Genomic DNA, 55862 nt, shown 5'->3' with positions numbered 1-55862 from the left:
CGCGAACCGGTACCGCGGACCGACCCCGAACAGTCAGCCCGCCGTCTGCCGGCGCCTCCGATAGTTGGCCACCTTGTGCCGGTTGCCGCACTCGGCCATGCCGCACCAGCGCCGGTTGCCGGACCGCGACAGGTCCACGAAGAGACGGGTGCACTCCTCGTTGAGACACTCCCGCACGCGGGCGAAGTCGGCGCCGCCCAGCAGATCCACGGTGTCCCGGGCCACCGCGCCCAGCACCTCGTCGACGCCCCCGGTACGGGCGAGGCGACCGTCGTCGTCGAGCTGGTGCCTCGGCAGCGGCAGCCGGGCCGCCTCGTTCACCTCGGCGAGCGCCTCCCGTACCTCGCTGTCCGCGGCCGGTGTCAGCGGCCACGCGCGGACCAGGGCGTACACGGCCTCTCTGAGGCGGCCCGTCCTCGACAGCGCCCGTCCGTCCAGCGGACCGGGTGCGTCGAGCAGTCCGGCCTGCTGGATCCAGCGCCCCAGGTCGTCAGGCGAGCGCAGGAGTTCGATGCGCCGGCTCCGCCGCCACAGCAGGGTGCCCGCGAGGTCCAGGGACAGCCGCCCGCTGACAAAGACGAAGTCATCCACCCCCTCATGGTGCCAGGTGGCCCCCGGCACCCGCCGTCACCCCTCCCTCCCGCCCAGCGCCTCGACGACGCGGCCGAGAACCTCCTCCAGTACGTGCCGCGAAGTCGCGAAGTTCAGCCGGAGGAACCCGTCGGCGCCCGGCCCGAAGGGAGCGCCGCCGTCGAGCAGGACCCGGCCCTCCCTCAGGACCTTCTCCACCGGCGGCTCGTCCAGCCCGAGCGGCCGGGTGTCCAGCCACGCCAGGTACGTCGCCTCGGGCAGATGGTGGCGGACCAGGGGGAGTCGCTCGCGCACCACCTCGTGGACGCGCCGGCGATTGCGGTCCAGCACGGTCAGCAGCTCGCGCTGCCACGCGTCGCCGTGCTGCCACGCGGCGAGGGTGGCGACGACACCGAGCGGCGAGACGGTGCCGTACAGGTCGGGCGGCTGTGCGTCGCGCAGCGCGAGGAGGCGGTCGGGGCCGTAGTGCGTGACGGCACAGCGGATGGCCGCCAGGTTGAACGCCTTGGTCGCGGAGGTCAGGGTCACCGTGCGGCGCGCGGTGTCGCCGGACAGGCTCGCGAAGGGGATGTGCCGGTACGGGGCGTAGGTCAGCTCGGCGTGGATCTCGTCGCTGATGACGAGCAGGTCGTGCCGTCGCGCGATGGCCGCGATCTCGCCGAGTTCGTCCCGCGTCAGCACCCGGCCGGTGGGGTTGTGCGGGTTGACCAGGACCAGCGCGGTGCAGCCGGACCGCTTCACCGCGGTGTCCAGGGCGGCGAAGTCCATGCGCGGTCCGTCGTCCGTGTCTTCCATCGGGACGGGCACGATACGGCGGTTCATCGTCCGCAACGTCGCCAGGAACGGCGGGTAGTTGGGAACCTGCACCGCCACCGCGTCCCCGTCCGACGTCGCGAGGTGCAGGACGAGTTGCAGGCACTGGATCAGGTCGGTCTGCTCGCGCACCCGGTCCGCCGACGCGGCCCATCCGAACCGCTCGGCCATCCGCTCGGCGAAGGCCGTACGCAGCGGACTGCCGTCCGGCCAGTCCGGATAACCGAGATCGCGGCCGTCGACCGCCTCGCGCAGCGCGGCCACCACCGGCGGCGGCGTGGGGAAGTCCATGTCGGCCACCCAGGCCGGCAGCACGTCCCGCTCCGGGCGGTGCCACTTCACGCTGCCGCGAGCGCGCAGCCAGTCCATGCCGAGGTCGTCGAAGCCGGGCACCGCCCGAGCCGGCGCGAGCTTCATGCCAGGGCTCCCGTCCGCAGCAGATCGCGGGTGATCTGCACCTGTCCGTGATGCTGGGCCAGTTCCTCCAGGACGTGGAGCTGGACGCCCCCCACGCTCAGGGGACGCTCCGGGCCCTCGAAATCGGCGGGCGGTACGTTGCGCGGGGGCTGTGACGGCAGCGCCTCGCGGAGGTCCGCGTCCAGACGTACGAAGAGCGCGTCGACCTCCTCGCGCAGCTGTCGCGCGTTCCCCTTCGCCGTGAACTCGGAGGGCCGGTCACGATCGACCCTGCGCCCCGCGACCACGTGCCCCAGCCAGTAGTCGGCCACCGCGACGCAGTGGTGCGCGATGGCGTAGGGGGAGTTGGCGCCGGGCAGCGGCGGCGCGGTGTTGCCGAGATCGTCGCCCAGTCGCTCCAACTGCTCCAGCGCGCCGAGCAGGCCGTCGAAGGCGCGGCGAAGGAAGTACAGGTACTCGTCGTGATCGTGCACGGTTGCCTCCTCATCGGTGGAAGCATCAGCATCGTCACCACGGAGACACCGGTCAAGCAGGTGTTTTAAAGAAGGGGGAATGTTAATTATGAGGCATAAACGAGGACTGCGAAGATCCTCGGTGGGAATGTGTAACCATCTAGACTGGTGTCTCCTCCTGACGAGAACCGTGCCGTCCGTCGTGGTCAGGCGTGCTCCGCCAGAACTCACGCAGGGCCAGGGCGAGCGCCTCGGGTGCCTCTTCGGCGATGTGGTGTCCAGAGGTGATCGGGCCGCCGACCAGACGGCCGCCCGCCCAGTCGCGCCAGATGCTCAGCACGTCACCGTAGAGGCCGGTCATGTCGTCGCGGCCGGCCCACAGCACTTGCAGGGGGCAGCCGATGCGCCGGCGGGCCCGGCGGTCGGCGTCGTCGTGCTCCCGGTCGATGCCGAGTCCGGCCCGGTAGTCCTCGCACATGGCGTGCACGGTGGCCGGGTCGTGGATCGCGCGCCGATAGTCCTCGTACGCTTCAGCGCCCATCTGCTCGGGGGTGCCCTGGTACCAGGCATCGGGGTCGGCATCGATGACGCGCTCGGCGGGCTTGTCGGTCTGACCGAGGAAGAACCAGTGCCACCAGCTCGCGGCGAACGTCGCGTCGCAGCGCCGCAGTGCCTCCCCGATGGGAACGGCGTCCAGCACGCTGAGGGCGGACACGGCCCCCGGGTGGTCCAGGGCCAGCCGTGTGGCCACGTACGCGCCCCGGTCGTGCCCGACGACGGCGAACCGCTCGTGCCCGAGACGGCGCATGACCGCCAGACAGTCGCCGGCCATGGCGCGCTTGGAGTACGGACTGTGCCGCTCGTCGGTCGGCGGCTTGTCGGACGCGCCGTAACCCCGCAGGTCCGGGCAGACCACCGTATGACCGGCCGCGGCCAGCAGCGGTGCGACGCGGTGCCAGGTCGCGTGCGTGCGCGGATGGCCGTGCAGGAGCAGCACCGCCGGACCGCTGCCCCCATGGCGCACCCGCAGGTGAACGCCGTCTCCCTCGCACCGCGTCAACTCGAAGCCGTCGAACACGTAGCCTCCCGCGCCTCGGACACCGCGGCCCGTCTGCCCCGGAGCGCCCTTCGCACACGTCGATGCCTGGGGTGGCGGCGCGGGCGGCCGGCAGGAGCGGCGGGGGCGGGCCCCGTTTCCGCGCCGGGCCGTAGTACCCGTGCCAAAATGGGCATGCCGTCCGTTCCGCTGTCCATCGAGGTTTCCCTGTGCCCAAGCCGGTCGCCCGCGTTCCCCAGCGACGTAACGCGCGGTCCAACCGGGCGCGCATCCTGGCCACGGCGCGTCAGGAGCTGGGGCGCAACCCCGACATCACCCTCGAGGAGCTGGCGCGGGCGTCCGGTGTCGTGCGGCGCACCCTGTTCGGTCACTTCCCCGGCCGGGCGGCACTGCTGGAGGCGCTGGCCGAGGAGGCGACCGAGAGCCTGCGCGACGCGATGGCGGCCGGTGTGCGACCGGCGGAGCGTGCCGAACTGGCCCTCGCGTACTTCACGTTGTCGCTGTGGCCCGTGGGGGACCGCTACCGGATGCTCCTGGCGCTGGCCCGACGTGATCTGGGCGAAGAGCGTGTCGCCGAGATCCTGAGACCCGCGCGGGAAGAGATCGCGGCCATCCTGGAGCGCGGTCAGCGCGACGGTGTCTTTCACACGCATCTCCCGCCGGACGCGCTGAGTGCCGGCCTGGAGGCGGTCACGGTCGCGCTGCTCGAAGCCGTCAACAAGGGGACGCTGGAGGACGACGGCACCCGGTCCACCACCGCCTCGCTGATCGCGGCCGGTGTGCCGGACAAGCAGGCGCGCGCGGTGGTCGACGAGGCCGTCTCCCTGATGGCCGCGCAGACCGCGGCCGAGGACTGAGCCGAAGGGGCGTCGCCCCTTTATTGTCATGCTCATGACTTGAATCCAGGCGCAGCAACGCTATTTGCGCATCAATGTGCAAACAACTACGCTGCCCATAGATGTGCAAATAACGCGTCCCCTCGGGAGTCTCCGTGCCTCTGCTGGCCAATACACCTGTCGACAGGACGGCAGGGCCGTACCCACGGCGCTGGTGGGCGCTGGGCGTTCTGTGCCTGAGCCTGCTGATCGTGGTCATGGCCAATACGTCCCTGATCGTCGCCGCCCCCGACATGACCCGGGATCTGCGGCTGAGCAGCAGTGATCTGCAATGGGTGATCGACGGCTACACGGTTCCCTACGCCGCGCTGATGCTCGTACTCGGGGCGATCGGCGACAAGTACAGCCGTCGCGGCGCCCTGGTGACGGGCCTGGTGGTCTTCGCCGGCGGTTCCGTGCTGGGCAGCGTGGTCGACGAGACCGGGCTGGTCATCGTCGCCCGCGCGATCATGGGGGTGGGAGCCGCGGTCGTCATGCCCGCCACGCTCTCCCTGCTGGTGGCCATGTTCCCCAAGGGTGAGCGGGCCAAGGCCATCACCGCCTGGACCGCGACCTCCGGTCTCGCCATAGCCGTCGGCCCCGTCGTGGCCGGCTGGCTGCTGGAGCGGCACGCCTGGGGCTCGACCTTCCTGATCAACGTGCCCATCGCGGTGGCCGCCGTCATCGGCGCCTTCGCCCTCGTACCGCCGTCGAAGGCGGAGGGCATGGGCCGGATCGACTACGTGGGCGGTCTGCTGTCGATCGTCTCCGTCGGCACGCTCGTCTACGCCATCATCGAGGGCCCGCACTTCGGGTGGGGCACCGGCCCGGTCAGCGCGGCCGTGGTCGCGGGCGCCGGCTTCGTCGCCTTCACCCTGTGGGAGCTGCGGCACCCCCACCCGATGCTGGACGTACGGAAGTTCAGGCTGCGCGGCTTCAGCGGCTCGATGCTCGCCGTGCTGTTCTTCTTCTTCGGCACCTTCGGCTCGATCTACTACGCCACCCAGTTCCTGCAGTTCGTGCTCGGCTACGACGCGCTGGAGACCGGCGTCCGTCTGCTGCCGCTGGCCGGGGCCGTGTTCGCCGGCGCCGCGGCCACCGGGAAGCTGACCCCGAGGCTCGGGGTGAGGGCCGTGATCGTGCCCGGCATGGCGATCGGGACCGTGGCCGTGTTCCTGCTCACCCGGATCGACGAGGGCTCGACGTACGGCGACTTCCTGCCGTCGCTCCTGCTGCTGGGCTTCGCGATCGGCCTCAGCGTCTCCCCGGCCACCGACACGATCATGGACTCCTTCCCCGAGTCCGAGCTGGGCGTCGGCGGCGGCGCCAACGACACCTCGCTGGAACTGGGCGGTTCCCTCGGCATCGCCGTCCTCGGCTCCCTGCTGGCCACCGCGTACCAGGACAGGCTGAGTGACCTGGTCGGCGGCCGGCTGCCGGCCGCGGCACTGGAGGCGGCCCAGGACTCGGTGGGCAGCGGCCTGGCCGTCGCCGAGCAGGTGGCCGCCGACCCGGCCGGTGGCGCCCAGCAGGCCCGGACACTGGTGGGTGCCGTACACGAGGCGTTCGCCCACGGTGTCGCGCACACCAGCCTCATCGGCGGCATCATCATGGCCGCCGGAGCGATGATCGTCCTCGCGGTCCTGCCCGGCCGCCGGCCGCCTCGCGAGGAGACGGAGGAGATACCGGCGGCAGCCGCGGACGCGATGGACACCGGGTCGGGGCTGCACCGCGCCGGGCGGTAGGGGGACGGGCCTGGGCGTCTGGTGACCAGCCGGAAGGTGACGGTCAAGGGCAGCCTCGCTGAACTGGCGCAGGGCCGACCTCCCGTGGTTCAGGGAGCCGCGTCCGCCACCCGGTCAGTCCGGCTGCTTCTCCATGTGATCCAGGACGCGTTGGGAGATCCGGGCGAGTGCGTTGAGCTGGTTCGGGGTCAGGGCGTCGATGAACAGCCGGCGGACGTGCTCGACGTGCTGGGGCGCGGTCTCTTCGATCACCTTGTAGCCGGCCGGGGGGGCGACGACGAAGGCTCCGCATCCGCCCGCCGCCCCGTTCGGTGAGGCTGACGAGCACGATGTAGTCGGAGGCGGACAACCCGGAGTCGGCCTGGACGTGGCGGGACAGCCGTCCGATGAGCTTCTCCCGCATCAACCGGACGAGGTTAGGCTGCTGCCCTGGCTGGCAACGTCCCGTCAGATGAGCGGGCTCGGGCCCACGAGGAGGACACATGGCGGTCGAAGTGAGAGACGTGCCCGAGGCGAAGCGCTACGAGGCCCGCGTCGATGGAGAGTCCAAGGTGGCGGGCGTCGCGGAATACATCCGTACGACGGAACTCGTCGCGTTCGTGCACACCGAGGTCGAGGCGGAGTACGAGGGCAGGGGAGTCGGGTCCGCGCTGGTCCGCGTCGCCCTGGACGAGGCACGCGCCGCGAACCTGCGGGTGCTGGCCACCTGCCCCTTCTTCGCGGGCTGGATCAACCGGCACCCCGAGTACCAGGGCCTGCTGTACCAGTCCCGCAGCAAGGTCAGTGACTGAAGAGCCGAGCACGGAAGTGGCGGAGGCGGGTGTGAGCGGCGGATCCGGGCAGATCGGGCGACGTGGGGGTGGCGTCGTCGCGATGAGCACGGGTCCTGTTTCCGCGGTGAGGGCGGGGGCGCTTCCGGTCAGGCGAGGTTCTCGGTGAAGAACGCGTCGAGCCTGTCGAAGGGGATGAGGTCCTTGCGGTCGTACAGATCGACGTGGTTCGCGCCCGGGACGATCACGAGGCCGCGACGGTGTCGGGGGCCGTCGCCCGGACGCCCTCGGAGGAGTAGCGGGAGTGCGCGTCGGCGCCGGCCACCAGGAACGCCTTGCGGGGCACCAGCATGTCGATGTTCGTCATCAGCGGTAAGGCGAAGAACGACATCGGCGTGGTCGCGGTCCACGCGGTGGTGGAGTTGATCGAGCGCGGGTGGTAGCCGCGCTCGGTGCGGTAGTAGTCGAGGAACATCTTCGTGATCGGGTCGGCGTCCGCCGGGAGAGTCGTGGGCAGCACGCGGTTCGAGGGGGCGACGTCGCCGTTCTCGTCGAAGGGGACCTCGTGGGAGAGCCGCGCGTAGGTGCCGCTCTCGGCGTCGGTCCAGCGCTGCCGGCTGAGGTGGTCCACGACCTTCTGGCGCTGCTCAGGCGTGTAGTAGTCCTCGTGGCCGCGGGACATGCTGCGCGACATGTCGTACATCGAGGCCGTGGCGACCGCCTTGATGCGGCTGTCGGCGCCGCCGCGGTGAGCGTCGTACCGCTCACGCCGCAGATGGCCTGTGCGCCGATCCGCTCGCGGGTCGACGATCTTCTGCAGGCCGAGGAAGTCGACGGCGGCGCTGTAGTGCTCGTGGAGATGTCGGGCGAGGCCACGTCGCCTACGGTGCCGCCGCTCTCCCCGGTGAAGCAGGGGTCGAAGGCGGGAGCGGCGTAGCCGCGGCGGGCGAACTCGTTGGCGTAGAGCCCCGAGGACTGTCTCTTGACCACGCCGAACGGGCCGGTGACCACCAGGGCGGGCAGCTTGCCCCAGGCGTTCTTCGGCACGCAGAGATCCGTGGCGACCGCGATGCCGAACACGACCTCCAGCCGGGCCCGGACTGGCTTCCCCGCTTCATCACCCCGCCCGAAGAGGCGATGCGCGACAGGGTGAGGGAGTGGCTCCGGGCACATGGAGCCGACGACGACCTCGAGCGGCCCACAGAACTCTCGAGCCCGTCGGCCGGCTACGTGCGCACAACACGGCCGCACTCGACGCGCTCGTTCCGACGTTGACCCCCTTGGTGACCGCCTGGTGTCGCCGCCACGGTGTTCAGGTGCCTGCGGCGTGGCACGGGGCGGTGCTGATGGAATGCAGGAGTCACATCGACGGGACCGGGCTGGGCGACCTTTTGCTACTGAGCGAGAAGCACCTGCTCGACGCGGTGGAGCGTGCCCTGGGATGGCCCGACGGAATGCCGTACGTCACGGAACCCGCGGCACTGGGCCCAGCTGGCGCCTCGTCGAAGTTCTCCAGCAGCCGCTCCGTGACCACGTAGTCCCGCAGGGCGCGCTCGGCGCCCTCGGGGGTCGTCGCCTCCGAGAGCTGGAGGACGAAGTCAGACGTGGAGATGGACTCCCCGATATCGATGACATCGCGGAGCAGGGGCGGCTGTTGGGCCATGAACGATCACTTTCGACGGGCGGCTGCGCGGGCTCAATCGATCGTATGGCGTACCACTGACAGCGGATGACCACTTTTCGCACATGCCCGGCTACACGAGCGTGGGCGCCTGCACTCCGGACGCGGGACGGACGAGCGAGCGCAGTTTCTCCCGCGTCTCCGGGTCGGTCGAGTAGATGATCGTGCCGACCATGCCCCGCGTCAGCAGTACCTTGTACGTGTTGCGGATCAGCCGGTCGATCTCGCTGTCCGGTGTCGCCTTGGTGAAGATCGGGTCTTTCGACGCCGACCGGTCCACTACCCACCGGTCCGTCCGCCACACCAGGTCGGGACCGATGATGACGCCCGACCAGTCGTACTCGAAGCCCTGCGCGGTGTAGACGCAGCCGACCTGGCCGAAACCTTCCGGTTCGGTGGCCCACAGGGGCGCGGGCGGGGCTCCGAAGACGGACCGGTCGCCGTACACGTTCCACGGCCGTGCCCAGTCGCCGATGACGACGTCGCGGGGAAGCTCGGTCATCTCCGGTGTGATCTGGCGCGTCCACGTCCAGCAGTAACCGGCCGACATCCGCGCGCCATAGCCCTCCGCGCGCTTCGCGACGAGGAAGTCCTCCAGCTCCTGCGGGCTCTCGGCGGTCCGCAGCTCCAGTTTGCCGTCGGGCTCCCACGCGTGGGGCGTGCCGTCCTCCAGGCCGAGCAGGTCGACGACCCACTTCTCGTACGCGTCGCTGCCGCCGCACCGGAACTGGCCGTCCAGCTCGATCACCGTGCAGTCGAGCCCTTCCGCGGCGGCGGCCCGCTGGATCTCCTCCTTCGTTCCCATTTCGCCGGGCCGCACCACCTGGTGCTGGTCGAGCAGGAACACCGGCACCCTGGCCGCGTCGATGAGTTCCGAGACCTGCGGTCGGCCGGTGCGCAGCTCGGCCTTGGTGTAGCGGTTGGCGGAGGTCTTCCGCAGCCGGTGCGCCTCGTCGCAGATCAGCACGTCGAGGTCGTTCGGCTCCGCGTCCATGAAGCTGTTGAAGTACTTGAACAGTTGCTGCACTTCGCGCTTCTTGTGCCCGGCGACCTTGCGCATCGTCTTGGTGAAGGACGCCGACCCGGTGGCGTGCAGAGCGGTCTCCCCGCGCCGGTACACCTCGCCCAGCAGCGACATCGCGATGACGCTCTTGCCGGAGCCGGGACCGCCGGTCACCACGATGACCTTCTTGTGGTTGCCGCGCTTGGCCTTGCGTACGGCGGACATCACCATCTCGTAGGCGACCCGCTGCTCGGCGAGGAGCACGAACTGCTCGCGGTCGCGGATCTCTGCCGCGGCGACCGCCATCAGCTGTTTCGACGGCCGGATCCGGGCGTCCCTCAGCAGGTCGGCGGCTTCCGCGCCGGACTTGGCGGCCAGCCGGGATCGCAGGAAGTCCAGGAAGGCCCCGCGCTGGTCGGCCGTGTACATCCGGCCGTACTGGTCCTCCTCGACGCTCCGCAGCCCCGCGATCCTGGATTCGGTCGCGTTGTGCAGGAACGCCACCCCGGCCAGCGACCCGGGCATCCGTTCCAGGGCCGCGTTGAACGACAGCAGGTACTCGCAGTACCCCCGCACCTGTTCGATCGGGTTGAGGACGGGCTGCGGGTAGGCGTCGAGCCGGCACAGGAGAGGGTCGTCCTCGTCCGGGTGGGCTTCGCTCCACTGCTTCAACTCGACGACGATGTACGACGGCTGCCCCGTTGTCGGGTGCACGCCGGCCAGGACAGCGTCAGCGCGCTTGCTGGTGAGGGGCAGGCTGTACTCGATGACTACCTCGACCTCGCCGAGCCCGGCTTCCATGAGGGCGTTGACGAGAGCGGGGAGGCTGCGTTCCCAGGACCGTATCTCCGCCTGTGCGGCGTTCCGGCCGTGCAGGTGACGGAAGTTCTCGGTCAGGTGCAGCGCCAGCGACCCTTCGAGGATGCGGGTGGCCACGGACGTCGCGGACTCACGGAACAGCAAGGAAATGCCCCCAGGCAGCACGAAGAAGACTCGTGCGGGTGGGGGCATGTCCTGCGGTGTCCGCCGCGCGCCGCCGTGGAGCGGGTGCGATGGCGGATCAGGAAGCCCGTCGGGCCGCTGAGATGTTGTGTCGACATCCTAGGGGGTGTCCGCGAAGTCACGCCTGCCTCGCGACGCCTGGCACGCACTCTCGCCGCACCGGGCGAGCACCCGAGTACAACCAGTACGCGGGCGTCCGCCCGGCACTCCCCCAGCCTCCGGCCGGGGGACCCCCAGAGCACGCACCAGACGCCGCGAGGCCCGCCCTCCGGGCGGACGAACGCGACTTTGCGGACACCCCCTAGGCGAGCGCGGCGATCAAGAGGAGGGGGTTCCGTACGGGTTCGGCCACGTCCGGTGACGGACGGAACGGTCACTTGATGCTCTGACGGGAGCGGGCGTTGACCTCGGCGAGGAGGGAGCTCAGCAGCTCGTCGGGCTCAGTGTCCGGACGTGACGCGGGTCGGCGCCCACTCGCGGCCGCCGCCGAGCGGCCGTGGAGGGGGGGGTGCCGTGCGGGCGGCGGTGCCCGCCGGGGATGGTCCGGACCCAGGTGCCGTTCTCGCCGGTGACGGAGCCGTGTCAGCCCTTGAGCTCGATCATGTAGACGCCGCCGGGAGCGACGACGAGGAGGTCGACCTCGCGGACGTGACCGGTGTGGGCGGTAAAGGTGAAGTTGGACCAGGCCCGCCAGGGATCGGCGTCCGGCAGCTTCTCCCGGATGGCTTCCAGGCCACGGTGTTCATGGTCGAACTCGGACTCGGTGACGGTGGTCCACCGGCCTCCCCGTATGCGCCGTTCCCGCCTCTTGCAGTCCGACTCCAGTGGGCGTCCGCTCCTGGTCTCCCGGCCTTTCGCACCGTTCCCACCACGTCGCGGACCCGGTGAATCCTAGTCGTGGCCGCCGACAGCGGGTACGTCCCGGACAGCGGACCAGGAGACGAGGGGGGAGAGAGGACGCTCCGCCGCAAGCAGCCGGGCAGCGGACGCCCAACCGTGGGCTCCTCGTCCGCGAGTCGCAGCCGACGGTGAGGCCGCGGCCGACGAACATCCGCGCCCGGCCGGAACGCCAGGGAACCACTCCGAGGACGCGTGATCCCGTCGAGGCGTATTTTGACTACTTCGGCACCGGCTCCGAAGCGTTCGACCTACGATGTGACCGGGGGGATCTCGGAGTCCCGGCGTGCGCGCCGACAGCCGGAACTCGGCGTGCCGTGTGAGCTCCTCCGCATGACCGAGACCCTCAGCAGCCAGCCAGGAGCGCCACGTGCCGTACACGGCCGAGATCAGCCGCAGCAATCCGACGAGCATCATCTTCCTCGTCGATCAGTCGACCTCCATGAGCGACCCCATCGGCGGGGAGGTCCCCCAGCAGAAGGCGGATGTCGTCGCCGACGCCATCAACCGCCTCCTGACGGAACTATCGGTCAAGTGCGCCAAGGAAGAAGGCGTACGGGACTACTTCCACATCGCCGTTATCGGATACGGCGCCACGGTGGGATCGGCGTTCGCGGGATCGCTCGCCGGCCGTGACATCGTCCCGCTCAGTGAGGTGGCGGACAACCCGGCCCGCGTCGACGAGCGAAGCAAGAAGGTGCCCGATGGCGCCGGCGGCCTGGTGGAGACCGTGGTCAACTTCCCGCTGTGGATGGACCCGGTCGCCCATGGGGGGACCCCGATGAACCGGGCCCTCCAGTACGCCGAGAACCTCGTCGCCGGCTGGACGGAGCGCTGTCCGGCCGGCTTCCCGCCCATCGTCATCAACCTGACGGACGGCGAGTCGACCGACGGGGACCCCACCGCCGCCGCCGAGGCCATCACCTCGCACGCCACCGCCGACGGAGCGGCGCTCCTGTTCAACCTGCACGTCTCCGCGGCGGGGGGAACCCCCACCGCCTTCCCCGACACCGCCGACGGACTTCCCGACGCCTACGCCCGCACTCTCTTCTCCATGTCGAGCCCGCTGCCCAGCCACATGCGCTCGTACGCCGCCTCCCAGGGCCAGCGGGTCAGCGAGACGACCCGCGGCTTCGTCTACAACGCGGACATCACCACGGTCGTGCAGTTCCTCGACATCGGCACCCGAGCCACCGAACTGCGGTGACGACTCCGCTCTCCTGCGTGTACGTCACGCACCTCGTGGCCCCGAAGCACGGAAGTACCGAAGGCGAGTGCGAGGACGCGGTCGCCGTGCTCCCCAGCCGCTCACACGACGACATGCTGCTCGAACCCGTCACAGCGGGCGTCTGTGACGGTGCGACGGAAAGTGCTCTGGCAAAGGACTGGGCCCGGCTGCTGTCCCGCGCGGCGGCCGAAAGCGCTCTGCAGCGACCGGACTTCCTGGCCGGCGGAACCGCTTATGAGGAGTTCGCATCGTCGGCGGTGGCTCAGTGGGATCCCTGGTTGGCACAGTACACACAGGTGCGCACCGCGGAGGGGCGGCCGCTGAAGTGGTACGAACACACCAAGCTGGCCGAAGGCGCCTACGCGACGCTGCTCACGGTGCGGGTCGATCCGGACTCCGGTGTCGAGCATGAAGCAGGTGAACCGACGTGGCGGTGGCGGGCTGCAGCCCTGGGGGACAGCTGCCTCTTCCACCTGCGGGACGACCGGCTGGTACAGGCGTTCCCGGTGCAGGCCGTCGAGGAGTTCGGCACCACCCCTGACCTCTTCGGCAGCCGCAATCACGACGCGGCGCTGTTGGCTTGCCGTACGCGGTTCGCCGAAGGCCGGTGCGCGCCCGGCGACCGGCTGCTCCTCATGACCGACGCCCTGGCCGCGTGGTTCCTGTCGGCCCCGGATCAGGAGGCAGCGCTGCGCGAGCTACTGGAGTTCGCCGGGCCCGACGACCTGGACGGGTTCAAGGCGTGGCTGAACGGCCTGCGGGGCGGCGGACGACTGCGCAACGACGACGTGGCGGTCGTACGGATCGACTTCGAAGGACGGTGAACATGGGCTCGGCCACCGGTCCGCAGAGGCAGTTCCCCAGTGGCGGCGACTACGCGGAGGCACTGCAGCACACGCACCTGTGCTTCCGGCATCCCGAGCTGAAAGGCGCCCGGCCGGAACTGACCAAGCTCGGTCTGCCCCGCGCCATCTCCGGCGCCTTCGCCAGCGTGTTCCCGCTGACCTCCGCCACGTCGGGTCAGCGGTACGCGGTCAAATGCTTCACCCGCCATGTTCCCGATCAGGAACGCCGTTACCAGGCCATCAGCTCCCGGCTTGCCCAACTGGACCCGGCCGGACTCTCCCAACCGTGGGCTCTCGGCTTCGAATACCTGCCCGATGCGATCAGCGTCGGGCAGGAGCGCTATCCGGTCCTGAAGATGGAGTGGTGCGAGGCCGTCACCCTGTCCTCCTGGCTCGACGACAACCACGCCGACCGGTTCGCCGTCGGTCGGCTGGCCGACCGGTTCGAGGCACTTACCCGAGACCTCACGGAGCATCAGATAGCTCACGGTGACCTCCAGCACGGCAACCTGCTCGTCGCGAGTGACGACACCCTGCGCCTGGTCGACTACGACGGCATGTACGTGCCCGCACTGGCCGGTCTGGCCGGTACCGAGCGGGGACACCGCAACTACCAGTCGCCTCTGCGGGGGAACGACGACTTCGGTGACAACCTTGACCGCTTCTCCGCGTGGGTCATCTTCCTGTCGCTCAAGGCGATCGCCGTCGACCCCGCCCTCTGGAACCGGCTGCACGAGCCGAAAGGCGAGTTCCTGCTGCTCACCGAGCAGGACTTCAAGAGTCCGAGCGGTTCCACCGGTCTGCAGACGCTACTGTCCCACCCCGACCGGATGGTGAGCGGCCTCGCCGACCAGGTGAGGTCGCTGGCCTCTCAGCCTCTGGACGTGCTCCCTCCGCTCGCCGGGACGGTCCCTGGGCAGCGCACCGCCGCGATGGGGGCCACGCGAACGGCCGTTTCCGGCGCGGGCACTGCCCCCGCCCCCGCTGCGGGCGGACTGCCCGGCTGGATGGCAGGACACGTCCCTGAGCCGGCCCCGTCGCCACCGACCCGGCCCACTCCCACCCCACCGGACGGCTTCCGCGTCCGGACGCCACTGGACGTAGTCACGGCCGTGCTCTGGCCTCTTGTGTTGGCCGCGACGGCCTTGATCGTCGTCGCGGGACTCTCGGCGCCGTTGATCGGGCCGGGTGTGCCCGTTGCCGCCGCCGTCGTGTTCACCGCGTTTGCCCGGAGCCGCCGCGTGGAGCGGGCACAGTCGCGGGCCGTTCTGGCCCAGCTGACGAACGAACTCGCCCGGCTCGGGGACCCGGTCAAGAAAGCCGAGGAGTTGCGCAAGGACCGGGCGAAGTTCGACGCGGCCGAGACGGAGCGGATCGCCGCCCACCCGCGCGCGCAGGACAAGCTCACAGCCAAGTACCACGCCGAGTTGAAGAGGGCCGAGAAGCGCAAGGCCGGCAAACAGCGCGACCTCGACAAGAAGATCGACGGCCTCGCGGAGGAACTGCGCAGGACCTTGGGCAAGGCACTCGCAGACAAACAGTCCGCATACGTGCGGGACCAGCTCAGCCGTCGGCTGATCGCCCAGTCGCCGCCGCACGGCATCGGGCCGACGCTCGCCGCTCGTCTCGCGGCAGCGGGCATCAGGACGGCAGCCGACTTCAAGGGCTACCGGTCCGTGCAGAACACCAACTACAACAGCACCGGCGCCGTACTCGTGCTGAACAACGGCCGGATGGTCGATGTCCACGGCATCGGCGAGGCCAAAGCCATCGCTCTCGACGTCTGGCGCAAGAGTCTGGTCGCATCCGCCGAAGCCCGGCAGCCGACCGCGCTCAGCGCGTCGGAGCGGCAGTCGGTCGAGCAGGGCATCGACCGCCGTCGGTCCCAGCTCACCACCCAGCGCAAGGCTGTGGACTCCGAGACCGATGCCTTGCGTGCGAAGGCACGAAAGGAACTTGAGGACGGTCAGGAACGGCTCAGCCGGGACAACAGGCGCGCGGGTGACCGGGCTCGGCAGCAACGGCAGGAATTCAGTCGGCGGGCGGTCGAACTCCAGCAGAACAGCGCGCTCCACGGAACGCTGAGTGCCTCCATCGAGGCCACCAAGCTCAGGCAGCGCGGGCTCTCGTACGCGCATTACCTACGGTTCCTCTACGTCGGTCACTGAGGTCGCGTCCCACCAGCGGGAGGCTAGGCACAGCCGAACCGGGCGGCGCCCCCGTTGGGCGCCCACAGGCCTGTCACCAGCAGAAATCAGACATCCCGCACAGTCGCCGGCACCGGTCCGGAACAATGGGTCGACGATGACCTCAGAGATCTCCCAGACTGCCGAATCCGTCGACTACACCCCGTTCGCCCACCTCACCGCCCCCAACGCCCCCCTCTACCGCCAGGTCATGCGTGCGTTCCTCACCGCCAAGGAGCGGTTCGCGGTGCATCTGCGGCCGGAGGACGTGTACGCCGCCCTGGACGCGGGGAGCCGGCCCGCCGACCCGGACGCGGGGAGCCGGCCCGCCGACCCGGACGCGGTGACGCAGGCGCTGGACAAGCTCGTGGAGTGGGGCAACCTGCGGGCCGACCCCGACCACGCGCGGGTGACGGCGGTCGAGGACTTCTACCGCAGGCGGTTCATCTACCAGCTCACCCGGGCCGGTGAGGCGGCCGAGGCAGCGCTGGGGACGTACGACGAGGTGCTGGGGCGGCGCGGCGAACTCCAGGCGGTCGCGCTGCACGACATCGTCACGCAGGTGCGGGCGCTCCTGGTGATCGCTGCGGAGGAAGAGCCCGACCCGGCCAAGGCCTACGTCGCCCTGTCCGTGCTGACGGCGCGGTTCACCGACCTCGCCGACAACGCCCGCGCCTTCATGGGCTCGCTCCAGCGCACCATCGACCTGCACGACATCGAGGTCGAGGCGTTCCTCGCCTACAAGGACCGGTTGATCCAGTACCTGGAGCGGTTCATCCAGGACCTCATCACCCTCGGTGGGCGGATCGCCCTGCTCATCGGGGAGCTGGAGGAGCAGGACCGGGTCGGTCCGCTGCTGCGGCTCGCCGCCGCCCGCGAGGCCGCCGACGCCACTCCGGAGGACGCCGGGCAGGCGGAGGCGGTGGCGTACGAACGGTGGGTGGCGCGGTGGTTCGGGCTGGCCGAGTGGTTCGTGTCCGGGGAGGGGCGGGAGTCGCAGGCCAGGCTCCTGCGCGGGCGAGCGCTCGGCTCGATTCCGCAGCTCCTGGCCGTCGTACGGCAGCTCAACGAGCGGCGGGCCGGACGCTCGGACCGCTCAGCCGACTTCCGCACCCTCGCGCGCTGGTTCGCCCAGGCCCCGGACGACGCGGCACGGCACCGGCTGTGGCGCGTGGCGTTCGGACTCCACTCCTCCCGGCACCTCAGCGTCGACGCCGAGACCCTCGCCGAACGGACGGCCGCTCCTGAGCCGGCCTCTACCCCGTGGAGCGAGGCGCGGCCCCTCAGGATCAGCCCTCAGCTGCGCCGTACCGGCAGTTATGAGCGGCGCGGCAGGCCGCGCCGGGTGGCCGACCGGGGAGAGGCGAAGCGTCGGCTCGCCGAGATCGCAGCCCGGCAGACGGAGGAGACCAGGCGGGCGCGGGACCGTCTGGTGACGGACGGACCGGTGCGGCTGTCCCGGCTCGGCGCACTCGACCCGCATGCCTTCCAGTTGTTCCTGCGGCTGCTCGGCGACGCGCTCGCCACCTGGCGGCCCGGCACCATCACCACAGTCGCCACCAGCGGGGACGGTTCGATGGAGATCCGATTGACCGCCCTCGACGACGGATCGACAGCCGAAGTGCGCACTCCCGACGGTGTGTTCCTCGGCCCCGATCACCTGATCGACATCGTCGACCTCACGGTGGGGCACGGTGACCGCGCCGCCGCACCTCCATCGGAGCCCGTTCCCCTCCCCGCCCCGCGACAGGACACCGCTGCCCGACTCACGGAGGACCTATGAGCGGCCCCCTGGCCGAGGTCCTGGACGGCCAGCGGCAGGCCGACCTCCAGAAGGCCGCACGCGCCCTGCTGAAGAACCCGCTGCTCACTGCCGACGGACCGTACGCGGACGAGTTCAAGCTGGTGCGCAGGCACACCGCCGAGCTGCGGGAGTGGTTCGAACGCAACGTCGGCTGGACGCTGCGTACGGACGCCGACGCCGCACGGCTGCGCAAGACGCCGGGCACCCTCACCGACGCCACACACCCGGCGCGCGAGGCCGCCCGCAGCGCCCTGCCCTTCACCCGCCGCCGCTACGTCCTGCTCTGCCTGGCCCTGGCCGCGCTGGAACGGGGCGAGTCGCAGGTGGCGCTCGGACGCCTCGCCGAACAGGTCGTCCTGGCCGCCGCCGATCCTGAACTCGTCGCCGCCGGAATCACGTTCACCCTGGAGCGGCGCGACGAGCGCCTCGACCTCGCGGCCGTCGTACGCCTGCTGCTGCGGCTCGGCGTGCTGCGGCGGGTCGCCGGCGACGAGGACGCCTACGGCAGCGGATCGGGCGACGTGCTGTACGACGTGCGGCGGCGCGTGCTGGCCGGGATGTCCGCGTCCCTGCGAGGTCCCTCCATGGTCGAGGCCGAGAGTTTCGAGGAGCGCCTGGTGGAGATGACCGCGTCGACCGTGCTCGACAGCGACGAGCTCAGGTTCCGGGCGATCCGCTGGAAACTGACCCGCATCCTGCTGGACGACCCGGTGCTGTACTACGACGACCTGACCGACGACGAACTGGCCTACCTCACCCGGCAGCGCGGCTTCATCACCGCCCGCATCAACGAGCTGACGGGACTCGTCCCGGAGGCCCGGGCCGAGGGCATAGCCATGGTCGACCCGATGGACGACCTCACGGACGCGCGCATGCCGGAACAGGGCACCCACGGTCACATCACCCTGCTGCTGGCGGGACACCTGGCCCGGGCGGACGGGCCCGTCCGCCCGGCGGAACTGGCGTTCCGCGTACGGGAACTGGCCGCGGATCACGGCGGGTTCTGGTCCAAGGCGGCGAGGGAACCGGGAGCGGAGCCCGAACTCGTCGAGCAGGCGCTGGCCAGGCTGGTGGCGCTGGGACTCGCCGAGCGCACCGAAGGGGGCGTCGCACCGCGGCCGGCCCTCGCGCGGTACGCGGTCGGCGAACCCGTGGTCAGGGAATCCGGACGCGCCCGCCGGTCCGCCACGACGGAACAACCCGTGCGGCCCGTACAGGACGAAAGGTGAACCGCCCCGTGACCGCGCTCCCCGGACCCGAGTCGCCCGGTCCCGTGCTGCCCGCTCCCGCGCCGGGCCGGTGGCGGCCCCTGCGCATCGGACTCGTCGATCTCTTCCACTACGACGTCGAGGAGTTCTGGTTCCGCGACGGCCGGCTGCTGTTGCGCGGCAACAACGGCACCGGCAAGTCGAAGGTGCTCGCCCTCACCCTGCCGTTCCTCCTGGACGGCGACCTCTCCGCCCGCCGCGTCGAACCCGACGGAGACCCGGGCAAGCGCATGGAGTGGAACCTCCTCCTGGGCGGCGCGCACCCGCACCCCGAACGGCTCGGATACACCTGGATCGAGTTCGGACGACTCGACGGCAGCACGGGTGAGGCGCACTTCCGCACGCTGCTGTGCGGACTCAAGGCGGTCGCCGGACGTGGCATCGCCCGCCACTGGTTCGCGGTCACCGGCCAGCGGGTCGGCGCCGGCCTCGACCTGCTGGACGCGACCGGGACGGCACTGTCCCGGGACCGGCTCGCCGAGGCCGTCGGCGCCCACGGCATGGTGTACGACACGGCGAAGGCATACCGCAGGGCAGTCGACGAAGCCCTGTTCGGGCTGGGGGAGCGGCGCTACGGCGCCCTCGTCGACCTCCTGATCCAGCTGCGCCAGCCCCAGCTGTCCAAACGCCCCAGCGAGGCCGCCCTGTCCCGGGCACTGACCGAGGCACTCCCGCCGATGGACCAGGCGGTCGTCGCCGACGCGGCGGAGGCATTCCGGTCGCTGGACGAGGAGAAGGAGGAACTGCGGGCGGCCCGCGAGGCCGAACAGGCGTCCACGGCGTTCCTCGGCCACTACCGCCGCTACGCCCGCCTCGCCTCCCGGCGCCGCGCCCGACTGCCCCGCCGCGAACACGCCCGGTACGAGAACCTGCAACGGGAACTCGCCAGGGCACAGGCGGACCGAGACCGGGCCTCGGCGGAACGCGAGGAGGCCGCGGCGAGGGGTGCCGCCCTCGACGAGCGGGCCGCACGGCTGGCCGCCCAGGACGCCACGCTGCGGTCCCGGCCCGAGATGCTCGACGCCCGCGCGCTCGACCGGGCGGCGGACGACGCCTCCCGCACGGCAGCAGACCTGAAACGGGCGGAGGCGGACCGGCGTACGGCGGCGGAGGCACACACCCGGGCCGTGGGCCGGCTCGCCACCGCGGACAACCGGCTCACAGCAGCCCGGGAGGCGTTGGAAAGGATCAGGGACCGGGTGGCCGAGAGCGCAGTGGCCGCCCGGCTCGAGCGGCCCAGGACGGAGGGAGCCCCCGACGCGGTTCTGCGCCGGGAGGCGGACGAGGCGACCGCGAGCAGGCAGCGCGCCGTCGGGCACGTGGCGGAGCTCGTCACGTTGGCCGAGCAGGCCGAGGAACGGCACCGTGCCGCTCGGCTGCGCGTCGACGAGGCCGACGAGGAGGTCGTGCACGGGGAGGAGCGACTGGCCGAGGCGGAGGAGGACGTCGCCCGGGAGGGGCAGGCGCTGGTCACGGCCGTGCGGGAGCGTCTTTCCGGGTGTGTGGAGCTGCGGGTGCCCGGGCTGCCCGTGCTCCTGGACGCCGTACAGGACTGGTCGAGTTCTCTGGACGGCCCGATGCCGGCCCGTACGGCGGCGAGCGAGGCGCATCGCGCCGCCGCCTCCCGGCTGGCCGACCGGGCGGCCGGACTGGCCCACCGCGAGGCGGCGACGGCGGAACGGTAGCGACTGGCGGTGGAGGAACTGACCGCCCTCGAATCAGGCGGGGAGCGCGGCCTTGCGGCTCCCCCCACGCGCACACCTGGCGTGCGGGACCGGGGCCCCGGCGCCCCGCTGTGGCGGCTCGTCGACTTCCACCCACACGTCACCGGGGCCGACCGCGCGGGACTGGAAGCCGCGCTGCAGGCGTCGGGGCTCCTCGACGCCTGGGTGCGGCCGGACGGCTCCGCAGTCGCGGCGGACGGACACGACGTACTGCTCGATCCGGTCGGGTTGCTCGGCGGGACCGGCCTCGACCGCGCGCTGTGCCCGGCCGTCGACCCTGCGGACGCGGGGGCCGCCGCCGTGGGGGAGGAGACGGTCGCACGCCTGCTCGCCTCGATCGGGCTGGTCGCGGGCGACGGCGACGGGTCCGGCGAGGCGTCCTGGGAGGCCGGCGGCCACGGCACCTGGGTCTGCGCGGACGGGCGCTTCCGCGTCGGGGCGCTCACCGGGAGCTGGGCCACGGACAGCGCCCAGTACGTGGGGGAAGGTGCGCGGGAGCAGGCACGCCGCGTCCGCATCCGGGAACTGCGCGCCGAGATCGACGGTCTGACGGCGGAGCGGGAACGACTGGCCGAGGAGACCCGCGCCGTGGCCGAGCGCCGTGCCACGCTGGACGCCGAACTCGCTGTGCTGCCCGGCGACGACGGCTTGCGGCACGCCCACGCACGCGTCACCGCCGCGGCCGAAGCGGTCCGTCGGGCCCGAGCTCGGCGGGACGAACGTGCCGCGGAACTGGCTCCGGCGGCGGAGCGGGCCGATCGTGCGGCGGCCGAACTCACCGACACCGCGGCGGCCCTGAACCTCCCCGCCGACCACACGGCACTGGGCGCCGTGCGCCAGGCGCTCGCCGACCACACCGCCCTTCTGGCGGCCCTGTGGCCGGCACTGCGCGAACGCGCGGAGGCCGAGCGCGCGGTGACCGGTGAGCGGGAGGAGACCGGCCGGGCCCAACTCCTCGTGTCGGAACTCGCGGAGCGCGCCACACAGGCGGCTCGGTCGGCCGCGGCTGCGGACGAACACCTCACGACGCTCCGCTCCACCGTCGGAGCGGCCGTCGCCGAGCTGCAGAGGCAACTGGAGGAGACGGCCGAGGCGGCGCGGGTCTGCGAGCACGAGCAGCGGCAGGCCCGGGCGGAGTACGGTGACGCCGACCGGCGGGCCAGCCGCGCCGAGGGACGCATCGAGCGGCTCGCCGAAGATGTCACCGAGGCGACCGCCGCGCGGGGAGGAAGCGGTCGCGGCGCTCCAGCGGTTCGCCGCAACGGGGCTGCTCGCCGTCGCGCTGCCCGACATCGATGTACCGGACGACGGCGGAGGGACGTGGGCGGCGACCCCCGCCATCGCCCTCGCGCGGGCGGTGGAGTCCCGGCTCTCCGCGATCGACGACACCGACGCGGCCTGGGAGCGCGTGCAGAAGCGGCTGAGCGAGGAGTTCAGCAGGCTCCAGGACGCCCTGTCACGGCATGGCCACACCGCCACCGCCCGCCCGAGCGAGGACGGCATGCGGGTTGACATCGTCTACCAGGGCCGGGAACGGGCCGTGCCAGAACTCGCCGAGGCACTGGCTGTGGAAGTCGCGGAACTGACCCGCATTCTGTCCGCACGCGAACGTGAGATCCTCCAGACCCATCTGATCACCGAGGTCGCCGGGACGCTCCAGGAGCTGATCGGGGCGGCCGAACGACAGGTGGCCGCCATGAACGCAGAACTGGAAGAGCGTCCGACCTCCACGGGCATGAAGCTGCGGCTGGTGTGGAGAGCGTCCCGCCGGGCGCCACAGGGACTGGCCCAGGCCCGCGAACGGCTGCGTCAGTCCGCTGACGCGTGGTCGCCCGAGGACCGGGCTGCGGTAGGCGCGTTCCTGCAGGAGCAGATCGCCCACCGTCAGGCCGACGACAGCGCCGGCAGCTGGCTGGAGGACCTCACCGCCGCCCTCGACTACCGGTCCTGGTACGAGTTCGGCGTCGAACGCCACCAGCACGGCAAGTGGGTCCCGGCCTCCGGTCCCGCCTCGGGCGGGGAGCGGGTGCTGGCCGCGTCCGTGCCCCTGTTCGCAGCCGCGTCCTCGCACTACGCGAGCGCGAGCGGCGCGCACGGCCCGCGCCTGGTCACCCTGGACGAGGCGTTCGCCGGCGTCGACGACGACTCACGCGCCAAGTGCCTCGGCCTGCTGCGCGCATTCGACCTCGACGTCGTCATGACCAGTGAACGTGAATGGGCCTGCTACCCCCAGGTGCCGGGCATCGCTATCGCCCAGCTCACCCGCGTCGACGACATCGACGCCGTACTGGTGACACGGTGGGAATGGGACGGCAGCGAACGGCGGCGCGGCACGGAGCCTGATGCCCGGGCGGACACGTTAGCGGCAACTGCCGTTGCTGGGGACTCCGGCGAGTGGCCCGACGGGCCTGTGAGCCCATCCCGTGGGCCAGGGCGGACCGCCGTGGTCGACAGTGCCGGCGGACAGGGGGCCCTGTGGACGTGAACCAGGCGACGACCTCGCCTGACCGCGACGGAGGCCGGGCGGCGTCCGGACGTACGACACCGCCGGACGTGACCGCGGGCGCGGTGCCGATGGGGCCTGCACCGGCAGAAGCCCGGACCGACGTCGACACCGAGCGCCTCGGACGCCTGCTCGGCGATCCCGGCCTCACCTGGTTCGTGGACCGCGTGCGGCAGCGGATGGCACGCGGCCGGCCGCTCACCGGCTCTGTCACCTTGTCCGCCCCCGAGGAATCCCAACGCCGCGCCGCCGAGCGGCTCCTGGGACGGGCACCACGAACCAGCGGCTCCCTCGGCATCCGCCTCGACACCGTGGATGAGATCCTGCGTCGCTCCGGTGTCAGCCCCGGCGGACTGGCGGCGGCCGTCGTCGCCCTCGCCGGCCCGGTCGTACTCCACGCCGAGACGCGGAACAGAGAGGAACAAGCCTGGGAGGAGGCGTACGCCCCGCTCGGCATCCTCGACGCGGAGCTGGCCCACTGGGCCGAACGGATCCGCGGTGACGGTCTCGTACGACGCCTCGCCCGCACACCGGAGGCGGCGGTCCCCTTGGTGGAGGCCGCCGTGCGCGCGTTGCGTGCACTGCCCGCGTCACCCCCGACGTCGCGGGCGACGTTCGCGGCACGGAATCTCTCGGGCGCCCATGCTCTGGACGAGGGAACGCCGCTCGCCACTCTCGTCCTGTCCGGCATCCGTTGCCTGACCGGCTTCCCCGACGGCTCCGGGGCGCAGTGGCGGCGGGAGGCATGGGCCTCGGCGGGCCTGCTCAAGGACGACTTGTCATCGACCGTCCTCACCCTCAACCTGCGCGGTACCCCAGCTCTCGCCTGGATGGCCGACGCTGGGGAGCCGACGGTGCTGACGCTCCGCTCCCTCACCGGCCGCGCACCGGTTGCCCCTGGCCTGGCGGGAACCGTTCACATCTGCGAGAACCCCGCGGTACTGTCCGCTGCCGCCGACACCCTCGGCCGGGAGTGCCCGCCCATGGTGTGCATCCAGGGGCAACCGTCGGCTGCCGCGCTCACGTTGCTGCGCGACCAGTCTTCGCGGGGAGCCCGCCTTCTCTGTCACGGCGATTTCGACTGGGGCGGGGTGCGCATCGCCACAGCACTGGCGCGAAGCGTCCCCTGGCGGCCGTGGCGCTACACGGCGGCGGAATACCGAGCAGCAGCGACCGCAGTGGTCGGAGCCCCGAATCTGACGGGCCTGCCCGCTGCCACCCCCTGGGACCCGGCCCTGGCCGTCGCTCTCGCCGAGTGCGGCGTCCGGGTCGAGGAGGAAATGGTGCTGAACGACTTGCTCACGGACCTCGGCACGGGGTCCCGCTGACGCCTGTCTCGGGGCCGCGGCGGGCGCAAAGTCCTACGAGTACCGACTCACTCCCTCGTCATGCGCATCTTTCCGACGACGCGTCGTGTGGAGTGTGTGCCTCGAAAGCCTTCACGCCCGGCCAAAAGTCCCAGAGAACTCCCAGAGGCGCCTGCACACCCCTCCTGTCTCACATTCGTGCAGCTCAGGAGGGGCGCAGTGGTGGTTTCTCTGAGAAGCTTCAGATATCCCGGAAAATCTCGATCTGCGCCCCGATCGAGTTCAACCGCTCCGCCAGATCCTCGTAACCCCGGTTGATGACATACACGTTCCGCAGCACCGACGTCCCCTCCGCCGCCATCATCGCCAGCAGGACGACCACCGCCGGGCGCAGGGCCGGCGGGCACATCATCTCGGCGGCGCGCCAGCGGGTCGGGCCCTCTACCAGGACACGGTGGGGGTCGAGGAGTTGGAGGCGACCGCCCAACCGGTTCAGGTCCGTCAGGTAGATCGCGCGGTTGTCGTAGACCCAGTCGTGGATGAGGGTCTTGCCCTGGGCGGAGGCGGCGATCGCCGCGAAGAACGGGACGTTGTCGATGTTCAGGCCCGGGAAGGGCATGGGGTGGATCTTGTCGATCGGCGCCTCCAGTTTGGAGGGGCGGACCGTGAGGTCGACCAGGCGGGTGCGGCCGTTGTCGGCGAAGTACTCCGGGGTGCGGTCGTGGTCGAGGCCCATCTCCTCCAGGACCGCCAGCTCGATCTCCAGGAACTCGATGGGGACGCGACGGACCGTCAGTTCCGATTCCGTGACGACCGCCGCGGCCAGCAGGCTCATCGCCTCGACCGGGTCCTCGGAGGGGGAGTAGTCGACGTCCGCGTCGATGACCGGCACGCCGTGCACGGTCAGAGTCGTGGTGCCGATGCCCTCGACCCGCACGCCCAGCGCCTCCAGGAAGAAGCAGAGGTCCTGGACCATGTAGTTGGAGGAGGCGTTGCGGATGACGGTGACGCCGTCGTGGCGGGCGGCGGCCAGCAGGGCGTTCTCCGTGACCGTGTCGCCGCGTTCGGTCAGGACGATGGGGCGGCCGGGGCGGACGCCGCGGTCGACCACCGCGTGGTACTGGCCCTCCGTGGCGGCGACGTCCAGGCCGAAGCGGCGCAGCGCGATCATGTGCGGCTCGATGGTGCGGGTGCCGAGGTCGCAGCCGCCGGCGTAGGGCAGCTTGAAGCGGTCCATACGGTGCAGCAGCGGGCCCAGGAACATGATGATGGAGCGGGTGCGCACCGCCGCCTCGGCGTCGATGGCGTCCATGTCGAACTCCGCCGGCGGCACGATCTCCAGGTCCACGCCGTCGTTGATCCAGCGGGTGCGCACGCCGATGGAGTTCAGCACCTCCAGGAGGCGGTAGACCTCCTCGATGCGCGCGACCCGGCGCAGTACCGTGCGCCCCTTGTTGAGCAGCGAGCCGCACAGCAGCGCCACGCACGCGTTCTTGCTCGTCTTGACGTCGATGGCGCCCGAGAGGCGCCGGCCGCCGACCACCCGCAGGTGCATCGGTCCCGCGTAGCCCAGAGAGACGATCTCACTGTCCAGCGCCTCGCCGATCCGGGCGATCATCTCAAGGCTGATGTTCTGGTTGCCGCGTTCGATCCGGTTGACCGCGCTCTGACTGGTGCCGAGCGCCTCCGCGAGCTGTGACTGCGTCCAGCCGCGGTGCTGCCGGGCGTCACGGATGAGCTTGCCGATGCGTACGAGGTAGTCGTCTGCCATGAGGTTGAGGCTATCTCAGATATGAGATGGCGCCTCTTGGGGGGTCTGTTCGAGTGACGAACAGGAGGCCGAAGAGGTGACGGCCGGTCAGCGGCGCCCGGTGGTGCGGGTGCGGCGCCAGCCGAACGGCCCGGGCAGATCCATCGACGTCGTACGGCGTCCCGTGCTGCTGCGGGTGTGGCGCGGGCCGTTCTTGCCGCCGCCGGTGGTGATGGACCAGGACCGCTTGTTGATGTTCAGGCGCACTCCGGGAAGTATCCGGAAACTCTTGCGGAACGTGAGGGGCATCGTGCCTCCTTCCGAGTCGTGCCGGGGTACCCCGGCACAAGTCGGATACCCCCGCTCGGCGTACTGATGGCCCTGGGGGTCACCCGGGCAGGGGTGGGTGTGGGGCGCACGCCACACCGGGTCCGGGCATGACCGTTCCGCCCCCATGTACTAGAGTTATCTCGACATCGAGATATCTGCCGAGGCGTACTGCGGTCGCCGCCCCGGATCCGCTCCAGTAAGGGTTACCTAACTTAGCCTGACCTCAGCGGGTTCGCCAAGGCGGCGTGGCGGCAGGATGCGGTGGTACGCGCACATGAATGAAGGAGACTGTCGTGTCGGCGAACAGCTTCGACGCCCGCAGCACGCTGCAGGTGGGCGACGAGTCGTACGAGATCTTCCGGCTGGACAAGGTCGAGGGCTCCGCGCGCCTTCCCTACAGCCTGAAGGTGCTGCTGGAGAACCTGCTCCGCACCGAGGACGGCGCGAACATCACCGCCGACCACATCCGCGCCCTCGGCGGCTGGGACTCGCAGGCCCAGCCGTCCGAAGAGATCCAGTTCACGCCCGCCCGCGTGATCATGCAGGACTTCACCGGCGTGCCCTGTGTCGTGGACCTCGCCACCATGCGTGAGGCCGTCAAGGAGCTGGGCGGCGATCCGAACAAGATCAACCCGCTCTCCCCGGCCGAGATGGTCATCGACCACTCCGTCATCGCCGACAAGTTCGGCACCCCCGACGCCTTCAAGCAGAACGTCGACCTGGAGTACGGCCGCAACCGCGAGCGCTACCAGTTCCTGCGCTGGGGCCAGACCGCCTTCGACGACTTCAAGGTCGTCCCCCCGGGCACCGGCATCGTCCACCAGGTGAACATCGAGAAGCTCGCCCGCGTGGTGATGGTGCGCGACGGCAAGGCGTACCCGGACACGCTGGTCGGCACCGACTCGCACACCACCATGGTCAACGGCCTGGGCGTCCTCGGCTGGGGCGTCGGCGGCATCGAGGCCGAGGCCGCGATGCTCGGCCAGCCGGTCTCCATGCTCATCCCGCGCGTCGTCGGCTTCAAGCTGACCGGTGAGCTCAAGCCCGGCACCACCGCCACCGACCTGGTGCTCACCATCACCGAGATGCTGCGCAAGCACGGCGTCGTCGGCAAGTTCGTCGAGTTCTACGGCGAGGGTGTGGCGGCCACGAGCCTCGCCAACCGCGCCACCATCGGCAACATGTCCCCGGAGTTCGGCTCCACCGCCGCGATCTTCCCGATCGACGACGAGACCCTGAACTACCTGCGCCTGACCGGCCGCAGCGACCAGCAGGTCGCCCTGGTCGAGGCGTACGCCAAGGAGCAGGGCCTCTGGCTGGACCCGGCCGCCGAGCCCGACTTCTCCGAGAAGCTGGAGCTGGACCTCTCGACGGTCGTCCCGTCGATCGCCGGCCCGAAGCGCCCGCAGGACCGCATCGTCCTGGCGAACGCCGCCGAGCAGTTCAAGCAGGACGTCCGCAACTACGTCGACAGCGTGGACGAGGCGGGCCAGGAGTCCTTCCCGGCCTCCGACGCCCCCGCCGTCACCAACGGCGTGCCCTCCAACCCGGTCCAGGTGACCGCCCCCGACGGCACCACCTACGAGCTGGACCACGGTGCGGTGACGGTCGCGGCCATCACCTCCTGCACCAACACCTCCAACCCGTACGTCATGGTCGCCGCCGCGCTGGTCGCGAAGAAGGCCGTGGAGAAGGGCCTGACCCGCAAGCCGTGGGTCAAGACCACCCTCGCCCCGGGCTCCAAGGTCGTCACCGACTACTTCGACAAGGCGGGCCTGACCCCGTACCTCGACAAGGTCGGCTTCAACCTCGTCGGCTACGGCTGCACCACCTGCATCGGCAACTCCGGCCCGCTGCCGGAGGAGGTCTCCAAGGCGGTCAACGACCACGACCTCGCCGTCACCTCGGTCCTCTCCGGCAACCGGAACTTCGAGGGCCGCATCAACCCCGACGTCAAGATGAACTACCTGGCGTCCCCGCCGCTGGTCGTCGCCTACGCGATCGCCGGTTCCATGAAGGTGGACATCACCAAGGACGCCCTGGGCACCGACACCGACGGCAACCCGGTCTTCCTCAAGGACATCTGGCCGTCCGAGGCCGAGGTCGACCAGGTCGTGGCCGGCGCCATCGGCGAGGACATGTTCTCCAAGTCCTACAGCGACGTCTTCGCCGGTGACGCCCAGTGGCAGGCCCTGCCGATCCCCACCGGCAACACCTTCGAGTGGGACAGCGAGTCCACCTACGTCCGCAAGCCCCCGTACTTCGAGGGCATGACGATGGAGACCACCCCGGTCTCGGACATCTCCGGCGCCCGCGTCCTCGCCAAGCTCGGCGACTCGGTCACCACGGACCACATCTCGCCCGCCGGTGCCATCAAGGCGGACACCCCGGCCGGCAAGTACCTCACGGAGCACGGCGTCGAGCGCCGCGACTTCAACAGCTACGGCTCGCGCCGCGGCAACCACGAGGTCATGATCCGCGGCACGTTCGCCAACATCCGCCTGCGCAACCAGATCGCGCCGGGGACGGAAGGCGGCTACACCCGCGACTTCACCCGGTCCGCCGAAGGTGATGGAGGGGCCCCGGTGTCGTTCATCTACGACGCCTCGCGCAACTACATCGAGCAGGGCATCCCGCTGGTCGTCCTGGCCGGCAAGGAGTACGGCTCCGGCTCGTCGCGCGACTGGGCCGCCAAGGGCACCGCGCTGCTCGGCGTCAAGGCCGTCATCGCCGAGTCCTACGAGCGCATCCACCGCTCCAACCTCATCGGCATGGGCGTCCTGCCGCTCCAGTTCCCCGAGGGCCAGTCCGCCGACTCCCTCGGCCTGACCGGCGAGGAGACCTTCTCCTTCGCGGGCGTCGAGGAGCTGAACAACGGCACCACCCCGCGCACGGTGAAGGTCACCACCGACACCGGCGTCGAGTTCGACGCGGTCGTCCGCATCGACACCCCCGGCGAGGCGGACTACTACCGCAACGGCGGCATCATGCAGTACGTGCTGCGCAGCCTGATCCGCAAGTAAGCGGAAGGGCAAGGCGGTTGAGGGCCGTGGCCTCCGGTTTCCGGAGGCCACGGCCCGGCCTTCGTCACCGGCTGATTCCCGTATGGCCGAGGGTGACCGGCGTCACGTACGCTGGTTGTTCGGTCACTTCAGGTGATGGGCGGACGCGGCTGAGGATTCCGGGTGGGGGATTTCCGGGTACTCGCTGCGACAGTGCACACCCGTCCACTAACCTGGACGGGCACCTATCCAGGCATGTGGGGGAAGCAGGGGGGCTGGGGCAGTGCATAAGGGGAAACCCTTGTGGCGCAGGAGCAGCAGATGTGGCAATGAGAGCGAGTGCGTGGAGGTAGCCGTGCGCCAGGGCCGAGTGCTGACGCGCGACTCCAAGGCGCCCGCGCGTTCCTCGCTGCACTTCACCGCCTCCGCTTGGACACATTTCCTGCATGCCGTGGAACAAGGAGAGTTGGACGGTCCGTGACGTTCTTATCCAGCCATCGGCAGGCGGTAGGGGGCCATATGAATGCCGAGGCATCCGCGGTGCGGCGATCGGGCGGAAAGCGGAGAGCCGGCGTCCTCGTGGGCGGTGTCATCACGTTCACCGTGACCGCCGGGGCGCTCGCGACACTGGCTGCCGCCGTCGCGTCCATGCTTGTCGACAGCGTGCTCGCCAAGAGGATCCTGTGGGTGACCGTCGCCTTCGCCGTGGCGGTCGGCGCCGGGGTGTGGCGAGCGGGGAACGGGCCTACGACGTCCCCACCTGGTTCTGATCGCCCTCGTTACGATTCTCAGGCGGGTTCTGCGGAGTAGTCGGGCCGCCCCGCCCGGCATTCAGCTTGCGCTTCGCCCACCAGGCGAGTCCGGCGACGGCCGCGGTCGACGCCAAGGTGCCCAGCGTGGTGCCGATCTCGGACACGGGCAGCTTCAGGGCACGGGCCGCGTGCAGGACGACCGGCGCCATCTTGACCACGATGAAGAGCGCCACCAGCGCGATCGCGCCGATCAGCGCCGTCTGCTTGCGCTTGTCGCGCGCACGGGACGCCTCGATGGCTATGAGACGCTCCGTCTGACCCGGGTCCTGGATGGCCTGGGCCTTCAGCTCCTCGTCGTTCATGCTGGAGCCGAAGGCTATTCGCACCATGTCCAGGAGCGCCTCGACTGTCGACCTGGAGACCACGCCGGTCCTCCCCTGCCTCTGCCCGCCCTCAGTGCCGCGGTTCTAGCGGGCCTCGAGGTTCTGCCTGACGCGTTCGATCAGGTCGAGGGACGTGGTCTCGTCCAGTGCCCGTTCCATGATCGTCTGGAAGCACTCCTGGTACCGGGCCAGGAGTTCCAGGTCCTCGCCGCCGGTCATGCTGCCGGCGGCGTGCTCCAAGTACACGAGATCGTCGTCGTCGGGGAAGCGGAGCAGTACGAAGCTGCCCAGCGTGCTGTAGTGGGCCCCGGCCTCGAAGGGCAGCACGCGCACGGTCACGCCGTCGCGCCCGGCGAAGTCCAGGATCTGTCCCAACTGCTCGCCGAACACGGCCGGTCCGCCGATCTGCCGCCGCACCGCGGCCTCGTCCAGGACGAAGGTGGCCGCCGGCCGGCCGGTGCCGTCCAGCATGCGTTCCTGGCGCTCCATCCTCAAGTCCACCACGCGCCCTATCCGTTCGGCGGTCAGCCCGCGCTCGGCGAGCAGCGCCTCCGCGTACGCGCGGGTGTGCAGGTGTCCCGGTATCACGATCGGGTGGTACGTGTCGACGGCGTGCGCGGCGCCCTCGTAGCCGAGGTACTGGGCGAACTGCGGTGAGACGACGTCGTGGTAACGGGACCACCAGCTGGGGCCCTTGCTGCCCCGGGCCGCCTCCACCAGCTCGTTCACCGTGTCCGGCTCGGTGACGTCGTACAACGCCAGCAGGGCGCGCAGGTCGCTGACGGACACGCTCACCGTCCCGGTCTCCACCCGGATGAGCTTCGACTGCGACCACTCCACCCGCGCCGCGGCCTCACGCTGGCTGAGCCCGGCGCTCTCACGCGCCTTGCGCAGGGCGAGGCGCAGCTTGCGCCGGTTGAGACTGGGGTCCACAGGGGGTGTCATCGCCGCTCCTTCGACCGTGCACGTACCCTGGTAAATGGTAGCCATGCACAGAAAGTTCCTAGCATTACGCTCGAACCATTATGCACGCGGCTTTCTGCATAGAGCCGAAACCCGATCGGGCCGCGGAACGGCGCGGGTACGCAGGTCCTGGCACGTCCCGGCACGCGCTGCGGCCCGCCCGGTGACCGGGCGGGCCGCTGTGACGAGGGCGGTCGGGTTCGTGCTTACGCGAGCAGTTCGACCTCCGCCAGAGTCGACCCGCCCGTCGGCACCAGCCGGTACTTCGCGTACGTCCCCGGCGACTTCACCGAGAAGACCCGCGTCTGCCGGTCCCAGGCGAAGGACTCCCCGGACCGCTCGTCCAGGGTCTTCCACGTCGTTCCGTCGGCCGAGCCCTCCAGCTTCCAGCCGGTCGGAGCCGACGTGCGGTCCTTCGGGGACGTCAGCGTGTACTGGACCGCCTTCGTCCCCTCGGCGACCGGCAGGTCCACCGCCGAGGTCACCGCCGCCTCCGTCGCCGACGTGTCGTCGAACAGGGCGCCGTCGCCCGAGACGGCGTCCTCGCGCGGCGTCGGCACCTCGTCACCGGTCGTGATCGACACCGGCGCGGCGTTCTTGCCGGTGCCCCACGAGGACGGCCGCGACCCCATGTCGAACTCCAGGACGCCGCCCTTGGCGAGCACGGAGTGGGGCAGGGACGTGGAGTTCCAGGAACGCCCGTTGACCTTCAGTCCCCGCACGTAGACGTTCTTCGCGCTGTTCTTCGGGGCCTTGACCACCAGTTCGCGCCCGTTCTCCAGGTGCACGGTCGCCTTGGTGAACAGCGGGGAGCCGATGGCGTACTCGCCGCTGCCCATCACCAGCGGGTAGAAGCCGAGGGCGGAGAAGAGGAACCAGGCCGACTGCTCGCCGTTGTCCTCGTCGCCGTGGTAGCCCTGGCCGATCTCGCTGCCGGTGTAGAGGCGGGAGAGCACCTCGCGGACGTTCTTCTGCGTCTTGTACGGCTGCCCGGCCGCGTCGTACATGTACAGGGCGTGGTGGGCGACCTGGTTGGAGTGCCCGTACATGCCCATCCGGACGTCGCGCGCCTCGACCATCTCGTGGATGACCCCGCCGTAGGAGCCCTTCAGCTCCGGCGAGGCGGTCTCCGGGGTGGAGAGGTACTCGTCGAGCTTGTCGGCGAGGCCGGAGCGTCCGCCGTAGAGGTTGGCCAGGCCCCGGCTGTCCTGCGGGGCGGTGAAGGCGTAGCCCCAGCCGTTGGTCTCGGTGTAGTCGTAGCCCCACACGCGCGGGTCGTACTTCTCCGAGTCCACGCGCCACTTGCCCGAGGCGTCCTTGCCCTGGAAGAAGCCGGCCTGGCCGTCGAACAGGTTGACGTAGTCCTGGGCGCGGTTCAGGAAGTAGGCGGACTCCTCCTGGTAGCGCTTCTCGCCGGTCTCCTCGTAGAGCTTGGCGCCCATCCGTGAGATGCCGTAGTCGTTGAGGTAGCCCTCCAGCGCCCAGGACAGGCCCTCGTGCGTCTCGCTGGAGGTGTAGCCGAGGAAGGGGGAGGTCTCCATGCCCTTGCGGCCCACGCCCGAGGACGGCGGCACCACGGTGGCGTTCTTCAGCGCCGCCTCGTACGCCGCCTTCGCGTCGAAGTCGACGCCCTTGACGTACGCGTCGGCGAAGGCGACGTCGCTGGAGGTGCCGGTCATCAGGTCCGCGTAGCCGGGGGAGGACCAGCGCGAGGTCCAGCCGCCGTCCTTGTAGTGCTGCACGAACCCGTCGACCAGCTCACCGGCGTGCTTCGGGGTGAGGAAGGAGTACGCCGGCCAGGTCGTCCGGTACGTGTCCCAGAAGCCGTTGTTGACGTACACCTTGCCGTCGACGATCTTCGCGCCGGTGTGGGTCGGGGTGTCCGGCTCGGGCATCCGCTGGAACGGGGAGGCGTACTTGTACTCCCCGTCGACCTTCTCGAAGCCCGAGTTCGGGTACAGGTACAGCCGGTAGAGGCTGGAGTACAGCGTGGTCAGCTGGTCCCGCGTGGCGCCCTCGACCTCGACCTTGCCGAGGATCCGGTCCCACTGCGCGCGGGCGTCCCGCTTCACCTTCTCGAAGGAGGTGCGCGCGCCGATCTCCTGGCGCAGGTTGCCCTTCGCCTGGTCGACGCTGATGAGGGAGGTGGCCAGGCGCAGGGTGACCGTGCGGTCGTCGCCCGCGTCGAAGGTCAGGCTGCCCTTGACGCCGCTGGAGCCGCCGCCGGTGACCTTCTTGTCGAACTCGCCGTAGACGAACAGGCGGGTCGCGCCGGTCGACAGGTCGGACTTCACGTCCGAGTAGCCGGTGAAGGTGCCGTTGTCCTTGTCCAGGGTCAGGCCGGCCTGGTCGTTGACGTTGTCGAAGACGACGCTCGCGTCGTCACCGGGGTAGGTGAAGCGCATCATGGCCGCGTGGTCGGTCGGCGCCATCTCGGCCTTCAGGCCGTTCTCGAAGGTGACGCCGTAGTAGTACGGGCGCGCGGTCTCGTTCTCGTGCCGGAACGGCAGCGCGCGGGCCTCCCGGCCGGTGTCCGGGGTGCCGGACGCCGCCGACGGCATCACCTGGAACGTCTGCCGGTCACCCATCCACGGGCTCGGCTCGTGGCTCGCGCTGAACGCCTGCAGCGTCGGCAGGTTGTCCGCGTTGTTGCGGCGCGCGTAGTCGTACAGCCAGCTGGTGGAACCGGCGTCGGTCACCGGCGTCCAGAAGTTGAAGCCGTTCGGGACGGCCGTCGCGGGGAAGTTGTTGCCGCGCGAGAAGCTGCCGCTGGAGTTGGTGCCGCGGGTGGTCAGCGCGTAGTCGGAGAGGTGGGCCTCGGGTTTCTCGGGCTCGGCCCGCTCGATCGACACGTCGTCCAGCCAGCCCCGGAACTTCGCCGGGCCCTTGGGGGAGTCGTACGCCACCAGGATCCGGTCGACCGTCCTGCCGGCCGCGACCGACCCGATGCCCGACTCGACCGCGTTCCACTGGTTGACGTAGAGGATCTTCGCGTCGCCCTGTCCGCGCGGGGTGAGCGGGAAGCCGTGGGCGTCGGTGGCGCCGAGGTCGCTGAGGTAGGTGCCGTCGGTGAAGGCGAGGTCGACGGAGACGTTGGTGGCGTCGTAGTCGAGGTCGCCGTCGGCCATCGACGGGAAGATCTTGTAGGAGAGCTCGCTGCGCCGGTCGACCTTGACGTTCACGTCGAAGACCTTGTTGTACGAGTACGCCCGGCCGTCGGCCGTGTGCCGGCCGGCGTAGCGCAGGGCCCGCTTGCCGGTGAAGCCCGCGCCCGCCTTGGCCGTCGGGGAGCCGGTCGGGCCCTTGTCGACGAGGGAGAGCATGTCCTGGGGGGCGGGCACCTCGCTGCCGCCCGTGGACAGCTGCACGTCGGCCAGCTGGAGGGCGTCGCCCGCCCCGTTGTTCTTGGTGAACTCCAGCCGGAAGTGCTGGTATTCGGCCTTCTCGGCCAGGTCGTACGTCTTGGTCTGGAACCGCTCGGAGAAGGACTCGCCCGAGCGGGTGTCCAGCGTCGTCCACTGCTCGCCGTCGGCCGACCCCTTGAGCGTCCAGTCCACCGGATCGCGCTCGTCGTGGTCGTTGGCGGAGGTGAGCGCGTACCGGGTGATGCCGGCCGCCGCCTCCAGGTCGAACTCCACCCAGCCGGTGGGCGCGAAGGTCAGCCACTTGGTGGCGGGCTCGGTGTCGGTGAGGTTCTCCTTCACCTCGCCGCCGCCCGTGTTCTCCCCGCTGGCCCGCACGCCCGTGACGTCGCCGCTCACATTGCCGGGGATGCCGGTGCTGTACCCGCCGTCCACCCCCGCGGCGCGCTTCTCGCCGTCGGGGCCGGTGTCGACGGTGTTCAGCCAGTCCGGAGCCGGATCGTCCGCCTCGAACGAGGACGTGAACTCCCGGTCCGGGGCGGAGGCCGCCCGCGGCAGCGCGACCGCCGCGCCCTGCGAGCCCACCGCCAGTGCGAAAGCGGTCGTCACCACGACCGCCGGACCCCATCTGTGCCGAGTTCTGCGCTGCATCTCCCAGGACCCTCCCTGCACGCCGGACAACGTTGTCAAATCGTGTGCGCAGGGTCCAGTAGTGGGTCAAGTGGCAAGTGATGTCAAGGGTGTTGGTAGCGGCGTTCGGGGTTTATGTCGCGGATTTTTCCGGCAAGCTGCTCACAGGCCTCTCAAATGTCCGCCAGATCTCAACTCGGAAAAGACCCGTGGCCAACCTTGCGTTCGATCTTGCTCCGGCGGCGGGAAGTGGACTATACCTGTCGGCCACCGGAGCGTTGTGAAGACGCGAGATCCGCACTGCCTGCACGACCCAGCGAGACCGAACGCGGTGCCGGGAGGATCCGGTTCACCGCCTGAGTCCTGGAGAAGGCGAGGACTTGAGCAATGGGATCCACTTCCGCCGAGAACGCCAGTACGCCCCCCGACGGCACCGGTACCCGCGCGGGCACCGGCCGCCGCGACCTGATCAAGAGGGCCACCGCGCTCGGCCTGCTCGCCGTCCCCACGATGAGTTTCCTGTCCGCCTGTGCCAGCGGCGGCGGCGGTGACGACCAGGACAAGGCGGAGGCGGGCGAGAAGACCGCCGAGAACCCGCTCGGCGTGAACAACAGCGCCCAGCTGGAATTCGTCCTCTTCGACGGTGGATTCGGCAAGGAGTACGCCGAGGACGCGGTGAAGGTCTACGAGAAGAACTTCCCCGACGCGACCGTGAAGTTCTCCGCCACCCAGAAGATCCAGTCCACCCTCCAGCCCCGTTTCAACCAGGGCACCCCGCCCGACCTCATCGACAACTCCGGCGCGGAGCAGATGGACATGGGCGTCCTGGTCGGAAAGAAGCAGCTCGCCGACCTCACCCCCCTGCTCGACGCCCCCTCCTACGACGACCCGGACAAGAAGGTCCGCGACACCCTGCGCCCCGGCATCGTGGAAATGGGCCAGTTCGACGGGGACCAGGTCTGGGTCTTCTATTACGCCTACACCGTCTACGGCGTCTGGTATTCGCAGAAGGCGCTGGACTCGCTGGACGCCGCATACCCGAAGACCTGGGACGAGATGCTCGCCGTCTGCGCCAAGGCCAAGAAGAAGGGCATGGCGGGCTGGACGTACGCGGGCAAGTACCCGTACTACATCCCCTTCTCGCTCTACCCGATGATCGGCAAGGTCGGCGGCGTGGAGGTGCTGGACGCCATCGACAACCTGGAGCCGAACGCCTGGAAGCACCCGGCGGTCAAGGCGTGCTTCGAGGCGTACTACGAGCTGTACAAGAAGGGGTACGTCCTCCGGGGCACCCCGGGTCTGGACCACATCCAGTCGCAGACCGCCTGGGCCAAGGGCGACGCCCTGTTCCTGCCCAACGGCTCCTGGGTGGAGAACGAGTCGGCCAACGTCATCCCCGACGGCTTCGAGGTGACCGTCTCCGCCCCCTCCGGGCTGGACTCCTCCGACAAGCTGCCCTTCGGCACCCTCTGGGCCTCCGGCGGCGAGCCGTTCATCGTCCCCGCCAAGGCGAAGAACGGCACCGGCGGCATGGAGCAGCTGCGCATCATGCTCAGCGAGGCCTCCTCGAAGAACTTCACCTCCAAGGTCAAGTCGCTCTCCGCCTACAACGGCGGCACCGACGGCATCGAGCTGACCCCCGGCCTCAAGTCCGGCGTCGCGGCCCTCGAACTGGCCGGCGACAACGTGGTCAACCCCCGCCTCCAGGACTGGTACGTGAAGCTCCAGAAGGAGCAGATCGGCGTCGGCGGCCTGGGCGAGATGATGGCCGGCCGGCTCACCCCGGCCGAGGCCATCAAGAAGATCCAGGGCTACGCCGACGACGCGGCCAAGGACTCGTCGATCAAGCACTACAAGCATCAGTAGGGACGCCGGATCGGGGTCGGTTGGCAATGCAGCACGGCAAGTACCGGTTCATCGTGGGGTTCCTGGCGCTGCCGCTGGGGATCTACGCCCTCTTCGTCGTCTGGCCGTTCGTCCAGTCCATCTACTACTCGTTCACCGACTGGACGGGGCTGAGTCCCGAGTTCGAGATGGTCGGCTTCGACAACTACGCACGGATGCTCGACGACGACATCTTCTGGAAGTCGCTGTGGCACAGCGTGCTCTTCGCGCTGCTCGTCCCCCTGGTGACGCTCGGCCTGGCGCTCTTCCTCTCCTTCATGATCAACGTCGGCGGCCGGAAGCGGAAGGGCGGCCCGGTGGTCTCCGGGGTCCGCGGCTCCGCCTTCTACAAGATCGTCTACTTCTTCCCGCAGGTGCTGTCCATCGCCATCGTCGCCCTGCTGTTCCAGTTCGCGTACAACCCGGACAGCGGCGCGGTCAACTCCCTGCTGCGCGGCATCGGCCTGGACTCCGTCCAGCCGCTGTGGCTCGGGGACCCGGACTTCGCCCTGTGGTGTGTCATGGCGGTCCTCGTCTGGTCCACGGTCGGCTTCTTCGTGGTCCTCTTCTCCGCCGGCATGGCCTCCGTCCCGGCGGAGCTGTACGAGGCCGCGCTGCTGGACGGAGCGACCCGCTTCACCACGTTCTTCCGGGTCACCCTGCCGCTGCTGTGGGACACCGTGCAGTCCGGCTGGGTCTACATGGGCATCCTCGCGCTCGGCGCCGAGTCCTTCGCGGTCGTCCAGATCATGACCGTCGGCCCCGGCGGACCGGACTACTCGACCACCGTCATGGTCCTGTACGTGTACCAGAAGGCGTTCCGGGACGGTCAGGCCGCCTACGCCACCACCATCGGCGTCGCCCTGCTCGTGGTCACGCTGGCCTTCGCGGCCGTCGTGATGCGGCTGGGCCGGCGCGAGCGGCTGGAGTACTGAACCGATGAAGACGACCGACACCCCCGCCGAGCCGAAACCGAGGAACGAGCCGAAACCGAGGAAGGAGCCGAAACCGAAGAAGGAGGGCGGCGCCCTCGACGTCTTCTCCCACGGCGTCCTCGTCATCTGGGCGATCATGGTGGTGCTGCCGCTGGTGTGGGCGGTGATGACGTCCTTCAAGGACGACGCCTCGATCTTCGGCTCGCCCTGGTCGCTGCCGGACACCCTGCACTTCGACAACTGGTCCAGGGCCTGGACCCAGGCCCACATGAGCGACTACTTCCTCAACACCGTCCTGGTGGTGGGCGGCTCGCTCGTCGGCACCCTGGTGCTGGGCTCGATGGCCGCCTACGTCCTGGCCCGGTTCGACTTCCCCGGCAACCGGTTCGTCTACTTCCTGTTCGTCGGCGGCATGAGCTTCCCGATCATGCTCGCACTGGTGCCCCTGTTCTACGTGGTGGACAACCTGGGGCTGCTGAACACCCTCCACGGGCTGATCCTGGTCTACATCGCCTACTCGCTGCCCTTCACGGTGTTCTTCCTGACCGCGTTCTTCCGCACCCTGCCGACCTCGGTGGCGGAGGCCGCGTTCGTCGACGGGGCCTCGCACACCCGGACGTTCTTCCAGGTCATGCTGCCGATGGCCAAGCCGGGGCTGATCAGCGTGGGGATCTTCAACTTCCTGGGGCAGTGGAACCAGTACATGCTGCCGACCGTGCTGAACACCGACCCCGACCAGCACGTCCTCACCCAGGGCCTGGTGCAGCTCGCGGTCAGCCAGGGGTACAAGGGCGACTGGTCGGGGCTGTTCGCGGGCCTGGTGATGGCGATGCTGCCGGTGCTGGCGGCGTACATCCTCTTCCAGCGGCAGGTGGTGCAGGGACTGACCGCGGGCGCCTTGAAGTGACGGCCGCGCGGAGGGCGCGGGCACCCGGATGCGGTTCAACCTCTTGACGGGAGGCGACCCGAACGGCTCAGCTTAGAGTTCACTAGTTGGACATGGACGGGGCCTCGTCGACGCGGCCCCGGCGCAGGAGGTCGTCGTGGAGACTCCGGGGTCGCAGTCGTCGCTGCACCGAGCCAACCTGGAGAGGGTCGTACGCGCCGTACGGCTGGCCGGGTCGCTCACGCAGGCGGAGATCGCGAGGACGACGGGGCTGTCCGCGGCGACCGTCTCCAACATCGTCCGGGAACTGAAGGACGGCGGGACCGTCGAGGTCACGCCCACCTCGGCGGGCGGCCGGCGGGCCCGCAGCGTCTCGCTGAGCGGGGACGCCGGGATCGTGATCGGCGTGGACTTCGGCCACACCCACCTGCGCGTGGCGGTCGGCAACCTCGCCCACCAGGTGCTGGCCGAGGAGTCCGAGCCGCTGGACGTGGACGCCTCCTCGGCACAGGGCTTCGACCGGGCGGAACAGCTGGTCAACCGTCTGATCGAGGCGACCGGTGTCGACCGGTCCAAGATCGCCGGGGTGGGCCTCGGCGTGCCCGGGCCGATCGACGTGGAGTCCGGCACGCTGGGGTCCACCGCGATCCTGCCCGGCTGGAGCGGGACCCGGCCCGCCGAGGAGCTGCGGGGGCGGCTCGGCGTGCCCGTGCACGTGGACAACGACGCCAACCTCGGCGCCCTCGGCGAGCTGGTCTGGGGCAGCGGCCGGGGGGTGCGGGACCTGGCGTACATCAAGGTCGCCAGCGGTGTCGGCGCCGGGCTGGTGATCAACGGCAAGATCTACCGGGGGCCCGGCGGCACGGCGGGCGAGATCGGGCACATCACCCTCGACGAAGCCGGCCCGGTCTGCCGCTGCGGCAACCGCGGCTGCCTGGAGACCTTCACCGCCGCGCGGTACGTGCTGCCGCTGCTCAGGTCGAGTCACGGCACCGGTCTGACGATGGAGGGCGTGGTGCGGATGGCCCGGGACGGCGACCCGGGCTGCCGCCGGGTCGTCGCGGACGTCGGCCGCCACATCGGCAGCGGCGTCGCCAACCTCTGCAACCTGCTCAACCCCAGCCGGGTCGTCCTCGGCGGCGACCTCGCCGAGGCCGGCGAGCTGGTCCTCGGCCCCATCCGGGAGTCCGTGGGCCGCTACGCCATCCCCAGCGCCGGACGCCAACTCTCCGTGCTTCCTGGGGCACTTGGCGGCCGTGCCGAGGTGCTCGGCGCGCTCGCCCTCGCCCTCAGCGAGATGGGCGATTCGACCCTGCTGGACGGCAGCGCGGCCGGCGGTCTGCCCGCCGCGACCCCCGTCTTCACTTAGAGAACGGATGGCACCGTTGCCATCTCGTTAAGGATTTACTTCTTGACGTCGCACGTGTGGCCGAGTTGACTTCCAGCCACCTCGGCCGCAACGACGCGGCCTCGTCAGGGAGGTTTCTGAAGTGAACACGCGTATGCGTCGTGCCGCCGTTGCCGTAGCCGCCACCGCGATGGCCGTCTCACTCGCCGCCTGTGGCAGCGCCAAGGAGTCCGGAGACAACGCCGACTCGTCGGACGACTCCGCCAAGAAGGGCGACGCCATCAAGGTCGGCCTGCTCCTTCCCGAGAACCAGACCGCGCGCTACGAGAAGTTCGACAAGCCCTTGATCGAGAAGAAGGTCAAGGAGCTGACGAACAACAAGGGCGAGGTCATCTACGCCAACGCCAAGCAGGACGCCAGCCAGCAGGCGCAGCAGGTCGACACGATGGTGACCAACAAGGTCGACGTGCTGATCGTGGACGCGGTCGACTCCAAGGCCATCGCCGGCTCGATCAAGAAGGCCAAGGACCAGGGCATCCCGGTCGTCGCCTACGACCGCCTGGCCGAGGGCCCGATCGACGCCTACACCTCGTTCGACAACGTGACCGTCGGCAAGACGCAGGGCGAGGCGCTCCTGGAGGCGCTGGGCGACAAGGCCAAGGACGGCCAGATCGTCATGATGAACGGGTCCTCCACCGACCCGAACGCCGCCCAGTTCAAGGAGGGCGCGCTCTCCGTCCTCAAGGGCAAGGTGAACATCGGCCGCTCCTACGACACCAAGGAGTGGAAGCCGGAGAACGCCAACGCCAACATGGAGGGCGCCATCTCCGCCCTGGGCAAGGACAAGATCATCGGCGTCTACTCCGCCAACGACGGCATGGCGGGCGGCATCATCACCGCCCTGAAGGCCGCCGGGATCGACGACATCCCGGTCACCGGCCAGGACGCCGAGCTCAACGGTGTGCAGCGCATCCTCACCGGCGAGCAGTACATGAGCGTCTACAAGTCCTACCCGCAGGAGGCGGCCACCGCGGGTGAGATGGCCGTCGCCCTCGCCAAGGGCGAGTCGCTCGACTCCCTCGCCACCAGCGAGTCCGACAGCGCCACCACCAAGGGCATCCCGACCGTTCTGGTCCCGGTCGTCTCCCTGACCAAGGACAACATCAAGGACACCGTGGTGAAGGAAGGCTTCTACACGGTGGACGAGATCTGCGCCGGCAAGTACGCCTCCGCCTGCTCCAAGGCCGGCCTCAGCTAAGCAGCCCCGCCCCTGAGCAGCCCCGTCTCCCGCGGCGCGCGTCACGCGCCCGGGACCGGCTGCCCCAGCTCCTCCGGCGCCCCGCACACACCAGCCCCGCAAGCTAGGCGGGGCGCCGGACGGACCACCCCCCAAACTTCTGCACGACCTCCCGCCGGGTCAGGCGGCGAAGGAGTTGGTTCACGTGTCCGCTACGCCCGTGCTGGCGTTGCGCGGGGTCTCCAAGCGGTTCGGTGCCGTCCAGGCGCTCACCGACGTAGAGCTTGAGGTCCACGCCGGTGAAGTGGTCGCCCTGGTGGGCGACAACGGTGCCGGAAAGTCCACGCTGGTCAAGACGATCGCCGGCGTGCACCCCATCGACGAAGGCGCCATCGAGTGGGACGGCAAGGCCGTCACCATCAACAAGCCGCACGACGCCCAGAACCTGGGCATCGCGACCGTCTACCAGGACCTCGCGCTGTGCGACAACATCGACGTCGTCGGCAACCTCTACCTGGGCCGGGAGATCCGCAAGCGCGGCGTCCTGGACGAGGTGGAGATGGAGCGCCGCAGCCGCGAGCTGCTGGACACGCTCTCCATCCGGATCCCCAGCGTCCGCATCCCGATCGCCTCGCTCTCCGGCGGTCAGCGCCAGGTCGTGGCGATCGCCCGCTCCATGCTCGGCGAGCCCAAGCTGGTCATCCTCGACGAGCCCACCGCCGCCCTCGGCGTCGAGCAGACCGCTCAGGTCCTCGACCTGGTCGAGCGGCTGCGCGAGCGCGGCCACGCCGTCATCCTCATCAGCCACAACATGGCCGATGTGAAGGCGGTCGCCGACAAGGTCGCCGTGCTGCGCCTCGGCCGCAACAACGGCATCTTCGAGGTCAAGTCGACCTCCCAGGAAGAGATCATCTCCGCCATCACCGGCGCCACGGACAACGCCGTGACCCGTCGTGCGGCGCGCACCAATGGGGAGATCCAGAAGTGAGCATCGACAAGACCTCCGCCGCCGCCACCGAGCCGGCGGAGAAGACCGCCGCCGCGGCGGTCCCCGCGGTCGACCCCCGCCTGCTGGTGCGCGAACAGGGCTTCGCGGGCTACTGGAGCGAGTTCAAGCGCAAGATGAAGGCCGGCGACCTCGGGTCCCTCCCGGTCGTCGTGGGCCTGCTGGTCATCTGGGCCATCTTCACCAGCCTGAACTCCAACTTCCTCACCGCCGGCAACTTCTCCGACATGTCGGTCGCCATGGTCGGCACCGGCCTGATCGCCGTCGGCATCGTCTTCGTCCTGCTGCTCGGCGAGATCGACCTGTCGGTCGGCTCGGTCAGCGGTGTCGCGGGCGCCACCTTCGCGGTGCTGAACATCACGCACGGGATGAACGAGATCCTGGCCCTGGTGCTGGCGGTCCTCACCGGCACCGTGGCAGGCGCCATCCACGGCTTCGTCTTCGCCCGCATCGGCGTCCCGGCCTTCGCCGTCACCCTGGCCGGCCTGCTGTTCTGGCAGGGCTTCATGCTCCGGATACTCGGCGACAACGGCACCATCAACCTGGACGCCGACGGCATCGTCGTCAACCTGACCAGCTACTACTTCAGCGACGTGGCCGCCGCCTACGGCCTGGCGGTCGTCGTGACCGCGGGCTACTTCCTCTCCGCGTACTTCGGCAACCGCCGCCGCGAGGCCGCCGGGGTGCCCTCCCGGCCGCTGAGCGAGATCGTCGTCCGTACGGTGCTGCTGGCGGTCCTCGCCTTCGTCGTGGCGTTCGTCTTCAACCAGTACAAGGGCCTGCCGCTGGCCGTGGTGATCTTCCTGGCGTTCCTGCTGCTCACCGACTTCGTGCTGCGCCGCACCGCCTACGGCCGCAAGGTGTTCGCGCTCGGCGGCAGCGTCGAGGCGTCCCGCCGGGCCGGCATCAACGTGGAGCTGGTGCGGATCTCGGTCTTCGCGATCGCCGGCACCTTCGCCGCGATCGGCGGCCTGTTCGTCGCGTCGAAGATCGCCTCCGCCAACCAGGGCGCGGGCACCGGTGAGTTCCTGATGAACGTCATCGCCGCGGCCGTCATCGGCGGCACCTCCCTCTTCGGCGGGCGGGGCCGTACCTGGGACGCGCTGCTCGGTGTGATGGTCATCGTCTCCATCCAGTACGGCCTGGCCCTGGAGGGCATCGCCTCCCCGGTCCAGTACATGATCACGGGTGGCGTGCTGCTGGCCACGGTCGTCATCGACGCGGTCACCCGCAAGACCCAGAAGACGGCCGGCCGCGCCTAGCGCCGCCGCTTCTGACGGACCTGTGCCCGGTACCAATGGCGGTACCGGGCACAGTCGTGTCACAGCTCCTGCCATACCCGGGGCCCGTGGTGGGTACAGCCGAACGCGTGACGTACGACGCACCGCCCGGACACCGGCCACCGGAGCGGAACATTAGACTCGACAGGCCCGGCAACAGCTCTACTGCAAGGAGGCACGGGTGCCGCTGCTGACCCGCATCAGGGGACCGCGCGATCTGGACCGGCTCAGCCTGGAGGAGCTGGACCAGCTGGCCCAGGAGATCCGGACCTTCCTCGTCGAGGCCGTGTCCAAGACCGGCGGCCACCTCGGCCCGAACCTCGGCGTGGTGGAGCTCACCATCGCCCTGCACCGCGTCTTCGACTCACCGAAGGACAAGGTGCTCTTCGACACCGGCCACCAGTCCTACGTGCACAAGCTGCTCACCGGCCGGCAGGACTTCTCCAGGCTGAAGATGAAGGGCGGCCTGTCCGGCTACCCCGCGCAGGCCGAGTCCGAGCACGACGTCATCGAGAACAGCCACGCCTCCACCGTGCTGGGCTGGGCCGACGGCATCGCCAAGGCCAACGAGATCCTGAAACAGGACCGGCACGTCGCCGCCGTCATCGGTGACGGCGCGCTCACCGGCGGCATGGCCTGGGAGGCGCTGAACAACATCGCCGCCGCCAAGGACCGCCCCCTGGTCATCGTCGTCAACGACAACGAGCGCTCCTACGCGCCCACCATCGGCGGCCTCGCCAACCACCTGGCGACCCTGCGCACCACCGACGGCTACGAGCGTTTCCTCGCCCGCGGCAAGGACCTCCTGGAGCGCACCCCGGTCGTCGGCCGCCCGCTCTACGACACCCTGCACGGCGCCAAGAAGGGCCTGAAGGACTTCATCGCCCCGCAGGGCATGTTCGAGGACCTCGGCCTGAAGTACGTCGGCCCGATCGACGGCCACGACATCGAGGCCCTGGAGTCCGCGCTGACCCGCGCCAAGCGGTTCGGCGGCCCGGTCATCGTGCACTGCCTCACCGAGAAGGGCCGCGGCTACCAGCCCGCCCTGGCGGACGAGGCCGACCGCTTCCACGCGGTCGGCAAGATCCACCCCGACACCGGTCTGCCGATCTCCACCTCCGGCGCCGACTGGACCTCCGTCTTCGGCGAGGAGATGGTGAAGCTCGGAACCGAGCGCGAGGACATCGTCGCCATCACCGCCGCGATGCTCCAGCCGGTCGGGCTCGACAAGTTCGCCAAGCGCTTCCCCGAACGCGTGTACGACGTCGGTATCGCGGAGCAGCACGGCGCCGTCTCCGCGGCCGGCCTCGCCCACGGCGGCCTGCACCCCGTCTTCGCCGTCTACGCCACCTTCCTCAACCGCGCCTTCGACCAGGTCCTGATGGACGTGGCCCTGCACAAGTGCGGCGTGACGTTCGTCCTGGACCGGGCCGGCATCACCGGCACCGACGGCGCCTCCCACAACGGCATGTGGGACATGTCGATCCTCCAGGTCGTCCCCGGCCTCAGGCTCGCCGCCCCGCGCGACGCCGACCAGGTCCGCGCCCAGCTCCGCGAGGCCGTCGCCGTCGACGACGCGCCGACCGTGGTCCGCTTCTCCAAGGGCGCCGTCGGCCCCGCCGTACCGGCCGTCGGCCGCGTCGGCGGCATGGACGTCCTGCGCGAGCCCGGCACCGAGCACCCCGACGTCCTCCTGGTCTCCGTCGGCGCCCTCGCCCCGATGTGCCTGGAGATCGCGGACCTGCTGGACAAGCAGGGCATCACCACCACCGTCGTCGACCCGCGCTGGGTCAAGCCGGTGGACGAGGCGATGGCCCCGCTGGCCGAGCGGCACCGCGTCGTCGTCACCGTCGAGGACAACTCCCGCGTCGGCGGGGTCGGCTCCGCCGTCGCCCAGGCCCTGCGCGACGCGGGCGTCGACGTACCGCTGCGGGACTTCGGCATCCCGCCGCGCTTCCTCGACCACGCCTCCCGCGCCGAGGTGCTCGCCGAGATCGGGCTGACCGCCCCGGACATCGCCCGCCAGGTCACCGGACTGGTCGCCAAGCTCGACGGCCGGTACGAGCGGGCCGGCGCCGAAGCGGTGGAGGCCACCCGCGACTGACGCGCGGCAGCTCCGACGGGCCGGTCCCGCCACCCGATGCGGTGGCGGGACCGGCCCGTCCGCGTGAATCCACGCCCGCCGGGGCATACGTACCGCGCCCCTTCGATCATGCCGAGGGCGACCAGCGTGGGAGGTCCCGTGAGCAGCACCCTCTTCCGGACGAAGAAGATCGAGCAGTCCATCCAGGACACCGAGGAGCCCGAGCACGCCCTCAAGAAATCCCTGTCCGCGCTCGATCTGACCGTCTTCGGCGTCGGCGTCGTCATCGGCACCGGCATCTTCGTGCTGACCGGCACGGTCGCCAAGAACAACGCGGGGCCCGCCACCGCCCTCGCGTTCGTCGTCGCCGGCGTGGTCTGCGCGCTGGCCGCCCTCTGCTACGCCGAGTTCGCCTCGACGGTCCCGGTGGCCGGGTCGGCGTACACCTTCTCCTACGCCTCGCTGGGCGAGCTGCCGGCCTGGATCATCGGCTGGGACCTGGTCCTGGAGTTCGCGCTCGGCACGGCGGTGGTGGCCGTCGGCTGGTCGGGGTACATCCGCTCGCTGCTGGACAACGCGGGCTGGCAGTTCCCGGACTACCTCGGCGGCCGGGACGGCGCCGACGGCTTCGGCTTCGACATCCTCTCCGCCGCCCTCGTCCTCGTACTGACCGCCATCCTCGTCCTCGGCATGAAGCTCTCGGCCCGGATCACCTCGGTCGTCGTCGCCATCAAGGTGGCGGTCGTCCTCGTCGTCATCATCGCCGGGGCCTTCTTCGTCAAGGGCGCCAACTACGACCCGTTCATCCCCAAGTCGCAGGAGGTCGAGGCGGGCAGCGGCCTGCACTCGCCCCTGATCCAGCTGCTGTTCGGATGGGCCCCGGCCAACTTCGGCGTGATGGGCATCTTCACCGCCGCCTCCATCGTCTTCTTCGCCTTCATCGGCTTCGACATCGTCGCCACGGCCGCCGAGGAGACCAAGAACCCGCAGCGCGACATGCCCCGCGGCATCCTCGGCTCCCTGTTCATCTGCACGATCCTGTACGTCGCCGTGTCCATCGTGGTCACCGGCATGCAGCACTACAGCGAGCTGTCGGTGGACGCCCCGCTCGCCGACGCCTTCAAGGCCACCGGGCACCCCTTCTTCGCCGGCGTCATCAGCTTCGGCGCGGCGGTCGGCCTGACCACCGTCTGCATGATCCTGCTGCTCGGCCAGACCCGGGTCTTCTTCGCCATGAGCCGCGACGGACTGCTGCCCCGCTTCTTCTCCCGGGTCCACCCGAAGTTCAAGACCCCCTACCGCCCGACCATCCTCCTCGGCGTCGTCATCGCGATCGTCGCGGGCTTCACCTCCCTGAGCGAACTCGCCGAGCTGGTCAACATCGGCACCCTCTTCGCCTTCGTGATCGTCGCCTTCAGCGTGATCATCCTGCGCCGCACCCGCCCCGACCTGCCCCGCGCCTTCCGCACCCCGCTGGTGCCCGCCCTGCCGATCGTGTCCGTGGCCGCCTCGCTGTGGCTGATGCTCAACCTGCCCGCCGAGACCTGGCTGCGGTTCGGGATCTGGATGGCGATCGGCATCGTCGTCTACTTCCTCTACGGCCGCGGTCACAGCCGGCTGGGCCGCGGCGAGACGGAGAGCGGCAACAGCCGGTGACCGCGCGGGGCCGCTGGGGCCTGTCGTTCGGATCAGGTCGCGGGAAATCCGCAGCGCCTCATCAGCACAGGTGAGCGGGGGTCTGGTGCGGGCAGCTGCAAAGCGGAGGAGTGAGTCGACGCGATGGGGCCCCGCGCGAGCGCGGTCGAGCGTGGGGGAGTCGGCGACCGACGACAGCGCGGCAGATGTACGTGCCAGACCCCACGTCTGCGGCGTGATCTGGACGACAGGGCCTAACGTGCGGATGTGCCGCTCTCTCCGTCACCCTCCGTGTCCGCATCGCGGACGCGGAGCGGCTACTGGACCCGCCTGCTGCCCCTGCTCGCGCTCCTGGCCTGCCTCACCCGCCTCCCGTCCTCCGCCCGCCCGCTGTGGAACCCCGACGAGGGCTATCTCGCCGTACAGGCCCGCCTGCTCGCGGACGGCGGCCGGCTCTACGAGACGGTCGTCGACCGCAAGCCGCCGCTGGTGCCGTGGCTGTACGAGGGCGCGTTCGCGCTGACCGGCTCGGAGTCGCTGACGCCGGTACGCGTCCTGGCCGTCCTCGCCCAGCTCGCCACGGCGGCCCTCCTCGCCTCGCTGGCCCGCCGCCGCTGGGGCGACGGGTCCGGGCGCACCGCCGGGGTGCTGTACCTGCTGGTCTCCGTCGGCCTCAACCCCGAGGACGCCCAGGCCGCCACGTTCGAGGTGTTCATACTGCCGGGCACGGCCGCCGCCCTGTGGTGCGCCGACCGCCACCGCTGGGGTGCCGCCGGGGCCGCCGTCGCCTGCGCCTTCCTGGCCAAGCAGACCGGCGCGGCGGTCCTGCTGCCGGTGCTCTGGCTCAGCGGGCTCCGGCGCGGCCCCCTGCTGTGGCTGGCGGCGGGCGCCGCACCTCCCGTCCTGGGCGCCGCCCTCGCCACCGACCCGTCCGGCTTCCTCTTCTGGACGGTCACCGGCTCCGGCTCCTACGCGTCCTTCTCCGGCTCCTGGACGCATGTGCTGGCCCGCGCCCTGGGCAACGCGGCGATCCTCGCCCTCGGCTGCGCCGCGCTGCTGCCGCCGCTGGTCCGCCGGGCGCCCGGCCGGGCCGGCCTGTGGGTGTGGCTCGCCGCGTCGGCCGGGGCGGTCGTCACCGGCCTGCACTTCTTCGGCCACTACTACCTCCAGCTGCTGCCGCCGCTGACCCTGCTGGCGACGGCCGCGCTGCACACCCTGCCGCGCGAGCGCACCGCCCGCGCGGTCCTCGCCGCGGCCTGCTGCTGCGCGCTGTTCCTCAGCTGGGGCCTGCTGGCGCCGCGCACCGGACTCGACCACGCGCGACGGCTGGCCGACGCCGCCGCCCGGGCCACCGGCCCCGACGAGCGCGTACTCGTGTGGGGCATACACCCGGAGACGTACTGGCTCGCCGACCGCACCCCCGCCACCCGCTACCTCACCGCCGGTCTGCTCACCAACCACAGCGGCGGCCGATCCGGCGCTCCGGTCGGCGAACGGCAGGCCGTCGCGGGCGCCTGGGACGTCTTCCGCCGCGAGACCACGGCCCGCCCGCCGGCCCTGATCGTCGACGACTCGCGCGGCGCCCCGTACGCGCCGGAACACCTGCCGACCCTGCGCCGGCTCCTCGCGGCCCGCTACGAGGAGGCGGGGACGGTCGACGGGGCGGTGCTGTACGTCAGGACGCGGCGCCGCTGAGCGGGGCCGTGGGGCGGCGCATGCCTGCGGCGCCGCTGAGCGGGCCCGCGTATCGGGCGGTTCAGCCCTTCGGCGTCGCTGAGTGGGCCCGAGTCGGGCACATCAGCCCTTCGGCCGCACCGTCCGGGGTCCCGCGACATCCGCGCCCAACTCCGTGACCCTGCGCCTCAGTTCACGGTCGGCCGTCACCACCAGTACGGCCCGCCCGCCGGCCCGCCCGACCAGGTCGACCATGTGGTCGTCCCCGCTGCCGGGCGCGTCCTCCACCCGTACGCCGGGCACGGAGGCCACCCCGCGGGCCGCGCCCTCGACGACCAGCACGATCTCCACGGGCCCGGCGTGCCCCGGCACCCCGTCCGCCGCCAGCCGGTCCCGCAGCCGCTCGGCGGCGCCGCGCCGGTCCCGCCACCAGCCGTCGGGCACCGACCCGACCACGTTGGCGGCATCGACGATCACGAGCAGCGGGGCGTTGTCCTCCATACCGTCAGGGTCCCACGGCCGGGCCGGCCCGATCCCACCCGACCGGTACCGACCGGGCCGCGCCGCTTAGAGTGAACCGGTGAACGGCGACTGGCTCCTACGCGGCCGCGACGGCCGCCTCTGCGTCTATCAGCCGTCGGGCGACGCGATTCTGTGCCGTGCCGAGCTGGGGCCCGACGGCCCCTGGGAGGCCCCCCGCCGGATCGGCGGCGACCAGAAGCTGCGCCCCGGCCTCGCGGTCGGCGCCGGCGCGGACGGGTACGCCCATCTGGTCGCGTGGCGGCCCACCGGCCGGGGACAGTCCGGGCTGGTGCACTCCACGCACTTCCGGCCCCGGCTCGCCCCGCTGGACTGGAGCCCGGTCGGCCACCCGGACAAGAAGGGCGCCCGCACCGGGATGCCCGCCGTGGCCGTCGACGCGCAGGGCCGCGCCCATGTCTTCGTCCGGAACGCGGGCGGCGGGATGAGCGTGCTGGCGCAGAAGGAGAAGGGCGGCTGGGAGCCCTGGCAGGACCTCGGGGGAGCGGACGTCCAGGAGGAACCCGCCGCCGTCACGGGGGAGTCAGGCCTCGTCGAGCTGTACGCCGCCGCCGACGGCGTACTGCTGCACTGGCGGCAGGAGAAGCCCGGCGCGCGGCCGGTCCTCGACGCGCGGACCGAGGCGACCGTGCGCCCCGGTACGCTCCGGGCGCTGGCCACCTCCACCGAGCACACCACCCTGTTCTTCACCGACCGCTTCGGCACCCTGTGCGCCTGGCGTCCCGGCGGCGCGCCCGTCCCGCTGGTCGCCGCCGCGGGCCCCGGCCCGGCCGCCGCCGTGCGCTGCGTCATCGAGGGACACGACTGCACGCTGCTGGGCCAGCGGTCGGCCGACGGCCGGGTGGCGTTCGCGGCCTACCCGACCGAGCAGGAGGCGGCGGGCGCCTGGTGGACCGAGTCCGGCCCCGCGGTCACCGATGACACGGAACTGGCCCTCGCCGTGGACGAGACGGACCGGGTGGTGGCGGTGACCCTCTCCCCGTCGGCCGGCCGCCTGCTGCTGACCCGCCGCAAGGACGAGCCCGGCCTGGCGCTGCGGGCCTGGCAGGAGGTCTGACCCCCTCCGAACGCCCGAACGCCCGAACGGCCGCCGGTGTCCGGTCCTTGTCCGCCGTACCGGTCACGACTGTGATGCGCATCACGCGACCTCATGTCACAGACCGGCGGGCAGCTTGCATCTCGTGGTCGTCAGCGGCGAACGAGAGGGGCAAACCCATGAGCACACAGCAGGAAGCCGGCCTGGCGATCACCCATCGCGTCCTGATCCTGGGGGCGGGCTACGCGGGAATGGCCGCGGCGATCCAGCTCGCGGCCCGGGCCAAGCGGCGCGAGGACGTGCGGGTGACCCTGGTGAATGCTCAGGAGCGGTTCACCGAGCGGCTGAGGCTGCAGATGACCGCGACCGGGCAGCAACTCGCCGAGCTGAGCATCCCGGAGCTGCTGCGGGGTACGGGGGCGCGGTTCGTACGCGGCTGGGTCACGGCGGTGGACGCGGAGGCGAAGACCGTGCGGATCGACGACGACCGGGTCCTGCACTACGACACGCTGGTGTACGGGCTGGGCAGCGCGGCCGACACGGAGGCAGTGCCGGGCGCGGCGGACCACGCGTACACCCTGGACAGCGCCCAGGACGCCAAGCTGCTGGCCGACCGGCTGGCGCGGCTCGGGGGCGGCACGGTTGTCGTCGTCGGCAGCGGGCTGACCGGCACCGAGTCCGCCGCGGAGATCGCCGAGCGGCACCCGGAGGCGGACGTCGTGCTGCTGGGCCGGGAAGAACCCGGCGCGGCCATGACCCCGAAGGCCAAGGCGTATCTGCGGGCCGCGCTCACACGCCTGCGCGTGCGGGTGCGCAGCGGGGTCGAGGTGGTGAAGGTGCTGCCGGACGCGGTCGAACTGGCGGGCGGGGAGAGCGTCGCCGCTGACGTGGTGGTGTGGGCGAGCGGTACGCGGGTGTCGCCGCTGGCGGCCGCCGCCGGGCTGACCGTCGACGAGCGCGGCCGCGTCGTCACCGACACCGTGCTGCGGTCGGTGTCGCACCCGGACGTGTATGCCGTGGGCGACGCGGCCGCGATCCGCCAGGGCTACGGCGTCATGCACGGCACCTGCCAGGGCGGCATGCCGACCGGCGTGCACGCCGCGGTGTCGATCCTCCGCGCGCTCGAGGGGAAGCGGCCCAAGCCGTTCCGGTTCGGCTACTACCACACGCCGGTGAGCCTGGGCCGGCACGACGCGGTGGTGCAGTTCACCCGTCCCGACGACAGTCCCCGACGGATCCACCTGACAGGCCGCATGGCGGCCCGGTACAAGGAGACGGTGACCGCTTCCCCTTGGCCGACCTACGGCCGGATGAAGAAGATGCCCGCCTCGGGCGCGTTCTGGCCGCGCGGCGGCCGCTTCACCAGGGGCGGAGGGGCTCGGTGACCCAGCCGGTACCGGACCCCGACCAGCAGGTGTTCCACCGGCATCGCAACCTGCTGTTCTCGGTGGCCTACCGCGTCCTGGGCACCGCGGCCGACGCCGAGGACGCGGTCCAGGACGCCTGGATCAAGTGGTCGGCCGCCGACCGCTCGCAGGTGGCGGACCCCAAGGCGTACCTGACGCGGATCGTGTCGAATCTGGCGCTGCAACGGCTGCGCTCCACCCGGTACAAACGGGAGACGTATGTGGGGCCGTGGCTCCCGGAGCCCATCCTCACCAGCGGCGACACCGCCGACGTCGTCACGGGCGCCGAGTCGGTGTCGATGGCGGTGCTGGTGGTGTTGGAGACGCTGAGCCCGCTGGAGCGCGCGGTGTTCGTGCTGAAGGAGGTCTTCGACTTCAGCCATGCCGAGATCGCGGAGGCGGTGGAACGTTCCGAAGCCGCGGTACGGCAGGCCGCCCACCGTGCCCGCGAGCACGTGCGCGCCCGGCGGCCGCGCTACACCGCCGACCGGTCGCGGCAGCGCGAGGTCACCGAGCAGTTCTTCGCCGCCGCGACCGGTGGGGACGTCAACGCCCTGATGGAACTGCTGTCCCCGGACGTCACCCTGTGGACCGACGGCGGCGGCAAGGTCCGCCAGGCCCTGCTCCCGGTCACGGGCGCGTCCACGGTGGCCGCCTGGTTCGCGGCCATCGGCACCGTCAGCTACCAGGGCGTCGAGCCCGCCGACATGAACGCCGAACTCGCCGACATCAACGGCGGGCCGGGCGTGGTGTTCAGCGGACCGGACCGCGTGATCGCCACGCTCACCTTCGACTTCGACGCCGACGGCCGCATCACCGCCCTCCACAACGTGGCCAATCCCGACAAACTCCGGGCCGTCGCGGAGGGCACCGCGCACGACGTCGGCACGCGGTGAGCCCGGGGCGGGACCGCCCTCGGGACGGGAAAGCGGAGGGGCGGGCCGCGTGGCCCGCCCCTCCCCGTGGCTGTCCCCTACGCCGGGACGCTCGCCACGCCCGGCTCCAGGAACCGCTTGCCGTTCACCCGCTCGGCGACACCCGACCGGTCCAGGTACGGCGTGACGCCGCCCAGGTGGAAGGGCCAGCCGGCACCGGTGATCAGACACAGGTCGATGTCCTGGGCCTCGGCGACGACGCCCTCGTCGAGCATCAGCCCGATCTCCTGCGCCACCGCGTCCAGCACCCGGTCGCGCACCTGCTCCTCGGTCAGGACGGTGTCGCCCTGCTTCAGCAGCGCGGCGACCTCCGGGTCCAGCTCGGGCTTCCCGCTGTCGTAGACGTAGAAGCCGCGCTTGCCCGCCTCGACGACCGCCTTGAGGTTGGGGGAGACGGTGAAGCGGTCCGGGAACGCCTTGTTGAGCGTCTCCGAGACGTGCAGGCCGATCGCCGGGCCGACCAGCTCCAGCAGGACCAGCGGGGACATCGGCAGGCCGAGCGGCTCCACCGCCTTCTCCGCCACGGCCACCGGGGTGCCCTCGTCGATGACGTTCTGGATCTCGCCCATGAAGCGGGTCAGGATGCGGTTCACGACGAACGCCGGGGCGTCCTTGACCAGTACGGCCGTCTTCTTCAGTTTCTTGGCCACCGCGAACGCGGTCGCCAGCGACGCGTCGTCGGTCTGCTCGCCGCGCACGATCTCCAGGAGCGGCAGCACGGCGACGGGGTTGAAGAAGTGGAAGCCGACGACCCGCTCGGGGTGCTTCAGCTTCGACGCCATCTCGGAGACGGAGAGCGAGGAGGTGTTGGTGGCGAGGATCGCGTGCGCCGGGGCGACCGCCTCGACCTCCGCGAACACCTGCTGCTTGACGCCGATCTCCTCGAACACGGCCTCGATCACGAAGTCCGCGTCCGCGAAGCCCTCGGCCTTGTCCAGCACGCCGGTCACCAGGGCCTTGAGCCGGTTGGCCTTGTCCTGGTTGATCCGGCCCTTGCCGAGCAGCTTGTCGATCTCGGCGTGGACGTACCCCACGCCCTTGTCGACGCGCTCCTGGTCGATGTCGGTCAGCACGACCGGCACCTCCAGGCGGCGCAGGAACAGCAGCGCGAGCTGGCTGGCCATCAGACCGGCGCCGACGACACCGACCTTGGTGACCGGACGGGCCAGGTTCTTGTCGGGAGCACCGGCCGGGCGCTTGGCGCGCTTCTGGACGAGGTTGAACGCGTAGAGCCCGGCGCGCAGTTCGCCGCTCATGATGAGGTCGGCCAGGGCCTGGTCCTCGGCGTCGTAGCCGGCCTGGAGGTCGCCGTCCTTGGCGGCGGCGATGATGTCCAGGGCACGGTAGGCGGCCGGGGCGGCGCCGTGCACCTTGGAGTCGGCGATGAACCGGCCGCGCGCGACGGCCTGGTCCCAGCCCTCGCCGCGGTCGATCGCCGGGCGCTCGACGGCGATCTCGCCCTTGAGGACGGCCGCCGTCCAGGTCAGCGACTGCTCCAGGAAGTCGGCGCCCTCGAAGATCGCGTCCGCGATGCCGAGTTCGTGGACCTGCTTGCCCTTGAGCTGCTTGTTCTGGTTGAGGCTGTTCTCGATGATGACCGAGACGGCCTTGTCGGCGCCGATCAGGTTCGGCAGCAGCGTGCAGCCGCCCCAGCCGGGGACCAGGCCGAGGAAGACCTCGGGGAGCGAGAACGCGGGGACGGCCGACGACACCGTGCGGTACGCGCAGTGCAGGCCGATCTCGACGCCACCGCCCATGGCCGCGCCGTTGTAGTACGCGAAGGTCGGCACGGCCAGCTTCGACAGCCGCTTGAAGACGTCGTGGCCGCCCTTGCCGATGGCGACCGCGTCCTCGTGCCGCTTCAGCAGCTCCACGCCCTTGAGGTCGGCGCCGACCGCGAAGACGAACGGCTTGCCGGTGACGCCGACGCCGACGATGTCGCCGTCCGCGGCCTCCTTCTCGACCTGGTCGATCGCGGCGTCGATGTTCGCCAGCGACTGCGGGCCGAGGGTGGTCGGCTTGGTGTGGTCGTGACCGTTGTCCAGGGTGATCAGCGCGAAGCGCCCGGCACCGAGGGGAAGGTCGAAATGACGTACGTGTGCCTGCGTGACGACCTCGCCGGGGAACAGCTCGGCCGCACCCTTCAGCAGCTCAGCGGTGGTGCTCACTTGTCCCCCTCGAAGTGCGGGTTCTCCCAGACGACCGTCGCGCCCATGCCGAAGCCGACGCACATGGTGGTCAGGCCGTAGCGGACGTGCGGCTGCTCCTCGAACTGCCGGGCCAGCTGGGTCATCAGCCGGACGCCGGAGGAGGCGAGCGGGTGACCGAAGGCGATGGCGCCGCCGTACTGGTTGACGCGCTCGTCGTCGTCCGCGATGCCGTAGTGCTCCAGGAAGGCGAGCACCTGCACGGCGAACGCCTCGTTGATCTCGAACAGGCCGATGTCGTCGATGGACAGCCCGGCCTGCGCGAGGGCCTTCTCCGTCGCCGGGATCGGGCCGTAGCCCATCACCTCGGGCTCGACGCCCGCGAAGGCGTAGGAGACCAGCCGCATCTTGACCGGCAGGCCGTTCTCCCGGGCGAACTCCTCGCTCGCGATGATCGAGGCCGTGGCGCCGTCGTTCAGACCGGCCGCGT

General features: G+C 70.6%; 43 protein-coding genes and 2 pseudogenes (1 of these 45 cut by a window edge). 28 read left to right on the top strand and 17 right to left on the bottom strand.

Features of this window, described 5'->3' with window-relative positions; genetic code table 11:
- Positions 1–33 precede the first annotated feature (33 nt).
- The 4 genes from J7I94_RS27690 to J7I94_RS27675 all read right to left on the bottom strand — a co-directional run bounded on the left by J7I94_RS27690 (position 34) and on the right by J7I94_RS27675 (position 3351).
- Positions 34–591 (bottom strand): ABATE domain-containing protein, encoded by a 558-nt coding sequence (locus J7I94_RS27690; RefSeq protein ID WP_215171219.1) that lies wholly within the window; start codon positions 589–591, stop codon positions 34–36.
- 36 nt (positions 592–627) lie between these two features.
- A complete protein-coding gene (locus J7I94_RS27685) occupies positions 628–1821 on the bottom strand; it encodes a MalY/PatB family protein (RefSeq protein ID WP_215171218.1) in 1194 nt (397 codons plus the stop codon).
- Positions 1818–2294 carry a DinB family protein gene (locus J7I94_RS27680; protein ID WP_215171217.1) on the bottom strand — a complete coding sequence of 159 codons (477 nt, stop codon included), beginning with the start codon at positions 2292–2294 and terminating at the stop codon, positions 1818–1820. Before J7I94_RS27680 ends, J7I94_RS27685 begins: the two co-directional genes overlap by 4 nt.
- A 139-nt stretch (positions 2295–2433) precedes the next feature.
- Positions 2434–3351: an alpha/beta fold hydrolase gene (locus J7I94_RS27675; protein ID WP_215171216.1), complete on the bottom strand. Its 918-nt coding sequence runs from the start codon at positions 3349–3351 to the stop codon at positions 2434–2436.
- 188 nt (positions 3352–3539) lie between these two features.
- On the opposite strand from J7I94_RS27675, the gene J7I94_RS27670 reads away from it, so the two are divergent.
- Positions 3540–4187, top strand: coding sequence for a TetR/AcrR family transcriptional regulator (locus J7I94_RS27670; RefSeq protein ID WP_215171215.1), 648 nt, complete (start codon positions 3540–3542; stop codon positions 4185–4187).
- 134 nt (positions 4188–4321) lie between these two features.
- Positions 4322–5950 carry an MFS transporter gene (locus tag J7I94_RS27665; protein WP_215171214.1) on the top strand — a complete coding sequence of 543 codons (1629 nt, stop codon included), beginning with the start codon at positions 4322–4324 and terminating at the stop codon, positions 5948–5950.
- Between the two features lie 114 nt (positions 5951–6064).
- Here the strand turns inward: J7I94_RS27665 and J7I94_RS27660 are convergent.
- A pseudogene (locus J7I94_RS27660) lies at positions 6065–6353 on the bottom strand (MarR family transcriptional regulator).
- A 79-nt stretch (positions 6354–6432) separates the two neighbouring features.
- On the opposite strand from J7I94_RS27660, the gene J7I94_RS27655 reads away from it, so the two are divergent.
- The gene (locus J7I94_RS27655; protein ID WP_215171213.1) at positions 6433–6741 is read left to right on the top strand and encodes a GNAT family N-acetyltransferase; all 309 of its coding nucleotides are present in this window, start codon (positions 6433–6435) and stop codon (positions 6739–6741) included.
- A gap of 223 nt (positions 6742–6964) precedes the next feature.
- On the opposite strand, the gene J7I94_RS27650 is transcribed toward J7I94_RS27655, so the two are convergent.
- Positions 6965–7414 (bottom strand): hypothetical protein, encoded by a 450-nt coding sequence (locus tag J7I94_RS27650; protein WP_215171210.1) that lies wholly within the window; start codon positions 7412–7414, stop codon positions 6965–6967.
- A gap of 54 nt (positions 7415–7468) precedes the next feature.
- Between J7I94_RS27650 and J7I94_RS27645 the strand changes: the two genes are divergently transcribed.
- Positions 7469–7657: a hypothetical protein gene (locus J7I94_RS27645; RefSeq protein WP_215171208.1), complete on the top strand. Its 189-nt coding sequence runs from the start codon at positions 7469–7471 to the stop codon at positions 7655–7657.
- A gap of 423 nt (positions 7658–8080) precedes the next feature.
- On the opposite strand, the gene J7I94_RS27640 is transcribed toward J7I94_RS27645, so the two are convergent.
- The 3 genes and pseudogenes from J7I94_RS27640 to J7I94_RS27630 form a co-directional block, all read right to left on the bottom strand.
- Complete coding sequence (locus J7I94_RS27640; RefSeq protein WP_215171206.1) at positions 8081–8383, bottom strand: hypothetical protein; 303 nt, start codon at positions 8381–8383, stop codon at positions 8081–8083.
- A gap of 91 nt (positions 8384–8474) precedes the next feature.
- On the bottom strand, positions 8475–10415 hold the full coding sequence (locus J7I94_RS27635; RefSeq protein WP_215171204.1) for a DUF2075 domain-containing protein: 1941 nt from the start codon (positions 10413–10415) through the stop codon (positions 8475–8477).
- A gap of 495 nt (positions 10416–10910) precedes the next feature.
- Positions 10911–11198, bottom strand: a pseudogene (locus J7I94_RS27630) (NERD domain-containing protein); the annotation flags it as partial.
- 475 nt (positions 11199–11673) lie between these two features.
- On the opposite strand from J7I94_RS27630, the gene J7I94_RS39050 reads away from it, so the two are divergent.
- The 9 genes from J7I94_RS39050 to J7I94_RS27595 all read left to right on the top strand — a co-directional run bounded on the left by J7I94_RS39050 (position 11674) and on the right by J7I94_RS27595 (position 24189).
- Positions 11674–12510: a vWA domain-containing protein gene (locus J7I94_RS39050; protein ID WP_215171202.1), complete on the top strand. Its 837-nt coding sequence runs from the start codon at positions 11674–11676 to the stop codon at positions 12508–12510.
- Positions 12511–12527: 17 nt separating this feature from the next.
- Complete coding sequence (locus tag J7I94_RS27620) at positions 12528–13355, top strand: protein phosphatase 2C domain-containing protein (protein WP_308114721.1); 828 nt, start codon at positions 12528–12530, stop codon at positions 13353–13355.
- Between the two features lie 2 nt (positions 13356–13357).
- Complete coding sequence (locus tag J7I94_RS27615) at positions 13358–15544, top strand: hypothetical protein (RefSeq protein WP_251075828.1); 2187 nt, start codon at positions 13358–13360, stop codon at positions 15542–15544.
- Between the two features lie 136 nt (positions 15545–15680).
- The gene (locus J7I94_RS27610) at positions 15681–17345 is read left to right on the top strand and encodes a TIGR02677 family protein (RefSeq protein WP_215171195.1); all 1665 of its coding nucleotides are present in this window, start codon (positions 15681–15683) and stop codon (positions 17343–17345) included.
- Positions 17342–18595, top strand: a complete 1254-nt coding sequence (locus J7I94_RS27605; protein ID WP_215171193.1) for a TIGR02678 family protein — start codon at positions 17342–17344, stop codon at positions 18593–18595. The genes J7I94_RS27610 and J7I94_RS27605 overlap by 4 nt, the downstream gene beginning before the upstream one ends.
- An 8-nt stretch (positions 18596–18603) precedes the next feature.
- Entirely contained in the window at positions 18604–20319 is a 1716-nt protein-coding gene (locus J7I94_RS38660) for a TIGR02680 family protein (RefSeq protein WP_308114720.1), read from the top strand.
- A gap of 81 nt (positions 20320–20400) precedes the next feature.
- Positions 20401–21870, top strand: coding sequence for a hypothetical protein (locus J7I94_RS38655; protein ID WP_251075827.1), 1470 nt, complete (start codon positions 20401–20403; stop codon positions 21868–21870).
- Positions 21860–22843 (top strand): SbcC/MukB-like Walker B domain-containing protein, encoded by a 984-nt coding sequence (locus J7I94_RS38650; protein WP_251075826.1) that lies wholly within the window; start codon positions 21860–21862, stop codon positions 22841–22843. The genes J7I94_RS38655 and J7I94_RS38650 overlap by 11 nt, the downstream gene beginning before the upstream one ends.
- Positions 22834–24189 carry a TIGR02679 family protein gene (locus tag J7I94_RS27595; RefSeq protein ID WP_308114719.1) on the top strand — a complete coding sequence of 452 codons (1356 nt, stop codon included), beginning with the start codon at positions 22834–22836 and terminating at the stop codon, positions 24187–24189. The genes J7I94_RS38650 and J7I94_RS27595 overlap by 10 nt, the downstream gene beginning before the upstream one ends.
- A 220-nt stretch (positions 24190–24409) precedes the next feature.
- Here J7I94_RS27595 and J7I94_RS27590 read toward each other — a convergent pair whose 3' ends face one another.
- Both J7I94_RS27590 and J7I94_RS27585 read right to left on the bottom strand, forming a co-directional pair.
- Positions 24410–25939, bottom strand: coding sequence for a UDP-N-acetylglucosamine 1-carboxyvinyltransferase (locus J7I94_RS27590; protein WP_215171191.1), 1530 nt, complete (start codon positions 25937–25939; stop codon positions 24410–24412).
- 87 nt (positions 25940–26026) lie between these two features.
- Entirely contained in the window at positions 26027–26227 is a 201-nt protein-coding gene (locus J7I94_RS27585) for a DUF4236 domain-containing protein (protein ID WP_215171189.1), read from the bottom strand.
- Between the two features lie 314 nt (positions 26228–26541).
- Here J7I94_RS27585 and acnA point away from each other — a divergent pair, with 314 nt between their 5' ends.
- Positions 26542–29271, top strand: coding sequence for an aconitate hydratase AcnA (acnA, locus tag J7I94_RS27580; RefSeq protein ID WP_308114718.1), 2730 nt, complete (start codon positions 26542–26544; stop codon positions 29269–29271).
- A 262-nt stretch (positions 29272–29533) separates the two neighbouring features.
- Positions 29534–29731 (top strand): DUF397 domain-containing protein, encoded by a 198-nt coding sequence (locus J7I94_RS27575; RefSeq protein WP_215171186.1) that lies wholly within the window; start codon positions 29534–29536, stop codon positions 29729–29731.
- Positions 29732–29995: 264 nt separating this feature from the next.
- On the opposite strand, the gene J7I94_RS27570 is transcribed toward J7I94_RS27575, so the two are convergent.
- The 3 genes from J7I94_RS27570 to J7I94_RS27560 form a co-directional block, all read right to left on the bottom strand.
- Positions 29996–30427 (bottom strand): hypothetical protein, encoded by a 432-nt coding sequence (locus tag J7I94_RS27570; protein WP_215171184.1) that lies wholly within the window; start codon positions 30425–30427, stop codon positions 29996–29998.
- A gap of 42 nt (positions 30428–30469) precedes the next feature.
- Positions 30470–31330 (bottom strand): helix-turn-helix transcriptional regulator, encoded by an 861-nt coding sequence (locus J7I94_RS27565; protein WP_215171182.1) that lies wholly within the window; start codon positions 31328–31330, stop codon positions 30470–30472.
- A gap of 224 nt (positions 31331–31554) precedes the next feature.
- A complete protein-coding gene (locus tag J7I94_RS27560; RefSeq protein WP_215171180.1) occupies positions 31555–35361 on the bottom strand; it encodes a GH92 family glycosyl hydrolase in 3807 nt (1268 codons plus the stop codon).
- A 366-nt stretch (positions 35362–35727) separates the two neighbouring features.
- Here J7I94_RS27560 and ngcE point away from each other — a divergent pair, with 366 nt between their 5' ends.
- The 10 genes from ngcE to J7I94_RS27510 all read left to right on the top strand — a co-directional run bounded on the left by ngcE (position 35728) and on the right by J7I94_RS27510 (position 49329).
- On the top strand, positions 35728–37206 hold the full coding sequence (ngcE, locus tag J7I94_RS27555; protein WP_215171178.1) for an N-acetylglucosamine/diacetylchitobiose ABC transporter substrate-binding protein: 1479 nt from the start codon (positions 35728–35730) through the stop codon (positions 37204–37206).
- Positions 37207–37232: 26 nt separating this feature from the next.
- Positions 37233–38159 carry a carbohydrate ABC transporter permease gene (locus J7I94_RS27550; RefSeq protein ID WP_215171176.1) on the top strand — a complete coding sequence of 309 codons (927 nt, stop codon included), beginning with the start codon at positions 37233–37235 and terminating at the stop codon, positions 38157–38159.
- A gap of 4 nt (positions 38160–38163) precedes the next feature.
- Positions 38164–39066 carry a carbohydrate ABC transporter permease gene (locus J7I94_RS27545; RefSeq protein ID WP_215171174.1) on the top strand — a complete coding sequence of 301 codons (903 nt, stop codon included), beginning with the start codon at positions 38164–38166 and terminating at the stop codon, positions 39064–39066.
- 136 nt (positions 39067–39202) lie between these two features.
- Positions 39203–40414, top strand: coding sequence for an ROK family transcriptional regulator (locus J7I94_RS27540; RefSeq protein WP_215171172.1), 1212 nt, complete (start codon positions 39203–39205; stop codon positions 40412–40414).
- Positions 40415–40547: 133 nt separating this feature from the next.
- The gene (locus J7I94_RS27535) at positions 40548–41651 is read left to right on the top strand and encodes a sugar ABC transporter substrate-binding protein (RefSeq protein WP_215171226.1); all 1104 of its coding nucleotides are present in this window, start codon (positions 40548–40550) and stop codon (positions 41649–41651) included.
- Positions 41652–41826: 175 nt separating this feature from the next.
- Positions 41827–42618, top strand: coding sequence for an ATP-binding cassette domain-containing protein (locus J7I94_RS27530; RefSeq protein ID WP_215171171.1), 792 nt, complete (start codon positions 41827–41829; stop codon positions 42616–42618).
- Positions 42615–43898: a sugar ABC transporter permease gene (locus J7I94_RS27525; protein ID WP_215171169.1), complete on the top strand. Its 1284-nt coding sequence runs from the start codon at positions 42615–42617 to the stop codon at positions 43896–43898. Before J7I94_RS27530 ends, J7I94_RS27525 begins: the two co-directional genes overlap by 4 nt.
- Before the next feature lie 199 nt (positions 43899–44097).
- Positions 44098–46020 carry a 1-deoxy-D-xylulose-5-phosphate synthase gene (gene dxs, locus J7I94_RS27520; RefSeq protein WP_215171167.1) on the top strand — a complete coding sequence of 641 codons (1923 nt, stop codon included), beginning with the start codon at positions 44098–44100 and terminating at the stop codon, positions 46018–46020.
- Between the two features lie 138 nt (positions 46021–46158).
- Entirely contained in the window at positions 46159–47655 is a 1497-nt protein-coding gene (locus J7I94_RS27515) for an amino acid permease (RefSeq protein WP_215171165.1), read from the top strand.
- 246 nt (positions 47656–47901) lie between these two features.
- Positions 47902–49329 carry a glycosyltransferase family 39 protein gene (locus tag J7I94_RS27510; protein WP_215171163.1) on the top strand — a complete coding sequence of 476 codons (1428 nt, stop codon included), beginning with the start codon at positions 47902–47904 and terminating at the stop codon, positions 49327–49329.
- Positions 49330–49431: 102 nt separating this feature from the next.
- Here J7I94_RS27510 and J7I94_RS27505 read toward each other — a convergent pair whose 3' ends face one another.
- Positions 49432–49809 (bottom strand): NTP pyrophosphohydrolase, encoded by a 378-nt coding sequence (locus J7I94_RS27505; protein ID WP_215171161.1) that lies wholly within the window; start codon positions 49807–49809, stop codon positions 49432–49434.
- Positions 49810–49888: 79 nt separating this feature from the next.
- Between J7I94_RS27505 and J7I94_RS27500 the strand changes: the two genes are divergently transcribed.
- From J7I94_RS27500 to J7I94_RS27490, 3 genes are all read left to right on the top strand, one after another.
- On the top strand, positions 49889–50905 hold the full coding sequence (locus J7I94_RS27500) for a hypothetical protein (protein ID WP_215171160.1): 1017 nt from the start codon (positions 49889–49891) through the stop codon (positions 50903–50905).
- Positions 50906–51063: 158 nt separating this feature from the next.
- On the top strand, positions 51064–52269 hold the full coding sequence (locus J7I94_RS27495; RefSeq protein WP_215171158.1) for an NAD(P)/FAD-dependent oxidoreductase: 1206 nt from the start codon (positions 51064–51066) through the stop codon (positions 52267–52269).
- Entirely contained in the window at positions 52266–53186 is a 921-nt protein-coding gene (locus J7I94_RS27490; RefSeq protein WP_215171156.1) for an RNA polymerase sigma-70 factor, read from the top strand. Before J7I94_RS27495 ends, J7I94_RS27490 begins: the two co-directional genes overlap by 4 nt.
- Before the next feature lie 77 nt (positions 53187–53263).
- Here the strand turns inward: J7I94_RS27490 and J7I94_RS27485 are convergent, their stop codons facing one another.
- Positions 53264–55393 (bottom strand): 3-hydroxyacyl-CoA dehydrogenase NAD-binding domain-containing protein, encoded by a 2130-nt coding sequence (locus tag J7I94_RS27485; RefSeq protein ID WP_215171154.1) that lies wholly within the window; start codon positions 55391–55393, stop codon positions 53264–53266.
- A protein-coding gene (locus tag J7I94_RS27480) for an acetyl-CoA C-acyltransferase (RefSeq protein ID WP_215171153.1) crosses the window boundary here: on the bottom strand, positions 55390–55862 show its 3' end. The gene runs 745 nt beyond the window's last position; the window shows 473 of its 1218 coding nt (coding positions 746–1218); the start codon falls outside the window, past its right edge — the gene reads right to left on this strand; it ends in the stop codon at positions 55390–55392. Before J7I94_RS27480 ends, J7I94_RS27485 begins: the two co-directional genes overlap by 4 nt.

It is taken from the genome of Streptomyces sp. ISL-12 (assembly GCF_018614415.1).
GTDB lineage: Bacteria > Actinomycetota > Actinomycetes > Streptomycetales > Streptomycetaceae > Streptomyces.
Note: the sequence above shows the minus strand (reverse complement) of the source record. Positions and strands in the feature narration are given on the sequence as shown.

Coding starts and splice junctions, on each gene's coding strand:
- J7I94_RS27685 (WP_215171218.1), bottom strand. CDS start 1,821: ATGAAGCTCGCGCCGGCTCGGGCGGTGCCCGGCTTCGACGACCTCGGC.
- J7I94_RS27655 (WP_215171213.1), top strand. CDS start 6,433: ATGGCGGTCGAAGTGAGAGACGTGCCCGAGGCGAAGCGCTACGAGGCC.
- J7I94_RS27650 (WP_215171210.1), bottom strand. CDS start 7,414: ATGTCGCGCAGCATGTCCCGCGGCCACGAGGACTACTACACGCCTGAG.
- J7I94_RS27640 (WP_215171206.1), bottom strand. CDS start 8,383: ATGGCCCAACAGCCGCCCCTGCTCCGCGATGTCATCGATATCGGGGAG.
- J7I94_RS27635 (WP_215171204.1), bottom strand. CDS start 10,415: ATGCCCCCACCCGCACGAGTCTTCTTCGTGCTGCCTGGGGGCATTTCC.
- J7I94_RS27615 (WP_251075828.1), top strand. CDS start 13,358: ATGGGCTCGGCCACCGGTCCGCAGAGGCAGTTCCCCAGTGGCGGCGAC.
- J7I94_RS27610 (WP_215171195.1), top strand. CDS start 15,681: ATGACCTCAGAGATCTCCCAGACTGCCGAATCCGTCGACTACACCCCG.
- J7I94_RS27605 (WP_215171193.1), top strand. CDS start 17,342: ATGAGCGGCCCCCTGGCCGAGGTCCTGGACGGCCAGCGGCAGGCCGAC.
- J7I94_RS38650 (WP_251075826.1), top strand. CDS start 21,860: ATGCGGGTTGACATCGTCTACCAGGGCCGGGAACGGGCCGTGCCAGAA.
- J7I94_RS27590 (WP_215171191.1), bottom strand. CDS start 25,939: ATGGCAGACGACTACCTCGTACGCATCGGCAAGCTCATCCGTGACGCC.
- J7I94_RS27585 (WP_215171189.1), bottom strand. CDS start 26,227: ATGCCCCTCACGTTCCGCAAGAGTTTCCGGATACTTCCCGGAGTGCGC.
- J7I94_RS27565 (WP_215171182.1), bottom strand. CDS start 31,330: ATGACACCCCCTGTGGACCCCAGTCTCAACCGGCGCAAGCTGCGCCTC.
- J7I94_RS27560 (WP_215171180.1), bottom strand. CDS start 35,361: ATGCAGCGCAGAACTCGGCACAGATGGGGTCCGGCGGTCGTGGTGACG.
- ngcE (WP_215171178.1), top strand. CDS start 35,728: ATGGGATCCACTTCCGCCGAGAACGCCAGTACGCCCCCCGACGGCACC.
- J7I94_RS27550 (WP_215171176.1), top strand. CDS start 37,233: ATGCAGCACGGCAAGTACCGGTTCATCGTGGGGTTCCTGGCGCTGCCG.
- J7I94_RS27545 (WP_215171174.1), top strand. CDS start 38,164: ATGAAGACGACCGACACCCCCGCCGAGCCGAAACCGAGGAACGAGCCG.
- J7I94_RS27535 (WP_215171226.1), top strand. CDS start 40,548: ATGCGTCGTGCCGCCGTTGCCGTAGCCGCCACCGCGATGGCCGTCTCA.
- J7I94_RS27505 (WP_215171161.1), bottom strand. CDS start 49,809: ATGGAGGACAACGCCCCGCTGCTCGTGATCGTCGATGCCGCCAACGTG.
- J7I94_RS27495 (WP_215171158.1), top strand. CDS start 51,064: ATGAGCACACAGCAGGAAGCCGGCCTGGCGATCACCCATCGCGTCCTG.